The 54,957-nt window shown below is 71.0% G+C and carries 58 protein-coding genes and 1 pseudogene (2 of these 59 running past the window's edge); 28 read left to right on the forward strand and 31 right to left on the reverse strand.

Features of this window, described 5'->3' with window-relative positions:
* The 3 genes in view from KBO27_RS23695 to KBO27_RS23705 are tightly spaced (at most 13 nt apart) and all read right to left on the reverse strand, a layout consistent with a single transcriptional unit that may run on beyond the window.
* Positions 1-308, reverse strand: the beginning of a protein-coding gene (locus tag KBO27_RS23695) for an NAD(P)/FAD-dependent oxidoreductase (RefSeq protein WP_210972093.1). The gene continues 838 nt to the left of window position 1, outside the view; the window shows 308 of its 1,146 coding nt (coding positions 1-308); it begins with the start codon at positions 306-308; the stop codon falls past the left edge of the window.
* A 5-nt stretch (positions 309-313) separates the two neighbouring features.
* Positions 314-508, reverse strand: coding sequence for a ferredoxin (locus tag KBO27_RS23700; protein WP_210972094.1), 195 nt, complete (start codon positions 506-508; stop codon positions 314-316).
* Positions 509-521: 13 nt separating this feature from the next.
* Positions 522-1,739 carry a cytochrome P450 gene (locus KBO27_RS23705; protein ID WP_210972095.1) on the reverse strand — a complete coding sequence of 406 codons (1,218 nt, stop codon included), beginning with the start codon at positions 1,737-1,739 and terminating at the stop codon, positions 522-524.
* 142 nt (positions 1,740-1,881) lie between these two features.
* Between KBO27_RS23705 and KBO27_RS34390 the strand changes: the two genes are divergently transcribed.
* Both KBO27_RS34390 and KBO27_RS23715 read left to right on the forward strand, forming a co-directional pair.
* Entirely contained in the window at positions 1,882-2,355 is a 474-nt protein-coding gene (locus tag KBO27_RS34390) for a MarR family winged helix-turn-helix transcriptional regulator (protein ID WP_307870576.1), read from the forward strand.
* 247 nt (positions 2,356-2,602) lie between these two features.
* Entirely contained in the window at positions 2,603-4,021 is a 1,419-nt protein-coding gene (locus KBO27_RS23715) for an alkaline phosphatase PhoX (RefSeq protein WP_210972097.1), read from the forward strand.
* 308 nt (positions 4,022-4,329) lie between these two features.
* Here the strand turns inward: KBO27_RS23715 and KBO27_RS23720 are convergent, their stop codons facing one another.
* On the reverse strand, positions 4,330-5,199 hold the full coding sequence (locus KBO27_RS23720; protein WP_210972098.1) for a glycerophosphodiester phosphodiesterase: 870 nt from the start codon (positions 5,197-5,199) through the stop codon (positions 4,330-4,332).
* 157 nt (positions 5,200-5,356) lie between these two features.
* A complete protein-coding gene (locus tag KBO27_RS23725) occupies positions 5,357-6,352 on the reverse strand; it encodes an NADP-dependent oxidoreductase (protein WP_210972099.1) in 996 nt (331 codons plus the stop codon).
* 99 nt (positions 6,353-6,451) lie between these two features.
* On the opposite strand from KBO27_RS23725, the gene KBO27_RS23730 reads away from it, so the two are divergent.
* The 4 genes from KBO27_RS23730 to KBO27_RS23745 all read left to right on the forward strand — a co-directional run bounded on the left by KBO27_RS23730 (position 6,452) and on the right by KBO27_RS23745 (position 9,822).
* A complete protein-coding gene (locus tag KBO27_RS23730; RefSeq protein WP_307870577.1) occupies positions 6,452-7,036 on the forward strand; it encodes a TetR/AcrR family transcriptional regulator in 585 nt (194 codons plus the stop codon).
* A gap of 28 nt (positions 7,037-7,064) precedes the next feature.
* Positions 7,065-7,877 carry a thioesterase family protein gene (locus tag KBO27_RS23735; protein ID WP_210972101.1) on the forward strand — a complete coding sequence of 271 codons (813 nt, stop codon included), beginning with the start codon at positions 7,065-7,067 and terminating at the stop codon, positions 7,875-7,877.
* Positions 7,878-8,140: 263 nt separating this feature from the next.
* Entirely contained in the window at positions 8,141-8,827 is a 687-nt protein-coding gene (locus KBO27_RS23740; protein ID WP_210972102.1) for a haloacid dehalogenase type II, read from the forward strand.
* Positions 8,828-8,967: 140 nt separating this feature from the next.
* On the forward strand, positions 8,968-9,822 hold the full coding sequence (locus KBO27_RS23745; protein ID WP_210972103.1) for an SAM-dependent methyltransferase: 855 nt from the start codon (positions 8,968-8,970) through the stop codon (positions 9,820-9,822).
* Positions 9,823-9,940: 118 nt separating this feature from the next.
* Here KBO27_RS23745 and KBO27_RS23750 read toward each other — a convergent pair whose 3' ends face one another.
* From KBO27_RS23750 to hutU, 3 genes are all read right to left on the reverse strand, one after another.
* Positions 9,941-10,096, reverse strand: coding sequence for a hypothetical protein (locus tag KBO27_RS23750; RefSeq protein WP_210972104.1), 156 nt, complete (start codon positions 10,094-10,096; stop codon positions 9,941-9,943).
* Positions 10,093-11,061, reverse strand: a complete 969-nt coding sequence (gene hutG, locus KBO27_RS23755) for a formimidoylglutamase (protein ID WP_210972105.1) — start codon at positions 11,059-11,061, stop codon at positions 10,093-10,095. The genes KBO27_RS23750 and hutG overlap by 4 nt, the downstream gene beginning before the upstream one ends.
* A gap of 80 nt (positions 11,062-11,141) precedes the next feature.
* Positions 11,142-12,815 (reverse strand): urocanate hydratase, encoded by a 1,674-nt coding sequence (hutU, locus tag KBO27_RS23760; protein WP_210972106.1) that lies wholly within the window; start codon positions 12,813-12,815, stop codon positions 11,142-11,144.
* A 191-nt stretch (positions 12,816-13,006) separates the two neighbouring features.
* Between hutU and hutC the strand changes: the two genes are divergently transcribed.
* Entirely contained in the window at positions 13,007-13,762 is a 756-nt protein-coding gene (gene hutC, locus KBO27_RS23765) for a histidine utilization transcriptional repressor HutC (protein WP_307870578.1), read from the forward strand.
* Between the two features lie 11 nt (positions 13,763-13,773).
* Here the strand turns inward: hutC and KBO27_RS23770 are convergent, their stop codons facing one another.
* Positions 13,774-14,565, reverse strand: a complete 792-nt coding sequence (locus KBO27_RS23770; RefSeq protein ID WP_210972108.1) for an IclR family transcriptional regulator — start codon at positions 14,563-14,565, stop codon at positions 13,774-13,776.
* Positions 14,566-14,725: 160 nt separating this feature from the next.
* Between KBO27_RS23770 and KBO27_RS23775 the strand changes: the two genes are divergently transcribed.
* Positions 14,726-16,126 carry an amino acid permease gene (locus KBO27_RS23775; RefSeq protein ID WP_307870579.1) on the forward strand — a complete coding sequence of 467 codons (1,401 nt, stop codon included), beginning with the start codon at positions 14,726-14,728 and terminating at the stop codon, positions 16,124-16,126.
* Positions 16,127-16,256: 130 nt separating this feature from the next.
* Positions 16,257-17,837 (forward strand): histidine ammonia-lyase, encoded by a 1,581-nt coding sequence (hutH, locus tag KBO27_RS23780; protein ID WP_210972110.1) that lies wholly within the window; start codon positions 16,257-16,259, stop codon positions 17,835-17,837.
* Positions 17,838-17,924: 87 nt separating this feature from the next.
* On the opposite strand, the gene KBO27_RS23785 is transcribed toward hutH, so the two are convergent.
* Positions 17,925-18,560 carry an SRPBCC family protein gene (locus tag KBO27_RS23785; protein WP_210972111.1) on the reverse strand — a complete coding sequence of 212 codons (636 nt, stop codon included), beginning with the start codon at positions 18,558-18,560 and terminating at the stop codon, positions 17,925-17,927.
* Entirely contained in the window at positions 18,490-18,891 is a 402-nt protein-coding gene (locus KBO27_RS23790) for an ArsR/SmtB family transcription factor (protein WP_210972112.1), read from the reverse strand. Before KBO27_RS23790 ends, KBO27_RS23785 begins: the two co-directional genes overlap by 71 nt.
* 101 nt (positions 18,892-18,992) lie before the next feature.
* Here KBO27_RS23790 and KBO27_RS23795 point away from each other — a divergent pair, with 101 nt between their 5' ends.
* Positions 18,993-19,523: a hypothetical protein gene (locus tag KBO27_RS23795; RefSeq protein WP_210972113.1), complete on the forward strand. Its 531-nt coding sequence runs from the start codon at positions 18,993-18,995 to the stop codon at positions 19,521-19,523.
* A 207-nt stretch (positions 19,524-19,730) separates the two neighbouring features.
* Entirely contained in the window at positions 19,731-20,585 is an 855-nt protein-coding gene (locus KBO27_RS23800; protein WP_210972114.1) for an MBL fold metallo-hydrolase, read from the forward strand.
* A gap of 59 nt (positions 20,586-20,644) precedes the next feature.
* Here KBO27_RS23800 and KBO27_RS23805 read toward each other — a convergent pair whose 3' ends face one another.
* Positions 20,645-21,667, reverse strand: a complete 1,023-nt coding sequence (locus KBO27_RS23805) for an SDR family oxidoreductase (protein ID WP_210972115.1) — start codon at positions 21,665-21,667, stop codon at positions 20,645-20,647.
* Positions 21,668-21,906: 239 nt separating this feature from the next.
* Between KBO27_RS23805 and KBO27_RS23810 the strand changes: the two genes are divergently transcribed.
* Positions 21,907-22,128: a hypothetical protein gene (locus KBO27_RS23810; protein ID WP_132673585.1), complete on the forward strand. Its 222-nt coding sequence runs from the start codon at positions 21,907-21,909 to the stop codon at positions 22,126-22,128.
* Positions 22,129-22,174: 46 nt separating this feature from the next.
* Here KBO27_RS23810 and KBO27_RS23815 read toward each other — a convergent pair whose 3' ends face one another.
* A complete protein-coding gene (locus KBO27_RS23815) occupies positions 22,175-22,738 on the reverse strand; it encodes a hemerythrin domain-containing protein (protein WP_132673584.1) in 564 nt (187 codons plus the stop codon).
* Between the two features lie 275 nt (positions 22,739-23,013).
* Here KBO27_RS23815 and KBO27_RS23820 point away from each other — a divergent pair, with 275 nt between their 5' ends.
* The gene (locus KBO27_RS23820; RefSeq protein WP_210972116.1) at positions 23,014-24,006 is read left to right on the forward strand and encodes a patatin-like phospholipase family protein; all 993 of its coding nucleotides are present in this window, start codon (positions 23,014-23,016) and stop codon (positions 24,004-24,006) included.
* 45 nt (positions 24,007-24,051) lie between these two features.
* On the opposite strand, the gene KBO27_RS23825 is transcribed toward KBO27_RS23820, so the two are convergent.
* The gene (locus KBO27_RS23825; RefSeq protein WP_246537898.1) at positions 24,052-25,224 is read right to left on the reverse strand and encodes a PP2C family protein-serine/threonine phosphatase; all 1,173 of its coding nucleotides are present in this window, start codon (positions 25,222-25,224) and stop codon (positions 24,052-24,054) included.
* 129 nt (positions 25,225-25,353) lie between these two features.
* On the opposite strand from KBO27_RS23825, the gene KBO27_RS23830 reads away from it, so the two are divergent.
* Together KBO27_RS23830 and KBO27_RS34845 are read left to right on the forward strand one after the other, a co-directional pair.
* Positions 25,354-25,728, forward strand: a complete 375-nt coding sequence (locus tag KBO27_RS23830; protein ID WP_246537899.1) for an STAS domain-containing protein — start codon at positions 25,354-25,356, stop codon at positions 25,726-25,728.
* A 59-nt stretch (positions 25,729-25,787) separates the two neighbouring features.
* Positions 25,788-26,189: pseudogene (locus tag KBO27_RS34845) on the forward strand (ATP-binding protein); the annotation flags it as partial.
* A 114-nt stretch (positions 26,190-26,303) separates the two neighbouring features.
* Here KBO27_RS34845 and KBO27_RS23835 read toward each other — a convergent pair.
* From KBO27_RS23835 to KBO27_RS23860, 6 genes are read right to left on the reverse strand one after another with little or no spacing between them, the layout of a single operon-like run.
* Complete coding sequence (locus KBO27_RS23835) at positions 26,304-27,593, reverse strand: UDP-glucose dehydrogenase family protein (protein WP_210972119.1); 1,290 nt, start codon at positions 27,591-27,593, stop codon at positions 26,304-26,306.
* Positions 27,594-27,621: 28 nt separating this feature from the next.
* Complete coding sequence (locus tag KBO27_RS23840; RefSeq protein WP_210972120.1) at positions 27,622-28,350, reverse strand: hypothetical protein; 729 nt, start codon at positions 28,348-28,350, stop codon at positions 27,622-27,624.
* The gene (locus KBO27_RS23845) at positions 28,341-29,027 is read right to left on the reverse strand and encodes an SDR family oxidoreductase (RefSeq protein ID WP_210972121.1); all 687 of its coding nucleotides are present in this window, start codon (positions 29,025-29,027) and stop codon (positions 28,341-28,343) included. Before KBO27_RS23845 ends, KBO27_RS23840 begins: the two co-directional genes overlap by 10 nt.
* A complete protein-coding gene (locus KBO27_RS23850) occupies positions 29,011-30,372 on the reverse strand; it encodes a PfkB family carbohydrate kinase (protein ID WP_210972122.1) in 1,362 nt (453 codons plus the stop codon). The genes KBO27_RS23845 and KBO27_RS23850 overlap by 17 nt, the downstream gene beginning before the upstream one ends.
* A gap of 15 nt (positions 30,373-30,387) precedes the next feature.
* Complete coding sequence (locus KBO27_RS23855; protein ID WP_246537900.1) at positions 30,388-31,395, reverse strand: glycosyltransferase; 1,008 nt, start codon at positions 31,393-31,395, stop codon at positions 30,388-30,390.
* Positions 31,392-32,399 (reverse strand): glycosyltransferase family 9 protein, encoded by a 1,008-nt coding sequence (locus KBO27_RS23860; RefSeq protein ID WP_307870580.1) that lies wholly within the window; start codon positions 32,397-32,399, stop codon positions 31,392-31,394. The genes KBO27_RS23855 and KBO27_RS23860 overlap by 4 nt, the downstream gene beginning before the upstream one ends.
* Positions 32,400-32,704: 305 nt before the next feature.
* Between KBO27_RS23860 and KBO27_RS23865 the strand changes: the two genes are divergently transcribed.
* From KBO27_RS23865 to KBO27_RS23875, 3 genes are read left to right on the forward strand one after another with little or no spacing between them, the layout of a single operon-like run.
* A complete protein-coding gene (locus KBO27_RS23865; protein WP_210972124.1) occupies positions 32,705-33,562 on the forward strand; it encodes a glycosyltransferase family 2 protein in 858 nt (285 codons plus the stop codon).
* Entirely contained in the window at positions 33,559-33,975 is a 417-nt protein-coding gene (locus tag KBO27_RS23870) for a GAF domain-containing protein (protein WP_210972125.1), read from the forward strand. The genes KBO27_RS23865 and KBO27_RS23870 overlap by 4 nt, the downstream gene beginning before the upstream one ends.
* Before the next feature lie 2 nt (positions 33,976-33,977).
* The gene (locus KBO27_RS23875) at positions 33,978-34,868 is read left to right on the forward strand and encodes a glycosyltransferase family 2 protein (protein ID WP_210972126.1); all 891 of its coding nucleotides are present in this window, start codon (positions 33,978-33,980) and stop codon (positions 34,866-34,868) included.
* Here KBO27_RS23875 and KBO27_RS23880 read toward each other — a convergent pair.
* Positions 34,856-36,253 (reverse strand): MFS transporter, encoded by a 1,398-nt coding sequence (locus KBO27_RS23880; protein WP_307870581.1) that lies wholly within the window; start codon positions 36,251-36,253, stop codon positions 34,856-34,858. The two genes, KBO27_RS23875 and KBO27_RS23880, sit on opposite strands and share 13 nt — an antisense overlap.
* A gap of 295 nt (positions 36,254-36,548) precedes the next feature.
* Between KBO27_RS23880 and KBO27_RS23885 the strand changes: the two genes are divergently transcribed.
* From KBO27_RS23885 to KBO27_RS23895, 3 genes are read left to right on the forward strand one after another with little or no spacing between them, the layout of a single operon-like run.
* Entirely contained in the window at positions 36,549-36,779 is a 231-nt protein-coding gene (locus KBO27_RS23885; protein ID WP_210972127.1) for a hypothetical protein, read from the forward strand.
* A 13-nt stretch (positions 36,780-36,792) separates the two neighbouring features.
* Positions 36,793-36,987, forward strand: coding sequence for a hypothetical protein (locus KBO27_RS23890; RefSeq protein WP_210972128.1), 195 nt, complete (start codon positions 36,793-36,795; stop codon positions 36,985-36,987).
* A gap of 52 nt (positions 36,988-37,039) precedes the next feature.
* Positions 37,040-37,933 (forward strand): polysaccharide pyruvyl transferase family protein, encoded by an 894-nt coding sequence (locus KBO27_RS23895; RefSeq protein WP_210972129.1) that lies wholly within the window; start codon positions 37,040-37,042, stop codon positions 37,931-37,933.
* 15 nt (positions 37,934-37,948) lie between these two features.
* Here KBO27_RS23895 and KBO27_RS23900 read toward each other — a convergent pair whose 3' ends face one another.
* The 8 genes from KBO27_RS23900 to KBO27_RS23935 all read right to left on the reverse strand — a co-directional run bounded on the left by KBO27_RS23900 (position 37,949) and on the right by KBO27_RS23935 (position 46,661).
* Positions 37,949-38,338, reverse strand: a complete 390-nt coding sequence (locus tag KBO27_RS23900) for a DUF2267 domain-containing protein (RefSeq protein WP_210972130.1) — start codon at positions 38,336-38,338, stop codon at positions 37,949-37,951.
* A 110-nt stretch (positions 38,339-38,448) separates the two neighbouring features.
* Complete coding sequence (locus KBO27_RS23905) at positions 38,449-39,573, reverse strand: hypothetical protein (RefSeq protein WP_210972131.1); 1,125 nt, start codon at positions 39,571-39,573, stop codon at positions 38,449-38,451.
* Between the two features lie 89 nt (positions 39,574-39,662).
* Positions 39,663-40,589 (reverse strand): glycosyltransferase family 9 protein, encoded by a 927-nt coding sequence (locus KBO27_RS23910; protein ID WP_210972132.1) that lies wholly within the window; start codon positions 40,587-40,589, stop codon positions 39,663-39,665.
* The gene (locus KBO27_RS23915) at positions 40,586-41,161 is read right to left on the reverse strand and encodes a D-sedoheptulose-7-phosphate isomerase (RefSeq protein WP_210972133.1); all 576 of its coding nucleotides are present in this window, start codon (positions 41,159-41,161) and stop codon (positions 40,586-40,588) included. Before KBO27_RS23915 ends, KBO27_RS23910 begins: the two co-directional genes overlap by 4 nt.
* Entirely contained in the window at positions 41,158-42,390 is a 1,233-nt protein-coding gene (locus KBO27_RS23920; protein WP_210972134.1) for a glycosyltransferase, read from the reverse strand. Before KBO27_RS23920 ends, KBO27_RS23915 begins: the two co-directional genes overlap by 4 nt.
* Complete coding sequence (locus KBO27_RS23925; RefSeq protein ID WP_210972135.1) at positions 42,387-43,928, reverse strand: HAD-IIIA family hydrolase; 1,542 nt, start codon at positions 43,926-43,928, stop codon at positions 42,387-42,389. Before KBO27_RS23925 ends, KBO27_RS23920 begins: the two co-directional genes overlap by 4 nt.
* Complete coding sequence (locus KBO27_RS23930) at positions 43,925-45,562, reverse strand: carbamoyltransferase family protein (protein WP_210972136.1); 1,638 nt, start codon at positions 45,560-45,562, stop codon at positions 43,925-43,927. Before KBO27_RS23930 ends, KBO27_RS23925 begins: the two co-directional genes overlap by 4 nt.
* Positions 45,563-45,707: 145 nt before the next feature.
* Positions 45,708-46,661, reverse strand: coding sequence for an NAD-dependent epimerase/dehydratase family protein (locus KBO27_RS23935; RefSeq protein WP_210972137.1), 954 nt, complete (start codon positions 46,659-46,661; stop codon positions 45,708-45,710).
* 285 nt (positions 46,662-46,946) lie between these two features.
* Between KBO27_RS23935 and KBO27_RS23940 the strand changes: the two genes are divergently transcribed.
* The 6 genes from KBO27_RS23940 (at position 46,947) to KBO27_RS23965 (ending at position 53,352) form a co-directional block, all read left to right on the forward strand.
* Positions 46,947-47,954: an NAD(P)-dependent oxidoreductase gene (locus KBO27_RS23940; protein ID WP_210972138.1), complete on the forward strand. Its 1,008-nt coding sequence runs from the start codon at positions 46,947-46,949 to the stop codon at positions 47,952-47,954.
* Positions 47,951-49,039, forward strand: coding sequence for a DUF1015 family protein (locus KBO27_RS23945; protein WP_210972139.1), 1,089 nt, complete (start codon positions 47,951-47,953; stop codon positions 49,037-49,039). Before KBO27_RS23940 ends, KBO27_RS23945 begins: the two co-directional genes overlap by 4 nt.
* 210 nt (positions 49,040-49,249) lie before the next feature.
* On the forward strand, positions 49,250-50,926 hold the full coding sequence (locus tag KBO27_RS23950; protein ID WP_210972140.1) for a phospholipase D family protein: 1,677 nt from the start codon (positions 49,250-49,252) through the stop codon (positions 50,924-50,926).
* Between the two features lie 64 nt (positions 50,927-50,990).
* A complete protein-coding gene (locus tag KBO27_RS23955; RefSeq protein WP_210972141.1) occupies positions 50,991-51,230 on the forward strand; it encodes a DUF6480 family protein in 240 nt (79 codons plus the stop codon).
* A 53-nt stretch (positions 51,231-51,283) separates the two neighbouring features.
* Entirely contained in the window at positions 51,284-51,760 is a 477-nt protein-coding gene (locus KBO27_RS23960; RefSeq protein WP_210972142.1) for a hypothetical protein, read from the forward strand.
* Between the two features lie 143 nt (positions 51,761-51,903).
* A complete protein-coding gene (locus KBO27_RS23965) occupies positions 51,904-53,352 on the forward strand; it encodes an MFS transporter (protein ID WP_210972143.1) in 1,449 nt (482 codons plus the stop codon).
* A gap of 22 nt (positions 53,353-53,374) precedes the next feature.
* Here the strand turns inward: KBO27_RS23965 and KBO27_RS23970 are convergent, their stop codons facing one another.
* On the reverse strand, positions 53,375-53,719 hold the full coding sequence (locus tag KBO27_RS23970) for a hypothetical protein (RefSeq protein WP_210972144.1): 345 nt from the start codon (positions 53,717-53,719) through the stop codon (positions 53,375-53,377).
* Positions 53,720-53,944: 225 nt separating this feature from the next.
* Between KBO27_RS23970 and KBO27_RS23975 the strand changes: the two genes are divergently transcribed.
* On the forward strand, positions 53,945-54,595 hold the full coding sequence (locus KBO27_RS23975) for a UdgX family uracil-DNA binding protein (protein WP_210972145.1): 651 nt from the start codon (positions 53,945-53,947) through the stop codon (positions 54,593-54,595).
* Positions 54,596-54,604: 9 nt separating this feature from the next.
* On the opposite strand, the gene KBO27_RS23980 is transcribed toward KBO27_RS23975, so the two are convergent.
* Positions 54,605-54,957, reverse strand: partial view of an ectoine synthase gene (locus KBO27_RS23980; RefSeq protein ID WP_210972146.1) — the 3' portion only. 37 nt of this gene lie beyond the right edge of the window; the window shows 353 of its 390 coding nt (coding positions 38-390); the start codon falls outside the window, past its right edge; it ends in the stop codon at positions 54,605-54,607.

Below are 54,957 nucleotides of genomic sequence, written 5' to 3' on the forward strand. Positions count from 1 at the left end.
TCGCCGAACGGCAGCTCCGATCCGTCGTCCAGGGTCACCGCGCGCCCGTCGAGATCCGCGCCCACCGCAACGGTGTTCGGGCGGAACTCGATGCCGAGTTCCGCGAGCCGGTCGTGCCCCGGCAGCAGGACCCGCTGCTCGTCCCACCCGCCGGTGAGGAACTGCTTGGACAGCGGCGGGCGGTCGTAGGGTGCGTGCGGCTCCTCCCCGACCATTGTGATCGCGCCGTCGAAACCGAGAGAGCGCAGCTCCAGCGCCGTCGACGTTCCCGCCAAGCAGGCACCGACGATGACGACGTCGTCGCGCACCCGCCTCACCCCTCGACGCGGATCGCGGCCGCCGGGCACACCCGGGCGGCGTCCTCGGTCGCAGCGCGGTGCCGATCGTCCGGCTGCTCGGCGAGGAGGAAGGCGACACCGTCCTCGTCGCGCTGGTCGAACACCTCGTCAGCGGCCAGCACGCACTGCCCGGCGCCGACGCACTTGTCCTGATCGATGAACACCTTCATGGTTCGCGACCTCCTACCAGGTGACGTTGAGCGAGTTGAAACCGTGCACGCGCGTGCCGATCTTGAGGTCGAACTCCTCGACGGAGTCGACCAGTCGCAGCGTCGGCACGCGGGTGAACAGGGTCTGGAAGGTCAGGAGCAGCTCGCGGCGCGCGAGCGACTGACCGAGGCACTGGTGGGTGCCGTAGCTGAAGGCCAGGTGGTGACGAGCCGAACGCCCGAGGTCGAGCACGTCCGCGTCGTCGAAGGCCGCGGGATCCCGGTTGGCCGAGGGCAGCGAGACCAGCACGCCTTCACCGGCCCGGATCAGGTTGTCGCCGATTCGGGTGTCGGCCACGGCGACGAACTGGCGGGGGTTCTGGGCGATGGTGAGGTAGCGCAGCAGTTCTTCGACGGCGTTGGCCTGAAAAGCACTGTCCCCGGCCAGGAACCGCTCCAGCTGAGCGGGGTGGTGCAGCAGCGCGGCCGTGCCCAGGCTGATCATGTTGCTGGTGGTCTCGAACCCGGCGATCAGCAGCGTCATCGCGGTGTTGATCAGTTCGGCGCGATCCATGATCCCCGGCTCGTGGAACTCGTGCACCAGGCGCGAGATCAGGTCCTCCTGCGGGGCGCGCAGCTTCTGCTCGGCCAGCTCGTCCAAGTACTCGGCCAACTCGTCCAGCGCGGTGCGCACGGTGTCCACGTCCGCCTGGCCCGACAGCGCTTCGGCGGACTTGCGCTGGAAGAACTCGTGCTTGTCGTAGGGCACGCCCAGCAGCAGGCAGATGACCCGCGAGGGCACCGGCAGCGCGAGTTCAGCGACGAGTTCGGCGGGCCGACCGGCGCGCAGCAGGCCGTCGACGCACTCGTCGATGACGCGCTGGATCTCCGGCTCCAGCGCGTTGATCCGCTTGACGGTGAAATCGCGGGTCAGTCGGCGCCGCTTCTGGAGGTGCTCGGGGTCGTCGGTGCGGACGAGGCTGGGACGTTCGGAATCGAGCTGCTGGAGATCGGTGGGCGTCACCAGCGGGAAGCCCGACCGGTCGATCCTCGCGCTGAAGTTCTCGCTCGCGAGGACCGCTCTGGCGTCCTCGTAGCGCGTGATCAGCCACGGGCGACCGCCGCGCAGCACCTCCACGGTCGGCAGCTCCGCCTTCCCTCGCAGGCGGTCGAAGGCATCGGGCGGGCTGAAGGGGCAGCTCCGCTCGGTGGGGTACGAGTCCAGCGTGGGGCCGGGCTGCGACGGGGTCATCGTGCTTCCTTCCGCGTCGTCTGATCTCCGGGGAGCGGAGATGATGTGCACTATACACATCATGTGTACGATGCACATAGCGAGCCGGGGGTCGCCGCCGGAACAATGGGCGAGATCCGCGCAGCGCGAAGGAGGCCCGCCCGTGACGCAGGACAAGCGGACGCTCAACGACCTGGAGCGCGAGCTCTCGCTGTTCGCCAGGCACTACCTGTCCACCCGGCAAGCGCGCGCCGGCCAGCGCCTGGACAGGTCGGCCTACCTGCTGCTGACCCGGCTCGAGCTCTCGGGATCGATGTCGCTCGGGCAACTCGCCGAAGCGTTCCGGCTCGACATCTCCACGATCAACCGCCAGGTCGGGGCGCTGCTCAAGCAGGGGTTCGTGGAGCGGTTCCCCGACCCCGACGGCGGCATGGCTCGCCGTTTCCGGCCCACCGACGAGGGGTTGCGGCAGTTGGCAGCCGATCGGGACCGCAGCCGGGAAGGAGTGGGAACGGTGGTCGCCGAGTGGCCGCAGGACGAACTCGCCACCTTCGTCGACCTGCTGACCCGCTTCAACATCGACATCGAAGGCGTCGAGGGCAACCCTTGGCCTCGCGAGCGTGACACTCACGGCTGATCCGCTCGCCGGCTGCGGCCACCACGGCGGAGCAGCCGATCTCCGGTGCGACCGATCGGAATCAGTTCGTCCACTTTCGATGGGAACGGTGGAAACCCGCTCACGAGGCGGCAGCCGGGTCCGCGCCGTCGAGGCGAGCACCGAATTCGCGGTGCCGACGCTCTTTCGCTCCACCGGGTTCATCGAACGTACCCACCGGCCGACGACGCTGGTGAGCTGTTTCGATCGTTCTCACGTGGAGTCGCACATGGATCTCTCTCGCAGGCAGTTCGTCAACCGCTCGCTGTTGGGCGGCATCGGGATCGCCCTCGTCGGCAACGTCGGAGCGGTGACCGCCGCCGCGCCGGCCTCCGCCGAGAACGGCCGGGCCGCCGGTTACGGCCCGCTGGTGCCCGATCCCGCGGGACTGTTGTCGCTCCCCGCCGGTTTCAGCTACAAGATCGTCACCGAAGCCGGCAAGACGAAGCTCGAATCCGGTGAGGCGACGCCGCAGAAGCACGACGGCATGGCGGCTTTCCTCCGCCCCGACGGCGGCAGCGTGATCGTGTACAACCACGAGATCAAGGTCAGCCAGAACCCCGAGTTCCCGGTGCCCCGGCTCGACGGGCTCACCTACGACCCGGTCTCCCCCGGCGGCTGCACCGTCGTCGAGGTCGACGCCGAGGGCAACCGCATCAGCGAGCACGTCGCCCTGGCCGGCACCTCCACCAACTGCGCGGGTGGCCGCACCCCGTGGAACACGTGGTTGAGCTGCGAGGAGACCGAGGACAAGGCCGGTGAGGACGGGCAGCAGTTCGACCACGGCTACACCTTCGAGGTCGACCCCTACAACCGCGAGGCGAACCTGAACCCGAAGCCGATCAAGGCGCTCGGCCGGTTCTCCCACGAGGCGGCCGTCGTCGACCCGAACACCGGGCACATCTACCAGACCGAGGACGCGTCGGGCCCGAACGGCCTGTTCTACCGCTTCACCCCGCCGGCCTCCGCGCTGCCGCTGGGCCCCGGCAAGCTCCGCGCGCTCGGCGACGACGACGGCACCTTCGAAGCCATGAAGGCCGCCGACAAGTCCGGCCAGCACGTCGACGACCTGTCCCGCGCGACCGAGGTCGGCACCACCTACGGCGTGACCTGGGTGGCCGTCGCGGACCGCGCCGCGGCCACGACCTCGATCCGCGAGCAGTTCGCCGACGACCAGATCACCCGGGGCCGCAAGCTCGAAGGTGCCTGGTGGGGCGACGGCGGCACCTACTTCGTCTGCAGCTACGCCCGGATCGAGGACAGCCCGGGCACCCCGCACGACGGCCAGGTGTGGTTCTACAACCCGCGCAACCAGACCATCGAGCTCAAGCTGCGGTTCGAGTACGACCAGGACGACAGCGCCCACTTCGACGGCCCCGACAACATCACCGTCTCCTCTCGCGGCAACGGCCTGATCATCGCCGAGGACGGCGACGGGCAGCAGCACCTGTTCGGAGCGACCTTCGAGGGACAGACCTACCCGCTGGCCCGCAACGAGATCAACACCGGCACCGAGGCCGAGCCGGAGTTCAGCGAGTTCTGCGGCCCGGTCTACTCCCCCGACGGCAACACCCTCTTCGCCAGCGTCCAGACCCCCGGCGTCCTCTACGCCATCACCGGCCCCTGGGACCGCCTGCACGGCGCCTGATCCATCCCACCACCACGACGAGGCCGCCCCGACCAGCGAACACCTGGCCGGGGCGGCCTCGTCACCACCCGCCAACCCGATGCACGACGGCTCCACCCGGAGCACCCCGTCCCGCACCGGTTTCCACGAGAACTGCAGCAATCCGCCCCCGGAACACCGCCGCAATCAGGTACCGGAATACGGCGGTAATCGGATACCCGAATACGGCGGTATTCCGGGTTGCTGACCGGAATACCGCCGTAATTGGGTTCCTGATTACTGCGGTATTCCGGCACCTCTCGATGCCGGAAGCCCGCGGAACGCGGTTGTCAGGCTGCCGGGCGGGCGTTGCGGATCTCTTCGCGGAGGACGTCCGGGCGGTCGCTGATGATGCCGTCGACGCGGTTGGCGATCAGCGTCCGCATCAGGGCGGGGTCGTTGACCGTGTACGGGTTGATGCGCATGCCGTGCTCGTGAACAGCGGCGACGTACTCCGGGGTCGCGGCCGAGTGGTGCGGGTTGACCTGGTTGGAGTAGGTGGCCACCTCGGCGAGCTGGTCGGTGGTCGGCGCACCGAGCACGCCCACCTGGACCGCCGGGAGCAGGCCGTGGAAGTGGCGGATGAAGTCCCAGTTGAAGCTCTGCACCACCAGGTGCTGCGCCATCGGGTCGGGCTGCATCCACTGAGGACGCTGCTGCAGCTCACCGGCGATGCGCTCGGCGATGCCCGGGTAGAGCTCCGGCGCCTTGGCCTCCAGCAGCAGGCCGGAGGCGGTGCGCTCCAGCTCGTCGAGGACCTCGGCGAAGGTGGGCACGACGGCACCGGTGTAGCGCGGGTCCTTCCAGGAACCCGCGTCCAACGTGCGGATCTCCTCCAGCGTGAAGTCCGAGACCCGCCACGGCGCCCGGTCGGGGAACTTCTGCTCGACGTCGGTGGTGCGCGACAGCGTGGTGTCGTGGATGACGACCAGCTGCTCGTCCTTGGTCTGCTGGACGTCGATCTCGACGAGGTCGGCCTGCATCTCAGCGCCCAGCCGGACGGCGTCCAGGGTGTTCTCCGGCGCGTACGCCGACGCCCCGCGGTGGGCGATGTTGGTGACGGTGGCGGTCGGCTCCGCGGGAGCCGCGGTCACCGCCGTCGTCACCGTCATCGTCGTGAGCAGCGCGGCTGCGGCCACCGCCGCGACCCGGTGCAGCATAGGTCGATCTCCTCGTCCGTGTCAGTTTTGTCCGGAAGGACGGGAGAATACTGCGGAGGCCCGGTGTCGCGGGCCTGATCGCCGCCTGGCCCGACGGTGTCGCCCACCTGAACGTTGCACCGCCACCACCAGCTTCGATCTCGGTCACATGGCGACGTCAGCCCAGGGTGACGACGACCTTGCCGTTGGCGCGCCCCTGCTCGACGTGCGCCAGGGCTTCCGGGAGGTCGTCGAAGGGGAAGGTCCGGTCGAGCACGGGCCGCAACGCGCCGCTGTCGTAGAGGTCGGCCAGTTCCGCCAGCTGAGTCCCGTTGGCGCGCATGAAGAAGAACGAGTAGCGCACCCCGAGCCTCTTGGCCCGCTTGCGGATCTTGCGGCTCATCAGCGACAGAACCGGCTTGAGCGCGGATCGGCCCAGCTGCTCGGCGAAGGCCGGGTCGGGCGGACCGACGGCGCTGATCGCCAGGCCACCCGGCTTGAGCACCGACAACGACTTCTCCAGGTTGGCTCCGCCCAGCGAATCGAGCACGACGTCGTAACCGTCGAGCACGTCGCTGAAGTCCGTCGTCCGGTAGTCGATCACCTCGTCGGCACCGAGCTTCCGAAGCGCCTCGGCGTTCTCGGCGCGCGCCGTGGTGGCGACATGGGCGCCCAGGTGCTTGGCCACCTGCACGACGGTCGACCCCAAGCCCCCGGCCCCGGCGTGCACGAGGATCTTCTGCCCGGCCTCGACGTGAGCGACGTCGACGAGCGCCTGCCACGCGGCCAGCGCCACGAGCGGCACCGCGGCGGCCTCCTCGAACGACAACGACCGTGGCTTGTGCGCCACGTCGTCGGAGTCCATCGCGATGGACTCCGCGAACGCGCCGATCCGAAGATCGCGAGGCCGGGCGCAGACCTCGTCGCCGACCGCGAACCGGCGGACCGAGGCGCCCACCTGCGTCACGACACCGGCGACGTCGTGGCCGAGGACGAACGGCCGCTCGTAGCGCAGCAGCTGCTTGAACTCGCCGTTGCGGACCATCTTGTCCAACGGGTTGATCCCGGCCGCCCGGACCTGCACGAGGACGTCCCGATCCCCCGGCACCGGCTCCGGCACGTCGGCTGATCGCAAGCCGTCCGCACCGTAGGACTCGACGACGAACGCCTTCATCGCACCCCTTCCTCCTGCGCCGATGCCATTGAATTACGACCGTAATCCCATTAACCTAGCACGGGCCGCCGGTGGCGGACCTGCACGTGAGGAGCAGTGGTGCGGTACGACAAGGAGCACAAGGACGCCACGCGGCGGAGGATCATCGAGACCTCCGGCCGCCGGTTCAAGCAGGACGGCATCGACGGCTCCGGCGTCGCCACGCTCATGAAGGACGCGGGCCTGACCAACGGCGCCTTCTACAAGCACTTCACGTCCAAGGACGACCTCGTCACGACCGTCGTCAGCGAGCAGCTGACCGGGCAGCGGGCGATGCTCGACGAGCGCGCCCCGGACAGGGCCGGCCTCGAGCGGTTCATCCGCGACTACCTCTCCCCCAGGCATCGCGACGCGCCCGAGCGCGGCTGCCCGTCCGCGGCCCTGCTCGACGAGATCGGTCGCAGCGACGACACCGTCAAGCGGGCCTACACCGACGGGCTGGTCACCATCGCCGACGACATCGCCGCGCGCATCGCCCCGGACGACCCGCGCTCGGCACGCGAACGCGTCCTGAGCCTCTTCGCCGCGCTCTTCGGGACGCTGCAGCTCGCCCGCGCGATGGCCGACCCGGCCCTCTCCGACGCGATCCTCGACCAGGGCATCAGCAACGCCCTGGCGATCCTGGACGGCGCGACGCCGAACTGACACGCACCACCAGCGAACGGATTCGACCATGACCACCGCAAAGCGGACCACCTTCGCCGACGTCAGCCGCATCGACGAGATCTCGCCCGGCACGTTCACCGCCGAAGCCGATCCGGAGTGGACCATCGGCGGCAAGCCCAACGGCGGCTACCTGCTGGCCATGCTCGGACGCGCGGCGACGCAGTCGGCCACGCACCAGCACGTGCTCGCCGCCAGCGCCCACTACCTGAGCTCCCCCAAACCCGGCCCCCTCCACCTCGCCACCGAAGTGCTGCGAACCGGCCGCTCGGCGAGCCAGGTGCGCGCCCGCATGAGCCAGGACGAGACCCCCTGCGTGGAAGCGACGTTCACCCTCGGAACGCTCGCGCAGGACTCGACCCCGCAGTGGACCGACGGCATCCCCGAATCGGTGCCCTTCGCGCAGGACGACTGCGCGCCGGTCAACGGCGTCCGCGGCGTGGCCATCATGGACCAGGTCGACCTGCGCATCCACCCGGACGACCTCGGTTTCAGCCGAGGCACCCCGAACGGTTCCGGCGTGCTGCGCGGATGGCTCGGACTCCCCGACGGCGAGCACTTCGACCCGATCTCACTGCTCTACGCCGTCGACTCCTTCCCGCCGGCCACCATGAACATCGCGATCACCGGCTGGGTGCCCACCCTGGAACTCACCGCCTACGTCCGCGCGCTGCCCGCCCCCGGACCGGTGCGGATCCAGCACAAGGCACAGCTCATCGACGACAACCGCGTCGACCAGTCCTGCTTCGTCTGGGACAGCCGCGACCGCCTCGTCGTCCAGGCAACCCAACTCGCAGGAATCCGCCTCAACCCACCCGAATGACGGGACGACCCGCCCACGCCGACCCCGCGGTGACTCCGCGCGCCGGGCACGGTCGCGGGTCTGATCAACGCCACCCGCGAACGCACTGAAACGAAACCGGCTCCGCCGGCTGAAATCGTTCAGGCACGTCGCCGACACCCCGGTCAACAACGCGTTCCGAGCTCGAGCCTGGCATGCATGATCCAGTGCGGGTGGACACGGGGTGAGCCCCGTGCCCACCCGGCAACGCCCACGAGCAGTGAATCCGCGGGACAGGAGAGATCATGCCCACTCGACCGAGCGTGGTGGCGTTCGACGTCGTCGAAACGCTCATGTCCCTGGAACCCCTGCGGCCCCGGTTCGCGGACGCGGGACTCGCCCCCGAGCTGCTCGAGCGCTGGTTCGACCGGCTCCTGCGCGACGGCATGGCCCTGACCCTCGCCGGTGACTACGAGCCCTTCCCCGCCGTCGCCGCTGCCGCGCTGAGAACCCTCGCTCGCGGAGACCTCGACGACGACGCCGTCGCCCACGTCCTGGCCGGGTTCCACGACCTCCCCGCGCACCCCGACGTCGAACCCGCCATGCGCGCGCTCTCCGACGCGGGCATCTCCATGATCTGCCTGAGCAACGGCACCACCGAGACCACGACCAGGTTCCTCGAGCGCAACGAACTCGACCACCACATCGACCAGGTCATCAGCGTGGCCGACGTCCACAGCTGGAAGCCACCCGTCCGCGTCTACGAGCACGCCCTCCACCAGATCGGCCGCGCCCCGCACGACGTCGCCCTGGTCGCGGTGCACGCGTTCGACTGCCACGGCGCGAATCGAGCAGGACTCACCACCGGCTGGGCCCGCCGTCACGAAGGCCACTACAGCGAGGTGTTCACCCCGGCGGACGTCGTCGGACGCGATCTCGTCGACGTCGCCCACCAGATCGCAGCGCTGCCCGAAGGCGGGCACGACGCGTGAGAGCGGGCGATCACAGGCCGCGTCCACGGGCGAGGCCTTGCCGCGAACCCCGGCGGGCATCACCCTTGTGGAGCACTCCCGGTTGGTGGGGCCGGTTGCGTAGGATCGCTGACCGCGATCGCGATCTTTGAGGGGGAACGATGCCGGAGCGCCAGTTCGGCGAGCACCTCGATGCGTCCGCCGAGGCGAGCGGAACCCGTGATGACATCGGGCTCTCGAAGCACGAGCTCGACGTCTCGCTGCCGAATCCGGCGCGCATCTACGACTACGGCCTGGGCGGCGACCACAACTTCGCCTCCGACCGGGAGGCGTTCCACAAGCTCCTCGAGGTCGACCCCGATTCGCGGACCGTCGTGCGCTCCAACCGCGCTTTCCTCCGCCGTGCCGTGCGCTTCTGCCTGGAGCGCGGCATCACCCAGTTCCTCGACCTCGGTTCGGGCGTCCCGACCGTGGGCAACGTCCACGACGCCGCGCACGAGATGAACCCCGACGCCCGCGTGGTCTACGTGGACAACGAACCGATCGCCGCCGCGCACACCCGGCGCCTGCTCCAGGACCAGCCCACCACGGCGATCATCCAGGAGGACCTGCGCGATCCCGAAGCCGTGCTCACCGCACCGGAGACGACGGAGCTGCTCGACTTCTCGCAGCCGGTCGGGTTGATGATGGCCGCGGTGTTGCACTGGGTCGGCGATGACGTCACCGACCTGCTCGCCCGGTACCGAGGAGCGCTCGCCCCCGGAAGCGCGCTCGCCATCAGCCACCTCACCGACGAGGACCTGCCGGAGCAGATGCGCGAGGTCGAAGCGATCTTCGACGAGACCAGCGTCCCGGTCACCTACCGGCCACGATCCCAGGCCCCCGAGCTGTTCGCCGGGTTCGACATCGTCGAGCCCGGAGCCGTGTACTGCTCGGAGTGGCGCTCAGAACCCCACGAATCCCTCGCCGAACCCGAGCGGACCAAGATCTGGGCGGCCGTCGGCATCAAGAGGTGACCACCGGGTACCTGCTCGACGTGACGAAGCCTCCGTCATGGCTCTCCAGGCGATTCCGGCTCGCCAACATCGGCGACCCGAGTGGAGTTGCCGGGATTCGGCGGCTCAGGTTCTGCGGTTAGTCCAGGCCGCGGTGAATCGTGCGGCCGTCCTCTTCGAGCACGCGCTCGAAGGCGTCCAGGACCTCGCCGTCGGCGGCGGATCGGCGGTCGCCTCGGATGCCAGCGCCGCTCGGCGCGGGATCAGCGGATTCATCCGGTTCCACGACGGTCATCGTCGTTCTCCGTTCCGGGTCGGCTCGGTGAGGACGCGGTGCACGAGGCGTGCGGCCGTGCGCGCGGTGCGGGAATCGATGTCCAGGTCCGGGTTGAGCTCGGCGACGTCGCACAGCGCGAGCTTTCCGCTGGTCGCGACCCTGCGGCAGGCGTGCTCGACGGTCTCCACGGGAACCCCGAACGCGGCCGGTGCGCTCACCCCGGGTGCCGCGCCGGCCGGGAGGACGTCCAGGTCGATGGTGAGGTGGACCAGGTCGCAGCGGTCGAGGAAGTCGTCCAGGAAACCGTCCACCAGCGGCCGGTCGAGCACGCCGCAGCGGTCGTCGGTGAGGTAGCGGACCCCCAGCGAGTCGGCGGTGGCGAACAGTCCGGCCGTGTTGCTCGGCTGGCTGATCCCCAGCACCGCGTAGCGGAAGTCCGCTCCCCTGGCGCGTTCTCGTTCGGCCATCTGCCGGAACGGGGTGCCCGAGCTCGGGGTCTCGTCGGCGCGCAGGTCGAAGTGCGCGTCGAGGTTGAGCACGCCGATGCGGGCGCCTCGCGCCACCGGCTCCGAGTTCACCAGGCCCAGGTAGCTCCCGAAGGCCACCTCGTGCCCGCCGCCGAAGACGACCGGGAGCTGACCGGCGTCGACCAGACCGGTCACCACGCGCCCGAGTTCGCGCTGGCCCGACTCCAGGTCGCCCTCGGTGACCTCGACGTCACCGGCGTCGAAGGCGCGCTGCGGGGACGGCAGCGCCATCGAGGCGAGAGCGCCGCGCAGCGCGTCGGGACCCTGCGCGGCGCCCCGACGTCCTTTGTTGCGGCGCACGCCCTCGTCGCTGCGGAAGCCCACGAAGGCGCAGGCCCCGGGTTCCGCGGTGCCGTCCCACCGCTGCACGACGTGGTGCCAGCGGAGGTGTTCGTCGCCGGGACCGTCGTCGCGACCGGTCCACCCCGGCAACGACCTGCTCGCGGTGCCGCGCATGGCCGAATCTCCTCTCATCGTCAGTGGTCCGGGTGCCCGGGCGGGGCTCGTGCCTGTGCCGCCCGGGCACCCGAGTCCGATCAGCTGCTCAGCGTGGGGATGCGGATCCCCCGGTCCCTCGCGACCGAGGCCGCGCGCTCGTAACCGGCGTCGGTGTGGCGCAGCACCCCCATGGCCGGGTCGTTGGTCAGCACGCGGGCGAGCTTCTGCGCGGCGAGATCCGTTCCGTCGGCGATGCAGACCTGCCCGGCGTGCATGGAACGCCCCATGCCGACACCACCGCCGTGGTGCAGCGACACCCACGACGCACCGGAGGAGGTGTTGACCAGCGCGTTGAGCAGCGGCCAGTCGGCGATCGCGTCGGACCCGTCGGCCATCGACTCGGTCTCGCGGTACGGCGAGGCGACGGAGCCGGAGTCGAGGTGGTCGCGGCCGATGGCGACCGGTGCCGACAGCTCGCCGGAGGCGACCATCTCGTTGAACTTCAGCCCGGCGAGGTGGCGTTCGCCGTAACCAAGCCAGCAGATCCGCGCGGGCAGCCCCTCGAACTGAACCCGCTCACCCGCCAACGTGATCCACCGGCGCAGGTGGTCGTTGTCCGGGAACAGCTCCAGGATCGCCTTGTCGGTGGCGGCGATGTCGGCCGGATCGCCGGAGAGCGCGGCCCACCGGAACGGGCCGAGCCCCTCCTCGAAGAGGGGGCGGATGTGGGCGGGCACGAACCCCGGGAAGTCGAAAGCCCGCGCGTAGCCGCCCTTGCGGGCCTCGTCGCGGATCGAGTTGCCGTAGTCGAAGACCTCCGCGCCCTTGTCGAGGAATCCGACCATCGCCTCCACGTGCCGGGCCATGCTGGTGCGGGCGCGTTCGGTGAAACCGGCGGGATCCCGCTGCGCCTCCGCCTGCCAGCTGTCGAGCTCGACGCCCAGCGGCAGGTAGGACAGCGGGTCGTGGGCCGAGGTCTGATCGGTGACGATGTCGATGGGCACGTCCATGGCCAGCAGCTGCGGGAAGACCTCGGCGGCGTTGCCGCGCAGGCCGATCGACAGCGGCTCGCGCGCGTCGCGGGCGCGGCGGGCGAGCTCCACGGCCTGCTCGACGTCGGCGGCCTCGACGTCGAGGTAGCGGTGGTCGATGCGGCGCCGGATGCGCTGGGGATCGCAGTCCACGCAGATCGCGACGCCGTCGTTCATCGTCACGGCCAGCGGCTGGGCGCCGCCCATGCCGCCGAGGCCGGCGGTCAGCGTGATCGTGCCCGCCAGGGTCCCGCCGAACCGCTTTCGGGCGACGGCGCCGAAGGTTTCGTAGGTTCCCTGCAGGATTCCCTGGCTGCCGATGTAGATCCAGGAGCCCGCGGTCATCTGGCCGTACATCATCAGGCCCTCGGCCTCCAACCGGCGGAACTCCTCCCAGTTGGCCCAGTCGCCCACCAGGTTCGAGTTCGCGATCAGCACGCGCGGGGCCCACTCGTGCGTGCGCAGCACGCCGACCGGCTTGCCGGACTGCACCAGGAGGGTTTCGTCGTCGGCCAGCGTCCGCAACGACTCGACGATCGCGTCGAAGGCCGCCCAGGTGCGCGCCGCCTTCCCGGTACCGCCGTAGACGACGAGGGCGTCCGGGTTCTCGGCCACCTCGGGATCGAGGTTGTTCATCAACATCCGCAGCGCTCCCTCCTGCTGCCACCCGCGGCAGCTGGGGGTCGTGCCGCGCGGGGCGCTGACGGGCCGGGCGCCTTCGGTCGGGTGATCGCTGGTCATGGGGAACTCCGAAGTCGAAGCGAACTGGTGACGAGGTCATGCAATCCCGGCGTCTGATCGACGGCCAAGGCCGGAGGGCGACATTCTCGGATCCGAGACCGGTCCCGACTGCCTCGCACGACGAGTGGTCCACACCGGATAAACTGGCCGTCTGCTTTCGGCGGAGATCGACGGACGGGACGGTGATCGGCGTGGCCATCGACGCGCAGGACGTCGCCGCGCTGTTCGGAGCGAGCCGTCGCGAATCGGCACCCGCCTACCGCCGCCTGAAGAACGTGATCACCGAGCAGATCGGCACCGGCCGGTGGCCCGAGGGCGAGCTGCTGCCCTCGGAGAACCAGCTCGTCGACTCGCTGGGGTTGTCGCGCATGACGATCAACCGGGCGCTGCGCGAGCTGAGCTCGGACGGGCTCCTCGTGCGGATGCCCGGTGTGGGGACGTTCGTGGCCGAGCGCAGGAGCAGCTCGGCCCTCTACGGGGTGCGCAACATCGCCGAGGAGGTCAGCAGGCGCGGAGGCCGGCACCGCACGGACGTCGTGTTCGTGCGGGAGGAGCCCGCGGACCGGCGCGCGCACCGGATGTTCGGCATCCCCGAGGGCAGCCCGATCTTCCACTCGCGCGTGGTCCACTTCGAGGACGACAGCGCGATCCAGCTCGAGGATCGCCACGTCCACCCCGATCTCGCCCCGGAGTACCTGCAGCAGGACTTCACCGAGCGCACGCCCAACGACTACCTCTCCCGGATCGCTCCGCTGGGCAAGGGAGAGCACATCGTCGAGGCAGTGCTGGGCACCGCCGAGGACTGCGCCTCGCTCGGCATCGATGCGGCGGAGCCGTGCCTGCTGATCCACCGCCGAACGTGGTCGGAGGGGCAGCTCGTCAGCGCGGCTCGGCTGCTGCACCCCGGTTCGCGCTTCCGCTTGGAAGGCACCTTCGACTCCGTGTGAGCCGCAGGGCTTCAGGCCGTCGGCGCGCGTCCGTGCAGGCTCACCGTGAGCTTCGCCGCTCCTCGGCGGAGCACTTCGCCGACCTCGTTCGGATCGCGGTCACCGCTACGCCGGGACCAGGTCGTGCTCAGCGCCGCCACCGGCCTGCCCTCGTGGTCGTGGGCTGCCGCTCCGACCGACCGCAGGCCCTCCGAGACGAGCTCGACCTCCTCCGACCAGCCGCGACGGCGGTCCCGGTCGAGGATCCGGTGCAGGTCGCGCAGGCAGCGCGGGCCGCTGCCGGTGCGGGTGACGAAGGCGCCGGGGCGGGAGAACAGCGCGGCCAGCTGCGCGTCGGAGGTGCCGGCCAGCAGCGCCCGGCCGTTGGCGGTCAGGTGCGAGGGCAACCGGACCCCGACGTCGGTGATGAGCGCGACGTCCGCGGACGGACCCGACACCGGTCGTTCCTTGAGCAGGTACACGGTCTCGGTCCCGTGCAGGATCCCGAGGTGCACCGTCTGGCCGAGGCTGCGGGCCAGGCGCTCCAGGATCGGCTGGGCGAGTCGTTCCAGCGGTTCCTGCCGCAGGTAGGCCGATCCGATCTCGAACGACGACACCCCGAGGCCGTAGGCCTTCTCGCTGGGCACGTAGACGACGAAACCGCGATCTTCCAGGACCGACAGGATGTGGTACACCGACGAGCGCGGCAGCCCGAGGTCGCGGACCAGCGCCGATGCGCGCACGGGCCCGGGCCGCTGGGCGAGTCGGACCAGGATGTCCAGCGCACGGCCGACCGCCGGCGAGGTGCTCGATTCCGTTCCCACGGATCTGCCTCCACCCCTTGACGCAAATGTATATACAGCACTATACCTATCGCGTCGTTCGTGAGCGTGTTGCACGGCACAAGCCGATGGACGCTCCGGATGCCCACCCCCACATCCGGCCGCCAGCTAGGGGAACAATGTCGTTCCCGAGGAGGACATGGTGAAAGAACGCACGGCGGCGCTGAGTCGAGGTCTCAACGCACGGCACATCCGCTTCATCGCGCTCGGCTCGGCCATCGGCACCGGGCTGTTCTACGGATCGTCGGAAGCCATCGGCCAAGCGGGGCCGTCGGTGCTGCTGGCCTACCTGATCGGCGGCGCGGCGGTGTTCATGGTGCTGCGCGCGCTCGGCGAGATGGCCGTCGACGACCCGGTGCCCGGCTCGTTCGGCGAGTACGCGAGCAGGCACCTCGGTCGCCTGCCCGGGTTCTTGACGGGATGGACCTACGCCTTCGAGATGATCATCGTCTGCATCGCGGACGTCACCGCGCTGGGCGTCTACATGGGGTTCTGGTTCCCCGACGTGCCCAGGTGGATCTGGGTGCTGGCGACCCTGTTCATCATCGGCGCGGCCAACCTGCTCACCGTCAAGGTGTTCGGCGAGCTCGAGTTCTGGTTCAGCCTCGCCAAGGTCGGCGCGATCATCGCGATGATCCTCGGCGGCACCGCCGTGCTGGTCTTCGGCTTCACCGGCGACCACGGCGCGGGCGTGAGCAACCTGTGGTCGAACGGCGGGTTCTTCCCAATGGGCTTCGAGGGCTTCGTGCTCTCGTTCGCGGTCGTGATGTTCGCCTTCGGCGGCACCGAGATCATCGGCGTCAGCGCCGGTGAGGCCGCCGACCCGCACAAGACGATCCCCCGCGCGGTCAACACCGTTCCGGTGCGGGTCCTGCTGTTCTACGTGCTGACCCTCGCGGTGATCATGTCGATCGCCCCGTGGCAGACGATCGGTTCATCCGGCAGCCCCTTCGTGCAGATCTTCGAGGACCTGGGGCTGAGCTCGGCCGCAGCCGTTCTCAACGTCGTCGTGATCACGGCGGCGCTGTCGGCGATCAACAGCGACATCTTCGGCGCGGGCCGGATGCTCTACGGCATGGCCCAGCGCGGGCAGGCACCGGCGATCATGCGGCAGGTCTCGCGCAACGGCGTGCCCTGGATGACCGTGGTCATCATGACCGGCGCCCTGCTCGTCGGCGTGGTGCTCAACTACGTCATCCCGGAGAACGTCTTCGAGATCATCGCCTCGATCGCCACGTTCGCGACCGTGTGGGTCTGGCTGATGATCGCGCTCTCCCAGTACCGGGCGCGCCGGGCGATGAGCCCCGAACGGGCGGCCGCGCTGCGCTTCCCCGCTCCGCTCTGGCCGTACGGCCAGCTGATCACGATCGCCTTCCTGGTGTTCGTGTTCGCGGTCCTGGCCTTCTCGGCCGACACCCGCATCGCGCTCTACGTCGGCGCGGCGTGGATCGCGCTGCTCTCGCTCCTGTACTGGCTCCGCGTCCGCAACGACGAGGACGCCGCGCTGGACGCCGAACAGGTCGGCTCCCCCAGCACCCGCTGAGCGACTCCCGTCCCCGCGGACGGGAACTCCCCTCCCGTCACCGCCGCGCGCACCCCACGCGCGGCGGGGCTCCACCCTGCCTCGGCACCCGTGGCGCCGAGGAATCAATCATGAGGAAGAAGGTGCGCGCATGACTGCGCGGAACACGACCGAAACCGCTCCCGAGAACACCCCTTCGCCCGTCCAGGTGGGCATCGGCGCGGTCGGCGCGGCCGACGTGGTGCGCGTCGCGCGCGACGGCGCGCCGGTCGAGCTCACCGACGAGGCGCTGAAAGCGATCGCGGCCAGCCGCGTTCGGATCGAGAGCCTGGCCGAGGAGCCCAAGCCCGTCTACGGCGTATCCACCGGTTTCGGCGCGCTGGCGACCCGGCACATCCCGACCGAACTCCGGCAGCAGCTGCAGAAGAGCCTCGTGCGCTCGCACGCCGCCGGGACCGGGGCGGAGGTGGAGCGCGAGGTCGTCCGCGCGCTGATGCTGCTCCGACTGTCCACATTGGCCACCGGCCGCACCGGCGTCCGCCCGGAAGTCGCCACCGCCTACGCCGCGCTGCTGTCCGCCGGGATCACCCCGGTCGTCCACGAGTACGGCAGCCTCGGCTGCTCCGGGGACCTCGCCCCGCTCGCGCACGTCGCGCTGGCTCTGATGGGCGAGGGAACGGTCCGCGACGCCGACGGCCGGTCGATGCCGGCAGCCGAGGCGCTCGCAGCGGCGAACATCGCCCCGGTCGAGCTCGCCGAGAAGGAGGGGCTCGCGCTGATCAACGGCACCGACGGCATGCTCGGCCAGCTCGTGCTGGCCTGCCGCGACCTGCGCGACCTGCTCCGGCTCGCCGACATCACCGCCGCGATGAGCGTGGAAGCGCAGCTGGGCACCGACCGGGTCTTCGCCGCCGACCTGCAAGCGCTGCGCCCGCACCGAGGCCAGGCCAGCGCGGCGGCCAACATGCGGCTGTTGCTGGCGGGCTCGGGCATCGTGGCCAGCCACGCCGGCCCCGATTGCACCCGCGTGCAGGACGCCTACTCGCTGCGCTGCGCGCCCCAGGTGGCAGGAGGCGCCCGCGACACCCTCGCCCACGCCGAGGCGGTCGCGGACACCGAACTCGCCAGCGCGGTCGACAACCCCGTGGTCACCACCGACGGCCGCGTCGAGTCCAACGGCAACTTCCACGGCGCACCGGTGGCCTACGTCCTGGACTTCCTCGCCATCGTCACGGCCGACCTGGCGAGCATCAGCGAACGGCGCACCGACCGGTTCCTGGACCCCGCCCGCAACCACGGCCTGACCGCCTTCCTGGCCGACGACCCCGGCGTGGACAGCGGCCACATGATCGCCCAGTACACCCAGGCGGCCATCGTCTCCGAGCTCAAGCGGCTGGCGGTACCGGCGAGCTCCGACTCGATCCCCTCGTCCGCGATGCAGGAGGACCACGTCTCCATGGGCTGGTCCGCGGCGCGCAAGCTCCGCCGCGCGGTGGACGGGCTCACGCGCGTCCTGGCGATCGAGGCGCTGACCGCGGCACGAGCGCTGGACATGCGGGAACCCCTGCGCCCCTCCCCCGCGACGGCGGCCGTGCGCGACCGCATCCGCCGCGAGGTCGCCGGTCCCGGCACCGACCGCCACCTCGCGCCCGAGATCGAGGCCGCGGTCGAGCTGTGCCGCACCGGCGAGCTGGTCGCCGCCGCCGAGAACGTCGTCGGCCCGCTGGCCTGATCCCGACGCGGGGACCGCGCTCGCGCGGTCCCCGCGATCACGGCCGGTGCCCACACCTCACCGCTTCGGCGGCAGCGACTCCGTCGCTCAGGACGCGGGTGCGTAGAAGTTCGTCGTGGCCTCGACCGCGGCGGCCACCACGTCCGGGTCGGCGCCCGCGGCGAGGTGGGCCTCTCCCCAGGCTCGGCTGCTGCGCGTCAGGAAGTCCTTGGCCTCGGGAGTGTGCTGCCAGGCGTCCTCGTCGAAGTCCTCGCCGGCCACGTGCTCGGCCAGCCCGTGCAGGCCGGTGTCCCAGCCGACCCCGACGGCGCCAGGCCCGAACGTGCCCCAGAAGTCGGGGTCGACGACCGCGGCGTGCTCGAGCTCGAGGACCGCCGCACCACCGGCCCCCGCGGACAGCCGGAGCTCGACCTCGGAGACGTCCTTCTCGGTGGGGTTCTCGCCGAGTACCCACGTCACCTTCAGCAGCCTCGGCGGCTCGCAGCGCAGGATCTCGCCCCCGGCGTTGCCCTCGAGCTGGTACTTCCCACCGACCCGGAGCTCTCCGGCGACCGGCAGGAACCAGCGCGCGAGCCGTTCGGGGTCCGTGCAGGCGTCCCAGACGTCCTCGACCGTCGCGTCGTAGCTGCGCCGCAGCAGCACGACCTTGCCCTCACCTGCGGGGATGCTCTTCGTGCCCAGTTCCCGGTGGACGGCGTTGATCCTGTCCACGATCTCGTTCATGGTGCTTCCTTCGTTCGCGCTTACCTCGGGCGAGTTCGGTCCCCAGCGCGTCCAGGCGCTGCGTCCAGAACCCGCGGAAGTGGGCCAACCACTCATCGATCTCCTGCAGAGGCGCGGCATCCACCGCGTACAGCCGCCGAGTGCCCTCCGCTCGGACCACGGCGAACCCGTGCTCCCGCAGCACGCGCAGATGCTGCGAAACCCCCGGCTGGGAAATCCCGAACTCCGCCTGGACGACGGCGGTGATCGCACCGGAGGACTGCTCGCCCTCGGCGAGCAGCTCCAAGATCCGGCGCCGCACCGGGTCGCCGAGAACGTCGAACGCGTGCACAGCGACGAGGATGCCACTGATGACTTATATAAGTCAAACCTGATATTGCCTGCTCGGACACCGAGGTGTTTGAGGGCCACCGGCCACGGCAACCCGAAATCATGGACGCAGCACCGGCGAACGCCTCGCAACGGAAGTTGCTGGCGATCTACCTCAACGACCACCTCGCCGGCGCCACCGGTGGCGTGGAGCTGGCCGGTCGCGCCGCGCGTGCCAATCGAGGACGGACACCCGACATCTCGGCGCGCGTCAGGGCGCTGACCGAGGAGGTCCGCGCAGATCGCCGAAGCTTGCGGGAGATCATGGCCGCGCTCGGCGTGACAACCGCGCACCACAAGGTGTTCGCGGCGTGGTTGGGTGAGAAGGCGGGCCGGTTCAAGCTGAACGCCGGAGTGCTCCGGCGCTCCCCGTTGAGCGCGTTGATCGAGGTGGAAGCCCTCCACTTGGCGGTGCAGGGCAAGGCCCGCGGTTGGCGCACCCTCCTCGCGGCCGCCGAGCGGGAACCAGGCCTCGACGCGCAACACCTGCGCACGCTGCTCGATCGCGCCCAGCAGCAGCTCATCGAACTCGAGGACCTGCACCACGAGGTGGCCACGCAGGTGTTCGGCACGCGCGGACACCGACCGGCCTGACAACAGCGCGGACGCGCCCGTCCAGGTCATCGCCCCGCTGCTGCGACAACGTCGACGTTCCGGGCGCTCGGCACCGGTTTCCCGACCACTCGGCGCGGTCCACTGGGGACTCCACCTTCCGGGGACGAGCGAAGTGCATCGCCCGCCCAGCTGGTTCGCCTCGGCGCAGCTCGGGTACCCGGGGCGCCCAGGCGCTGTGGAGGACGCATGACCATCGAACTGCCGAGCACCGACCAGGCGACCACCGGCGACGGCGAGGTCCACTTCGTCGGCAACGCCACGACGGTGATCCGCTACAACGGATTCTCGATCCTCACCGACCCCGCCTTCCTGCACGCGGGCGACCACGTGCACCTCGGCCACGGCGCCTACGCTCGCCGCGAGGTCGAACCCGCCTGCCAGATCGCCGATCTGCCCCCGATCGACCTCGTCGTGCTCTCCCACCACCACGGCGACCACTTCGACGACGTCGCGGCCCGGGAACTCGACAAGGGACTCCCCATCATCACCAACCACCACGCGGTCCCCCTGCTCCGGGAGCAGGGCTTCTCCCGCGGGCATCCGCTCGACACCTGGGAGTCGCAGGACGTCGTGCGCGGTGACGCCCGGCTCAGGGTGACGTCCATGCCCGGCAAGCACGCCCCCGATCACGTCGCGCAGCTGCTTCCGCCGGTGATGGGCAGCATCCTCGACTTCAGCACCGGCGGGCAGCACCAGTTCCGCCTGTACATCAGCGGTGACACCTTGCTCCACGACCGGCTGCACGACATCCCGCGCTGGTTCCCCGACATCGACCTCGCGCTCATCCACGCCGGTGGCACCACGCTGCTGGGAACGGTCGTCACCATGACCGGGGAACAGGCGGTGCGCGCGGTCGAGATCATCGGCCCCTCGACGGCGATTCCCATTCACTACAACGACTTCTCGGTCTTCCGGTCCGGCCTCGACGACTTCCGCGAGGCGGCGTCCCGAGCGCAGGTCGGCACCGAGTTCCACTACCTCGCCCACGGAGAGAGATACCTCTTCCACAGCAACCGCGCGAGCGCTCCCGTGAGCCGCTGAGGAGTCCGGCGCCGCACGCGCGTGGAGCGGCCTCGGTACCGCCCACTTCGGACGGAACGTCAGAGCCGGCGTCGCCGCGACACCGCGGCAGCCGCCAACGCGGCCGCACCGACGACCGCGAGAGCCAGGGAACCGTGACGTTGTGACGCCCACAGCTGCCAACTGCGGTTCTTCGACCTCTCGTCGAACACGCCTCGAGCCCCGTAGTCCCGGCCCGAAACGCCGTCGGCGGGAGCCCACAGGTTCGCGGGCCGGTCGGGATCGGAGCGCACGTCCGCCTGCTGGGCCGCACATCCGTTGCGCGCGAGGTAGCGGTCCACGACGCCCGGCGCGACGGCGTTGGCGATCAAGGTGCCCACCGTGCTGCCCCCGCACCAGTGCTCACGACGACGAGGGTGATCGGCCGCGTGCACCACGGCCCGGGCCGCCACCTCCGGCTGGAAGATCGGCGGCAGCGGCTGGGGGTGCTTCGGCAACCGGGACAGCACCCACGAGAACTGCGGCGTGTTCACGGCGGGAAGCTGCACCATCGTCACCCGAACACCACTGCGGTCGTGCAGCAGCTCGCACCGCAGCGATTCGTGGAACCCTTGGACGGCGTGCTTGGAGGCGCAGTAGGCCGACTGCAGCGGAACTCCCCGGTACGCCAACGCCGAACCCACCTGCACGATCGTGCCTCGATCGCGCGGACGCATCCGCTCCAGCGCCGCCTTCGTCCCGTGGACGAATCCGAGGAGGTCCACCTCCACGACACGGCGGAACTCCTCCGGAGCGATCTGCGAGAACGGCGCGAACACCGAGGTGAACGCCGCGTTCACCCAGACGTCGATCGGGCCCAGGCGTTCCTCGACCTCGTCGGCGGCGTCGCTGACCTGCTCCTCATCGGCGACGTCGACCTCCAGGGGCAACGCTTCACATCCGGCGGCCCGGGCCTCCTTCGCGGCGGCCTCCAAACCTGCCCTGCCCCGGGCCAGCAAGGCCACGCCCCGAGCGCGCCGAGCGTATTCGCGGACCACCGCGCGCCCCACACCACCGCTCGCGCCCGTGATCACGACGACCTGCGACCGCGCTGCGTTTCGCACTCCCGGACCCACCTTCCTGCCGTCGAGGGTGGAGCCACGATCGACCCCCTCGCGCTCAGCGCGCTGATCGACCCCTTCTACCGGGGGCTACCCGCGAGAACCGTCACCGCAACCGGGTGCCGGCAGGAGCGGTCGGCGCGAGAGGGTGCCGGTCGGCCGATCTCGGGACGGGGGTTTGCAGCCCTCTCCGCACCGGGTAGCTCGACGGCGTTCGGGAAAGGACGTCTTGGGAGGCGATCATGGACCGCGGTGCACGTGAACATGAGCAGACTCCGGCGGAAGGTGAGCCGACGACGCAGAACCCGACCGCCGGATCGGACGACGACACGTCCTACGACGAGGGAACCGGTGACCAGGTCAGGCCGGAGGCGGAGGAAACGGAAGCAACCGAGGAATCCCGGGGCAAGGCGACCCACCACCTGCCGGCGGACATCCCACCGGGCGAGCTCCCGGAGCGGTGAGCTCCAGGACGCGGTCAGCTGGGCGAGCGTGAGCGTCCGGACGTCCTCATCGCTGCCGTCCGGACAGCGCGTCCCGCAGCCGATCGATCATGCCGGCCCCCGGGTCGAGGAGCATGTTCACCGGCGGCGTGTCCGGCGCCGACGGGTGAGGGCGCGTGGGGGCACGCTCCTTCGCCTCGAGAATCTTGCCTCCCAGGTCTTGGAGCTCCTGCACCGTGCACGCCGCTTGAAGACGGGGGAACAAGCCGCGTTCCTCCTCTTCGACGTGGTGGCGGATGTCTCGGGCGAGCTTGAAGACCTTCTGGTCGAAGTTCGCGTCCGAGACCTCAAGCCGCTCGAGCTCCTTCATGAGCTTCTCGGCCTCGGCGTGCTCCTCGATCTCGTGGTCGGCCAACTCATCGCCGCCCGGCAGGTGCGTGCGCGCGGCCGGGTAGAGGTACTGCTCCTCGGCGACCGAATGCCGAACCAGCTCGGTGATGATGTGATCGACGAGGTCACGGCGCTGCTTCTCGGAAAGACCACCGTTCTCGTACTTCTCGAACGCCGAGTCCACTGCCCGGTGGTCATCGGTCAGGACGGCGACGAGATCGCCCTCGTGCGTTCGTGCCATGGCGCGCACCGATCCCTTCGGTCATGTGCAGGTCGTCGCGCAGACGCGCACTTCGAGGTTGCCCACCAGCGGCAGATCCCCAAACGGCCCGAGCGCTGGGCACACCTGGGGAATCGTCACCGAAAGGCCGTCCACGACCCTCGGACTGGAACGGTGCACGGGTTGATCGGGTCGATCTCGGGTAACCGGTGCGGGAGGACGGGACGCTCCGCGCGAAATCCGCTGTGGGGTCCCAGGAGGACGAGGCGACCCGTACCGACCTTACGGAGGCTCCCATGCTCACGCGAGGCGATGCGCAGTCCACTCCCACGAATTCCGCACCCGGTATCGGGCTCGTGCTGGGAGCCGGAGGGGTGTTGGGAGCGTGTTGGAGCATAGGCGCGTTGCGCGCTCTGGAAACCGCGGGTCACTGCGATCCTCGCGACTGTGACACGATCGTGGGCACGTCATCCGGTGCGGTGCTCTCCGCGATGCTGGCCTGCGGCATCGGCGCCCAGGACCTCGACACCAGCCAGCGCTGCCCTGACGAAGGAATCCTGGCCGAACACGGGTTCAACTGCGCCAACCCCTTGCTGCTGCGCAGTCCGCTGAGCTTTCCCGGGCTGGGCTCACCGAGGTTGCTGGCGCGATGCCTGGCCAACCCCCTCGGAGCGCCCCTCCTGCACTGGTGCACCGCACTGGCGCCGTGCGGCCGCGGCTCGCTGGGCGCACTTCATGAGCTCGTGGAGCACATCGCCGGCTCGCGAGGCGCTGGTTCTCCTCTGAACGTGGTCACCACCGACTACGACAGCGGCCGGCGAGAGGTCTTCCACCCGGGAACCGATGACGCTCCGTCCCTCGCCGAGGCCGTCGTCGCCTCCTGCTCGGTACCGGGGTTGTTCCCGCCGGTGACCATCGCGGACAGGCGCTACGTCGACGGCGCGGTCGGCTCGAGCACGAACGCCGACCTGCTCCTCGACCAGGGCGTGGACACCGCCGTCGTGGTGGCGCCGATGGCCGCGAACTCGCTCGACCGTCCGCTGTCACCGGTGACCCACGCCGAACGGCTCCTCCGCAGAAGGGTGACGAGCCGACTCACCGCCGAGGTCGCCCAGCTGGAGGAAGCCGGAATCAGCACCACGGTGCTCGCCCCGACCGCCGAGGACCTCGCCGCCATCGGCGTCAACATGCTCAACTGCTCCCGCAGGTTATCGGTCATGGACACGGCGCTGCGCACGACCGGCCAGCAGTTGGAAGAGCGGCCACCTCGCATCCGAACCGCGATCTGAGCCACGTGCGGCCGGTCATCCCGTGCGCACGCGAGTCCGTGGTCGTCACCTGCTCAGGACCAGCAGCGTGACGTCGTCACCGGATGACGCCGAGGTCATCAGCTGGTTCATCACCGCAGCGCAGACGTCGCTCGCGGATGCGCAGAGGACCGATTCGCACAGGGCCTTCAGCCCGATGTCGATCGGCTGCTGGCGGCGTTCGATGAGCCCGTCGGTGTAGAAGCACACCACCGACTCCGGCGGCACGTCGATCTCGGTCGAGCGACGCCGCCGCTTCGACACCGCGACGCCGACCGGTGGGTCGACCGCGGCGTCGACGACCTCGCCGCGCTCTCCGGGACGAGCCATCACCGGTGCCAGGTGCCCGGCGAGCGAGAACTCGAGTCGCGCCGCGTCCGGGTCGTAGACCGCGTAGCAGACGGTGGCCATGGCATCGGGCTCGAAGTGGGTGACCTTGCGGTCGAGCTTGTGCAGCACGCGTGCGGGGTCCTCGTCGTCGAGCGCGTAGGCCCGCAGCGCGCTGCGCAGCCGCCCCATGACCACGGCCGCCGACAGACCGTGCCCGACGACGTCACCCACGACGATCCCGACCCGCCCCGACGGAAGCCGGAAGACGTCGTACCAGTCACCGCCCACCCCGTTGTCCGCGCCGCCGACGTAGCGACCGTCCATCGAAACGCCGGGGATCGCGGGCAACCTGCCGGGGAGCAGGCTGTGCTGCAACACGGTCGCCGCGATGCGCTCGGCCCGCGAAGCGCCCGCCTGGGAGACCGTGGCGATGCGGTCGGCGGCGACCTGGACCAGCCGTGCGTCCTCGTCGGCGAACTCGCGCTCGTTGAAGGAACCGACGCACAGCACTCCGATCGTGTCGCCGTCGGCGACCATGGGCGCGCCCACGAGCGAGCTGATGCCCTTGTCCCGCAGCGCTCGGCTGACCAGCAGCTCGTCGACCACGCGGTCGAAAACGCATGCCTCGCGGCCGGCCAGCACGGTGCCGGCGAAACCGTGGCCCACCGGCATCCGAACACCTTGCTTGACGTCGTCCTCGATGCCGACCGCTGCGGTGGCGATCAGCTCCTCGCCGTCGGCGTCGAGCAGCAGGACGGTCGCCATGTCCACGTCCAGGACATCGCGCACTCGCGCCAGGATTTCGCGCAGCAGTTCGTTGACATCCAGGTGTGCGAGCGAGGTGTCCGTGACCAGTTCAATGCGTCGCAAACGCTCCTCGGCGGAAGATTCCGCGGAAGCATGCATGTCGGCCAGCATAACCGTGGCGCGGCAGCGGTGTCCGCCCCACGGCGGGCGGCCTCTTCGCCAGCGCGGACCGCGACCGCCACCATGGAGCACATGACTCCCGACATCACCGAAGAGCAGGCACCTTTCAGCACGGTGACCGAGTGGTCGGGCCGCACGTCGTTCGTCACCGCGAACGGTGAGGTCGAACTGGTCAACGCACCTCGACTGGGAGCGGTCCTAAACCAGGTGGTCGACGAACGACCTGACGTGCTGGTGCTCGACATCACGGCAGTCACGTTCCTGTCCTCCGCAGGCCTGGCAGTGCTCGTGCGCGCTCACCGCAACTCCTCCGCGGTCGGTGCGCTCTTCCGGGTCGTCGCGAACAACCCGGCCACCCTGCGCCCGATCCAGCTCATGGGGTTGGACCAGGAGTTCGAGGTCTTCGCCGACGGGGAAGGGGCACTCGTCGGCGCGGCGGGTTTGTGATCGGACGAGCCCGCCTACCCTGGAAGCGGGAACTCAGCCCGGACGATGAGGACACATCTATGGCACGCGCTCAACCAGGCGGGCCGGAGCCGGCTTCCGAGGAACGCGACGACCTCCGCCGCCACGGCGTGCGCGCAACCGCCGACAACCTGCCGGTGCTGCGCGACGAAGTGGACGAGTGGGCCCGCGCCGCGGGGCTCGAAGACGGGATCGTCGAATCGTTGGCGTTGGCCACCTACGAGGCGATGGCCAACGCCGTCGAGCACGCTTACGGCGGCGCTTGCGGAGTTCTCGACGTGGACGCGGTCCTCAGTGGAACCGGGGTCGAGGTCGCCGTGACCGACCACGGCACGTGGCGCGCACCGGATGACAGCGACGATCAGCGCAGGCGCGGCCTGCCGCTCGTCGAGCGGCTCGCCGACGAGGCGGTGGTGACCTCCGGGGAGCACGGCACCCGGGTGCGGATGCGCTGGAGCACCTCGGAGCCGCGAAACGACGCCGCGGCGCCGCGGATGCTTGAGTCCGACGTGGACGGTGCGAGCCGTCCACCTCGGACTCGTGGCCCGCTGATCACATCACCGCAGCGTGCGTCCGGTTCCTCGCCAGATCATCCCCTCGCGCGTGAGCGCGCGGGGGTCGAGCTGGTTGCGAGCGTCGACGAGGACCGGTGCCCGCATCACCTCGGCGACCTTCGCCCAGTCCAGCACCGCGAACTCCGCCCAGTCGGTCAGCAGCACCACGACGTCAGCGTCCTCCGCGGCCAGGTACGGATCGGCGACGCACCGAATCCGCTCCACCTCGGACCGCTCCGCGCACGTCGGGTCGTAACCGCGCAGTCGCGCGCCCAGGTCGGACAGCATCCGCGCCACCGCGAGGGCCGGTGATTCGCGCAGGTCGCCGGTGCCCGCCTTGAACGTCAGACCGAGCAGACCGATCCGCGAGCCCGACACGTCACCGCCGCAGCAGTCCACCACCTTGCGCACCACCCGTGCCTGGTGGTGCGCGTTCGCGCGGACGGCGGCGCCCAGCAGCGGAAACCCCACGCCTGCGGAATCGGCGGTGTGGAGCAGGGCTGCGGTGTCCTTCGGCAGGCAGGAGCCTCCCCAGCCCGGCCCGGCGCTCAGGAACGACGGCGCGACGCGGTGATCGCGCTTCATCCCCTCGGTGACCACGTCGATGTCGCCGCCGGTGCGCTCGCAGAGCTCGGCGAGGTCGTTGACGTAGGAGAGCTTGGTGGCCAGGAAGCCGTTGGCGGCGTACTTGACGAGTTCGGCGCTGACCGGGTCGATCAGCACCGCGCGCGCGTCCAGCGGGTCGTAGAGCGAGGCCACGCGTTCGGCCGCCTGCTGCTCCTCGGCACCGACCACGACGCGGGCCGGGTGCAGGAAGTCCTGGACCGCGAAGCCCTCGCGCAGGAACTCCGGGTTGCTGACCACGGCTACGTCCTCGCGCCCCAACAACCGGGTGAGGCGCATGGCCGTTCCCACCGGCACGGTCGACTTGGTGACCACCACCGCTCCGCGCGGCAGCAGCTCGCGGACCTCGTCGGCGACGGTTTCCACGGCGCTGAGGTCGGCTGCGCCGTCGGCGCCCATCGGTGTCGGCAGGCACAGGAACAGGATCTCGGCCGCGGCGACGGCCCGCGCGCTGTCCCGGGTGAATCGCAGGGAGCCTGCGGCCACCGCTTCCGAGACGAGCTCGTCGAGGTCGGGCTCGCGGATCCCCACCTCCCCCCGCGCCAACTTCGCGATCTTGTCCCCGTCGACGTCGCAGCAGGTCACGTCGTGGCCGAGCCTGGCCAGGCACGCGCCCGTGGTGAGGCCGACGTAGCCGCAACCGATCACGACGACCCGTTCCGCATCCATCCGCTCCTCCTGCGAAAACCCCTCGCCATCACAAGGTTTCGAGCTCCGCGAGCACCGGTGGTGGCCGGTCCTCCCGCAGCCGCGTCGCAGGTGCGCACCGTGGCGAATCCCCGCGCTGCCCGGTGTCGGCACCGATGCGCGGGTCCGCCCGGACGCACTCGATCACCCTGTCCACGTCCGCGCCGACCGCACGGCACAGTTCGGCCAGCTCGTGGAAGTACTCGCGCTCCACTTCGAGGAGCCCGTTGGTCGCGTGCAGCACCAGGTCGGCGCTGTCGAGGTCGCAGTGCAGCGGCGGCACGGGCACACCCGCCAGGACCACGTCGGCACGCACCAAGGCCTCGGCGTCGTCGGCGCCGAGCACGGCGTAGTCGGCACTCAGGAAGTCCTCCAGCGCAGAGCCTTCTCGCAGCAGCTGCGGGTGGCTCACCACCGGCCTGCCCAGCGCCGCCTGGAGATCCCGGGTGCACTCCCAGGGCGGGAGCGCGCAGTTGATCACGGAGCTGCCCGGTGGGGTGGTGACCTCATCGGCTCCGCAGACGAACACGGCATCGGGATCGGCCAGCTCGCCGAAGCTCAACGCACCGCTGCGGCGCAGGCTCCGCACCAGGTCCTGCAGCCGCGGTTCGCTCGCCGGCACCGCCGGGTCCGGGCGGGCGCAGCTCACCCGGAGACCGCTCCAGGCCAGTCCGGTGGCGACCGCGATGGCGGTCAGCCCGTCACCCAGCACGCGGGCGCGCAGTTCTCTCACGGCCATGACGACTCCTCCGAGTGGCACACGACGAGCTCGCGGACCTCGCAGCCGACCGGCTGCCGCAGTGCGAACAGCACCGCTTCGGCCACGTGCTCGGGACGGTTGAGCTTGGCGTCCTGCGGTGGCTTGTACTGCTCGGGCCTGCCGTCGAAGAACGCGGTGCGCATCCCGCCCGGTACCAGCATCGTCACCCCGACCCGGCCGCTGAGCTCGGCGGCCAGCGCCCGGGACAGGCCGACGACGCCGAACTTCGAGGCGCAGTAGGCGGAGGCGTCGGGCAAGCCCTTGAGCCCGAGAGTGGACGAGCAGGTGACCACCGTGCCCCGGCTCTCCTCCAGGTACGGCAAGGCGGCCCGCACGACGGCGGCCGTCCCCAGCAGGTTGACCTCCACCACGCGTTCCCAGTCCTCGGCGGGAACCGACTGCAGCGAACCGCAGGCATCGGTGCCCGCGGCGGTGAACACACCGTCGAGACCGCCGGCTGCGTCGGCCATCTCGCGCACCGCGCGCTCGGCCGCGCGTCGGTCGGCCAGGTCGACCTGGGCGTGCTTCACCGGAGCCGAGGGCACCTCGCGGTCGAGGACCAGCGGGGTACCACCGGCCGCGATCACCGCCTCGACGACCGCCGCACCGAGGCCCGACGCGCCTCCGGTGATCACGACATTACCCGGCCCGTTCATGGAGTTCCTCCCGTTTGACGTCCACTTCCAGCAGGTTCCGCAAGATCCGCGTGGTCGAGTACCCGCCGACGAGCGGGACCCGGACGATTTCGCCGCCGTACTGCTCGACCACCTTCGCCTCGGGCAGCCGAGACGGTTCGTAGTCGCCGCCCTTGACCCACACGTCCGGTCTGAGGGTGGCCAGCAGCTCGCACGGGGTCGTCTCCTCGAAGACCGCGACTGCGTCGACGGATTCGAGCGCCTCCAGCAGGCACTTGCGGTCCTCCACCCCCACCAGCGGACGCGGAGCGCCCTTGAGCCTGCGCACCGAGGCGTCGGAGTTCAGGCAGACGACGAGGGCGTCGCCGAGCCGCCTGGCCTGGTTGAGCAGGTCGACGTGGCCAGGGTGGAGCAGGTCGAAGCAGCCACCTGCCGCGACGAGCCTGCCGCCGCGCTCCCGGACCCGCTCGACCACGTCCAGACCGTTCTCGGACGCCGGTCGGTCGTCCACTGTCCAGGCACCGGCGCCGCCGGAAGCCACGAACCTGCTGGCCGCCAGCACCGCGTCGGCGACGGCGTCCGATGTGGTCTCGCCGCGGGCCAGCGCGAGGGCGACGGCGACGGCGAAAGCGTCTCCGGCCCCGCAGGTGTCGGTCGTGGTGTCCAGCTGCGGCGCTGCGACGAGCTCGCAGCTCGGTGCGAGGGCGGCGCCGCGCTCGCCCATGGTCACGGCTACCGCTGCGCACTCCCACTCGCGCCACAGCGCCATCGCGCCCGCCGGTTGCGCGGTCATGCCGCTGAACCGCATCGCTTCGGCTTCGTTGGGCACCACGAGGTCCGCCCGGGCCACCGGCGCGGCTCCTCGCGGGTGCGGGTCCCAGATCATCGGTGTGCCTGGCGGCAGGCGGGAGAGCTCGTGGCGCAGCCGGGAGTTGCTCGCGGCTCCGCGACCGTAGTCGGCGATGAGCACGGCATCGGCGCTGCGCAGTTCCCGCACGACCGCCGGCCCCGGGACCACGTCCGGCACGGCTCCCGCGCCGGAGTCCAGCCGCACGACCGATTGGCCGCCGGCGCGCACCCGGGTCTTGCTGGGCGTCCCACCGGTGAACGGCAGGTCCACCAAGCGGACGCCGGCCGGCAGCAGGCGGTCGATCTCGTACCCGGCGGGATCGGCACCGCGGCCGCTGATCAAGGTCACCTCGATGCCCTGGTCCGCGGCCAGCGCCGCGGCGAGCGCGGCTCCGCCGGGCCTCCCGCGTCGCGACTCGACGTCGACCACCGGCACGGGCGCGTCGGGGCACAGGCGGGAGGCGCTCCCGGTCAGGTCCAGGTCCAGCAGGGCGTCGCCCACGATGACGACCTTCACGTCGACCTCCTCGGGTCACCGGCGCACTTCGTGCAGGAGCGCCGTCCAGTCGGTCAAGAACCTCTCCAGCGAGTACTGGCTCAGCACCGCTCGCCGGGCCGCCTCACCGGCTTCCCGGGCGCGGTCAGGATCAGCGGTGAAGGCGGCGACCGCGTCGATCAGCGCGTCCATCCGCGTGGAGACGACACCCGCTTCGGGTGGCACGGCCTCGGAGACCTCGGTGGCCGCGACGGCCACGACCGGCATGCCCAGGTGCATGGCCTCCAGCAGCGCCAGCCCGAGCGAGGTCCACCGGTAGGGGTGCAGGTACACGCGGCGGGCCGCCAGTTCGGCGTGCATCTTCGGCTGCGGCAGGTCTTCGTGGGGCGTGATGCGGTCGCAGCCCAGCACCTGCGGGAGGTCCCGCACCTGCATGCCGAACACGTCCAGCGGCGCCCCTCCGCTCAATCGGGGCAGCAGGTCGGTTCCGGCGATGTGACTGCGCCGCACCGGTTCGTTGACCACCACCCCGGCGTGCGGCACGGTTCCGGTCCAGCGGTGGCCGGGATCGACGATCCCGTGCTCGATGACGGTGTTCGGCGCTCGCCCGTTGTCCCACCACATCTGGTTGAAGTGGGTGACGTGCGCGATCGGGATGTCGTCGCGGTCGGCCACGGGATGCCGGTCGGGGCCCGCGGGACCGCGCGGCGTGTCGTGCTCCACGTAGACGGCCGGGAGGTCGACGCCCGGTCGGCGGCCGGTCCACAGCCGGGTGAGCTCGAGCTCGTCGGGGCGTTGGAGCACCACGACGTCGATGCGCTCGTCGTGCAGCCGGCCGGGTTCGACCTCCACGGCGTTGTCCGGCCACGTGACGGTCTGCGAGCGCCCTCTCCCGTCGGGTCCGCGATCGGCGGTGGCGGGCACCAGGTAGGTGTGCGGCCCGTGCACGAACGACGTCGTCCACGACCCGTGCCTGTGCCACACCAGGATTCGCAGTCCTCCCTGCGAATTCGGCGTGGTGCCGGGTGTTACGGAGCTCGTCATGACGTCACCTCCGCGACCGCGGCGGCGACCTCTTCCGGGGTCACCAGCGTCAGGCACGGGTGGCCGGGCACCGGGCAGTACCGCGCGCGGGTGTTGCGGCACGGGGCGAACTGCTCGCCGAGCACGACCCGCGGAACGCCGTAGGGAGCCCAGCGGGCCGCGCTGACCACGGGTGCGAACAACGAGACCACGGGTGTTCCCACCGCCGCGGCAAGGTGGGCAGGCCCTGTGTTGGGCGCGACGACGGCGTCGGCGCCGTCGAGAACCGCCGCCAGCTCCGGGAGGTCCGTGCGCCCGCCGAGGTCGATGCCGGAGTGCCCGGCCACGTGCGCGGTGAGCTCCCGATCGGCCGGTGCGCCCGTGACGACCACCGCCCGTCCGGCCGCGGCCAGTTCGCGCACCGCCCCTCGGCAGCGGAACATCGGCCACTCCCGCGCGGGGACCGAAGCGGCGGGGTGCACCACGACGTAACGCCGCCGGCCGACGAGGTGACCGACGTCGGGGAGCGGGCGGCGCACCGCCAACCTCCCGTCATCGCCGTCCGGCAGTTCGAATCCGGCGGCGCGCGCCAGCGACAGCGCGCGTTCGGGCTCGGCCGGATCACCCTCGACCCGGTGCCGCACGTCCAGCAGCGATCCCGGGTAGTCCTCGCTGATCGCCGCGATCCGCTCCACACCGGCCATCCGCAGCAGCAGCGCCAGCGGCAGCGCGCTCTGGTGGAACGAGGTGAACACCACCGCCGAATCGGCGTCGATCTTGCGCAGCACCTCGGAGAACTCGTGGATCGCCGATTCGGTGACCGGCGGTGGTGCCGGGTCGATCCACGGCGCGCACCAGGTCACGACCTCGTCCACGCCGGGCAGCATCTCCGCCGCCGCCGCACCGCGCGGTCCGGCGAGCATGACCACGGATTCGGCGTGCGCCGCCACGGCCCGCACCGCCGGACCCGCGAGCAGCACGTCGCCGAGGTTGTCCTGGCGTGCGACCAGCACCCGGCCCTTCACCGTCCCACCTCGGCGTGGTGCCGCAGGCGGGGAAGAACGGGTGCTGCGTGCGTAACCGGAACGAGCACAGCTGCGCCTCCCGCGTGTCGTCCTGCTCGGTGCGATCGGCGTCCGCATCGGCGACGCCCGTCCATACCGCTACCCAGCGAAGCGGCTCCCCTACACATGTGCGCACGAGTTTCGCCTCCGCAGGAGTCCACCCGGGGCGATCGAGCACGCTGTGCGAGCGACTGCGGAGTTTTTCGCGCCCGGTGCGGGTAACCGCGAGAAGGTGGCTCTCCGCCGCCGTTCTCCGGGAGTGCAGAATGGATCGACGAACCAACACCGACGTGGTGATCGCGACGCGCAACCGGCGCGAAGAGCTGCTCCGCACCGTGCGCAACCTCCTCGACCTGCGTCCCCGCCCGCGGATCGTCGTGGTCGACAACGCCTCGACCGACGGCACCGCCGAAGCGGTCGCGGAGCTGCACCCGCGCGTGGAGCTGATCCGCGCGCCGCACAACCTCGGGGCAGCCGCGCGCAACCTCGGTGTGCTGAGCTGCCGGGCCGAGCACGTCGCCTTCAGCGATGACGACTCGTGGTGGGAGCACGACGCGCTGCCGCGCGCCGAACAACTCTTCGCCGCCCACCCCGACGTGGGGTTGATCGCGGGCAAGACCCTGGTCGGCGAGCTCGAGCGCACCGATCCGGTCAACGACCTCATGGCGCGCTCACCGCTGCGGAGCTCGGCGGAGCTGCCAGGCCCGCGAGTGCTGGGTTTCACGGCGTGCGCAGCCGTGGTCCGGAGGCGAGCTTTCCACGAGGTCGGCGGCTTCGACCCGATGCTCTTCTTCGGCGCCGAGGAGAAGCTGCTCGCGTGCGATCTCGCGGCTGCGGGATGGGAACTGGTCTACGCCGAGGACGTCGTCGCTCACCACCACCCGTCCGACGCCCGGTTGAGCCGTTCCGAGCGGGAAGCCCTGGAACTGCGCAACAATCTGCTGATCTCCTGGATGCGCAGATCCCCGTCGGCGGCGGCGTCCGAGACGCTGCGCGCCCTGCGCCGCTCCCGGCCTGCGGTCGCCGGTGCGCTGCGGCGGTTCCCGATGGCGATGCGCCGCAGACGGCGGCTCCCCCGGCGAGTGGAGCGCGAGCTGACCGCCGTGGAGTCCCAGACGTCATGACGACCTACGAGACCCCGTCCCACGTCCCCCGGCTCTCCGAGCTGCTGCGGTACGTCCCGCACGCCGACATGGCCGTGCTCGGCACGACCGCCCCGGAACCGGCGGTCCTCGCCCACACCGACGAGCGTGCTCGGTCCCTGGAAGTCGACCAGCTGCGCACCGGCAAGGGGCCGAGCGTGGAGGTCGCCACCTCGCAGCGCGCGGTTCTCGCCGATCTCAACCAGATCAGGACCTACTGGCCGGACTTCGCCCGCCGCGCCCGCGAGCTGCGGTTGCACAGCCTGCTCATCGTGCCGCTGGAACCCGCCTTCCCCGCCGGTGCGCTGAGCCTCTACGCGCACCGCTCGCACGCGTTCGGCGACCACGACGAGGACGTGGTGCGCCGATCCCTGCCCGACCTGGTGCGGAGGTGAGCATGTTCGGGACCACGGTGGTCATCGCGACGCACGAACGCCGCGAGGAGCTCCTGCGCACCCTCGGCCACATGACCGCGCTGCCCGACGCGGCACCGATCATCGTGGTCGACAACGCCTCCCGCGACGGGACGGCTCCCGCGGTGCGACGCCACTTCCCCGAGGTCGAGCTCCTGGCGCAAGACCGCAACCTCGGCGCGTGCGCCCGCAACGTCGCCGTCGACCGGGTCCGCACCCAGAACGTGACCTTCTGCGACGACGACACCCGCTGGCAACCGGGCTCGCTGCGGCGGGCCACCGAGCTGCTGGACCGCCACCCCGAGATCGGCGCGGTCATGGGCCGCTGCCTGGTCGAACCCGATCTCGTCGAGGACCCGCTGACCCCGGAGCTGCGCTCCTCACCGGTGCCCGCGCCGCACTGGCTGCCCGGCCCGGCGTTGCTGAGCGTGATGGCCGGGCTCACCACCTTCCGCACCAGCGCCTTCCGCGAAGCCGGGGGGTTCTCCGAACGGCTGTGGCTCGGCGGCGAGGAGGAGCTGCTGGCCCTGGACCTGGCAGCGCGTGGCTGGTGGTTGTGCTGGTCGCCGGACGTGGTGATCCACCACGCGCCTTCCCGCGCGCGGGACCCCCGACGGCGCAGGGGCCTCGGCATCCGCAACACGCTGCTGACCGCGTGGCTGCGCCGACCGGCTGGTAGCGCCCTGCGGCGCACCGCCCAGGTCCTCCGTTCGGCTCCGAAGGACCGGTGCACGGCCGCCGCAGTGCTGGAAGCGCTGCGGTCGTGCCGGTGGGTGCTGCGGGAACGCCACGTGGTGCCCGCCGAGGTCGAACGCGGTCTGCGCCTGCTGGAGGAGCCGCAGCACCATTCCGCAGCGCGCCGCTACGTGGGCTGATGCGCACGCGCGCGGGCGGCGCGACGTCCGCCGGTGATCCGCTGCCCCGGTCGCGTCCACCGCGGCCCGCGACCGGGTCGCGCAGTCGCTCTGCCGGGCAGCGGTGGGTGCACGGGCTGCGGTGGCGTGGGGTGCACCCCGGCCAGCCGCGCCCAGCGCTGCTCGGCGGGCATGGCGCGGCGCTGCGGGGAACGGGCGAACAGCAACCAGGCCACGGCGGTGGCCACGACGGTGGCGGCGCCGGCGATCTCCAACGCCGGTCCGGGCCCGGCGAACTCCGACAGCCAGCCCAGCAGCGGGCCGCCGATGGCACCCGACGCCGCGGTCACGATCCCCTTGGCGGCCAGGACTCGACCGCGCATGTCCTCATCGGTGTCGAGCTGGATGCGGGTGCTGGTCGCGGTGTCGAGGACCACCGCACCGATCGCGATCGGCACCAGCAGCGTCGCGAAGCTCCACAGGGTGGGGGTGGCACCGCTGAAGAACTGCAAGACGCTGGTGCCCAGCGCACTCCACAGCACCAACCGCAGCGTCAAGTTCTTGCAGGCCGCCGCGACGAAGCCGCCGAGAACCGTCCCGGCGGAGAAGATCACCGACAGCATCCCGTAGCCCTCCGGCCCGGCCGCGAGCGGGCCTTCGCTCATCGCCGCCATCGTGACCTGGTAGTTGCGCCCCAGGCAGGACAGCACGAAACCGAGCAGGAACATCAGAACCAGCGGCCGGTGGCCGAGCACGTACCGGACGCCCGCCTTGATGCCGGTCCGCTCCGCCGTGCTCGTGGCGAGGTGGAACATCCCCTCCGGACGGACCTTGCCGATCGCCAGCAGCACAGCGCCGAAGCTCACCGCGTTGATCACGAACAGCAGCGGGACGCCGGTGACGGCCACCAGTGCGCCTGCCAACCCCATGCCGAGGATCCGGCCACCCGAGCTCAGGATCGACCCCAGGCCCAACGCGTTGCTCAAGTCCTCGCGCGGCACCAGCTGCGAGCCGAAGCGGCCGAGCGCGGGGCCGTCGAAGACCGTCACCACCCCGCCGGCCAGCGCCAGCGCGTAGACGGCCGACAGCGGGCCGTCGACCCACGCCACCCCCGCCAGCACCAGCGCGAGCACGCCGTGGAGTGATTGGGTGACCAGCAGCACGCGCTTGGTCGGCCACCGGTCGGCGACGGATCCGGCCACCGAGCCCAGCAGCACGCCGGGCAGCAGTTGGAACAGCAGGGAGAGTCCGAGCAGTCCGGGCGAACCGGTCTTGACGAGCACGAACCAGTTCAGCGCGAGGTTCTGCATCCACGCACCGGTGACGGAGACGAGATCGGCGACCGCCCAACGGCGGTAGTTGGGATGTCGGAGCGCGCGGAACATCGGGGCCACGGCTGCGCGCACGTGGAATTCCTTTCCGGAAGGCGAATGGTCGATTTCCGGCGCAGTTCTGCTCGGAAACCGACACGAAGGTGCCACCCGATTCGCCGAGATCGACACGTTTTGTGCCCGGGCTCTCAGCAATTGCGGGGAAATTCGAGAACATTCCCACGCACAGCCGAATGACTGCGCACGAAGAGTCAATGACTGGCCGATGGAGCGCTCACCGAGGGTGAAACGCCCCCGCGCCGGGTTTGACCGCTTCCGCCGCTGCCAACCCCGGGGGTGCGAGCGGAAATCCGCGACGAGGAGGAATCCCATGGCCGGCGAACCCGAAAGCCCGGTGAAGGACAAGAACTACAACCTCATCACCGTGTTGCAGTTGTCCTTGCACCACGCGTGGATGCTGGACCAGTACGTCAAGGATGCCGAGTCGCAAGGCGATGACGAACTCGCCAAGTGGCTGCACCGGATTCAGGACAACAACCTGAAAGCCGGTGAACAGGGCAAGCAGATGCTGCTGAAGCGACTGCAGCACGAGAACGGTTGAGAGGGATCAGCACATGCCTGGTGACCGGATCCGGCAGTTGACCGAGCGAGTGCGCAACGGCCTCGCACAGCGCGCGCCCGCGAAGTCCGAGGAAGAGAACGCCTCCCCCGATCAGCAGAAGCGTCGATCCGGCAGGGCGAACTCGCTGCTCGAAACCGGTCCGCGCGTCCCGCCGGAGTCGGGACCCCACGAGAAGAAGAAGCGCTGATGGGTGGTGCCCCGGAGGACCGGGGCACCACCTCCTTCACGACGGGGGCCCGATGCGAGCGCTGGTGACGGGGTGGGCGAGCTTCCTGCACGGGGAAGCCACCGCCGGTGACGTCGCGAGTCTGCACCGGGTGGCCGCACGGCTGGCCACCGACGGCATCGACCACGACATCGTGCTCAGCCCCGCATTCGCCCCAGGCGCAACGCACTTCGACGACGCTGATCCGAACGACTACACCCACGTCATCTTCTGCTGCGGGCCCGCGCACGGCTGGCAGGTCGACGAGCTGCACCACCGGTACTCGGGGTGCACCCGGATCGCCGTGGGCGTCTCCGTGATCGACCCGGAATCGCCCGCCACCAAGGGCTTTCACGTGCTCCTGCCGCGAGACGGGCCGGGCCTGCGCGCCTCACCGGACCTCGCCGCCGGTCTGGACCCTCGCCGTACCCCCGTGGTGGGAGTCGTGCTCGCACCGGCGCAACCGGAGTACGCCGACCGCACCAGGCACGGCGAGACGCACGAGATCCTGCAGCGCTGGTTGGCCGGGCTGGACGCAGCGCGAATCCCGCTGGACACAAGGCTGGCTCGCGGCGACTGGCGGCTGTGCTCGACGCCCGAAGCGTTCGCCGCCCTCGTCGAGCGCACCGACGTCGTGGTCACCACTCGTCTGCACGGACTCGTTGTCGCGCTGTCCGCGGGCGTTCCCGCGCTCGCCGTCGATCCCGTCTCCGGCGGGGGCAAGGTCACCGCGCAGGCGGGCGCGCAGGACTGGCCCGCGGTCATCGGCGCCGACGAGCTCTCGGAAACCGAGCTGGATCGCTGGTGGCGGTGGTGCAGGTCCGACGAGGGAGCCTGCCGAGCCGCTGCGGCCCGCCGCTCGGCAGGCACCGATTCGAGTCCGCTGGACGCGCTGGCACGCCACCTGCACGCCGCCGCGCTGGGGTGACGGCAGGCGCGCGCGTCAGGCCAGTTCCGGATGGCCGAAGAACGTCGCGAACCCGCTGGGCAGCTGGCTGAGCACGTGGTTGAGCTCGCCGCCGTCGATGCTCTCGGTCACCGTGGTGAGCACGGCGCTGACGTCCCAGCGGGCCGTCTCCGTGCTCGCGCCCTCCAAGCGGGCGGCGACAGCTCCTGCGAACCCGTCCGGGGACAGGTCCGGCATCGGCCGCTCCTCCGCGCGCAGAGCCCCGGCCAGGTCGCCGGGCAGCTGCGCGGCGAGGTCCTCGGCCTCCTGAGCGGTGATGCGGGCGCCGAGCACACCCAGCACGCAGCGCGTGACGTGCTCGGCGCGCTCCCTCGACTCGTACTCACCGAGCCGACGGACGGTCGCGATGAACTCGTCATACCTCATGACGCACCTCCCGAAACGCGGTCGTGCGTGGCCACCCCGGGGGTTTCCACCGGCGGCCGAGGTGAAAACAGCCGGAGGAACCGGAAGTTGATGCCGGGCAACGCGATCGTTCAGTGCTGCCCGGACTCGCGCTGCTCGCGGCGGCGCCGGGCGCGGCGTTCCCGCTCGCGCTTGCTGTAGGTGGCCCGCCGCACCGCTGACTCGGTCTCCAGGCTCGACCCCAGGGCCCCCGCGACGGTGCCCATCGAGCTCGCCAACCAGGACAGACCCAGGTAGTCCAGAGGGGTCGCCGGGTGCCCGAGCCGACCGCTGAGGTATTCAGGGCTGATGACCGTCGCCGAGCCCAGCGCGGTCAGCCCGAACAGCAGCACGTACATGCACAGCACGCCGATGGACACCGTCAGCAACGTCGCGGCGTTGTACATCCGGGTCTTGTGCACCGCCGCGCCGCCACCGGGACGCTCCCACAGGCTGTTGTGGACGATCAGCCAGCCGACCATCACCGCCACGGCGAAGAGGTTGATCAGGACCAGGCGCACCGGTGCGAGGCTGTCGGCCAGGCTCCAGATGCTGGGGAAGAACACGCCGAAGGCGGCCGTCCCGGCAGCCGCCGCCACCGCGCGCGACAGCCCGGGCACCAGCCACCAGGGCCGGTTGTCGCGGACCATGCCGAACAGCAGGCGCATCCTGCCGACCCGGCCAGGCAGCACCAGGTTCGAGTCGATGTTCTCCTCGCTGGATCGCACCTGCCGGATTCGAACGCCGAACACGCCCCAGGCGCCGGAGTGGTACCCGTCGCGCTCGCGGTCCGATGCGATCCCCAGCGTTTCCCTGGCGAGCAGACCGACCAGGTGCACCACGACGCGGCGGGCGTAGGGCAGCAGCCGGATCGAGCCGATCGCCGGCACCGACGCCAAAGCCGCTCCGCTGCTCGTGTCCGCGTCGGCGACCACCGCTCCCTCGGGTTCGATCCTCGGGAGGTCGGTCAGGCAGACCAGCAGGTCCCAGTGCTCGCTGCGCCCCTTCTCCTCGGCCTTCTCGGCGATGTCGATCGTGCCGTCGTCGCCCAGCGGCAGTTCCTCCGAACTCGCCAGCACGCGCCAGTCGACGTCCTCGGAGACCCGGGAGCGGAGTTGGTCCGGGACCTCCTCCGCGAGCCGCTCGGCGATCTCGGTCGGAACACCGGGATCGGCGACGATGCCGACGGTGACCCTCCTGTCCACGTCCGAACCCATCGAATCTCGCTCTCGTCACATCGGCCACGACGGGGAATTTCCACCTCGGGGAGCGGCGAAACCCGCAACGGCCGACGAGCGAGCTCGGCTCACGCCAGCCGCACCGCTCTGCGCGCAGCGTCGATCACCTGCCCGGTCGTGATGGCCAGCAGTCCGGGATCTGGGTCGGAGGCGAAGGTGTCGCCGCTGCGCCCGTGCCACAGCGCGACGTGCCGGGCGTCGGCAGGCGGCCCCCAGCAGCGGGGCGCGACCGGTCCGAACAGCACCACCGACGGCGTCCGGAAAGCGCTGGCCAGGTGCGCGATGCCGGTGTCGCCGCAGATCAGCAGGCGGGCGTGGGCCACCAGGGCGGCCAGCTCGCGCAACCCGGTGCGTCCGGCCAGCACGGAGTTCGCCGGCAGCCCCGCGAGCTCGGCCACCCGCGCAGCGCGCTCGTGCTCGGATTCGGAACCGGTGAGCACCACGTCGAAATCCGCGTCCGCGGCCCAGCGCGCCACCTCGGCGTAGCGCTCCACCGGCCACAGCCGAGCGCCGTGGCTGGCACCCGGGTGCACGATCGCCACGCCGGCTCGGGGGCGGTTCAGCGGCGTCGGCAGCAGCAGGTCGTCCGGGTCGGCGTCGATGTCGTAGTGCCGCAGCAGCCGGCACCAGCGCTGCCGCTCGTGCTGCTCGGCCTCCCAGTCCGGGCCGGCGACGGGGGGAGCCGCCGGGTGCCGGTGGGACAGGACCCGGCGCGCTCCCGTCGAACACACCGCGCGCACCGACTCCGGCCCGCTGCCGTGCAGGTTCACCGCGACGTCCGGGCCGGACCGCTGCCAGCGGAAGTCCACCAGCCCGCCGGTGGGCACCCACTCGTCCACCTCGGGCAGCAGGGGCAGCAGCTCCGCCAGCGGTTCGGGTGCGGCCAGCAGCACCCCGTGGTCGGGAAAAGCGCGCCGCAGGCCGCGCAACGCGGGCACCGCGGTGAGCAGGTCGCCCAGGCCGAGGGCCCGGAGCACGAGAACCGTGTCGATCACCGACGTTCCGGTACCCGATCGATCGTCAGCGCGTCGAACTCACCGCACAGCGCGTGGATCAGCGCCAGGTGGATCTCCTGCACCGTGGCCACGCCGGGCGCTTCCACGGCGATCACGTCATCGCAGACCGCGGCGAGATCGTTGGGAGCAGGCCCGGTCAACGCCCAGGTCAGCACACCCAGCTCCCGCGCGGTCTTGGCAGCGGCGAGCACGTTCTGGCTGCGGCCGCTGGTGGACAACGCGACCAGCACATCACCGGAACGACCGTGCGCGCGCACGGCCCGAGCGAAGACCTCCTGCTCGCCGTAGTCGTTGAGCGTGGCGGTGAACGCCGAGGTGTCGGCGTGCAGCGCGATGGCCGAGTACGGCCTGCGATCGCGGAGGAACCGCCCGGTCAGCTCACCCGACAGGTGCTGCGCTTCCGCAGCGCTGCCACCGTTCCCGCAGGTCAGCAAGCGCGCTCCGGCCGTGAGGCGGCCCGCGAGCGTTCCCGCCCAACTCCGCAGCTTCGGCGCTGTGGAGCTGATCTGCCACGCGGCTGCGCCCAGGTCTTGGAAGTGCTGCTCGATCACGGTGCTCCCCCTCCCGGCGCGGCGGCGACCGCGGCCCGCCTGGACCGCGCCGAACGCACCTGCTGGTAGATGTCCTCGGCTTCGCCGACGAGCCGATCCCACCCGTAGCGAGCCCGAACGCGGTGCGCGCCTGCGGTTCCCAGCTCCGCGCGCAGGCCCGGCCGATCCAGCAGCTCCCGCACGGCACGGGCGGTCGCCGTCGGATCGTGCGGTGGCACGTGCAGTCCCGTCCTGCGGTCGACGACGGTGTCGAGGTGACCCCCGACCGCGCTGACGACGACCGGAACGCCGCAGGCCATCGCCTCCGGCGGCACGGTGCCGAACGGCTCGTACCACGGCACGCTGACGACGACGTCGACCGACCGGTAGAGGTCGGGCGCGTCGTCGTGGGGCACTGGGCCGAGGAACTCGGTGCGGTCGGCGACACCGGATTGACGCGCCACCGCCTGCAACCGGTTGACCTCCGGATCGTCAGGCCACTCCCGCTCCGGCGGCCCGCCTGCGATGAGCAGCCGAGCGTCGGGGAGATCGCGCATCGCCCGGATCATCACGTCCACGCCCTTGCGCTCGACCAGCCTGCCGATGCTCAGGATTCGCGGGGCGCCCCGCTTCGGCTCGCGCGGCGCGGCCGGGGAGAACCGGTCGACGTCGATGCCGCACGGCAGCACGGCGGTGCGTTCCGGTGCCACGCCCATCTCGGCGAGCTCACCGACCTCGTCGGTGCAGGTGGCGATGACGAGGTCGGCCGCGCGGGCGATCTGCGCTTCCAGCTCGACGCGGCGCGGCGGGCTGGTGTCCTTCGCCCCCTGCTCGCGGCGCTTGACGCGGCCCAACGCGTGGAAGGTCTGCAGCACCGGCACGCCGAGCCCCGCGGCGCCGCGCTGCGCGGCGAGCCCGCTCATCCAGAAGTGCGCGTGCACCAGGTCCGGCAGTCGACGCCCCCAGTCCTCGGCGAGCCGCGCGGCGAAGGCGTCCATGTGGGGCAGCAGTTCGTCCTTGGGCACCGGCGCGGACGGGCCGGCCGGCACGTGCCGGACCGTGAAGCCCTCGTCCGTGCGCACCCGCTCCGGGAGCGTCGGCGAGTCGCGGCGGGTGTGCACGACGACGTCGTGGCCGCGCCGGGCGAGCCCGGTCGCCAGTTCGGCCACCTGCACGTTCTGCCCGCCGGCGTCGGCTCCCCCGAGAGCCGCCAGCGGGCTGGCGTGCTCGGAAACCATGTCGATCCTCATCGCGGCACCTCCTGCCGGACGGGACGCCGCGTCGCCGCGCGCACCCGGCCGTCCCGCAACACGCGGGCCACAGCCGCCTCGAGGGTCGGTGCCACCTCGGCTTCGACCAGCGCCCTGGTCGTCTCCTCCGTCCTGGTCCGCTCGGTGGGCACCAGGATCGCCCTGGCGCCCGCGGCCAGCGCTGCCGCGACGTCCGCTCCGGTGTCGCCGATGACCACGCAACTCCGCGGCAGCACGCGCAACCGGGCGGCGGCTCGTTCGATGAGCCCGGGTTTCGGCTTGCGGCAACCGCATCCGTCTTCCTCGTCGTGCGGGCACCACTGCCAGATGTCGAACGGCCCCAAAAGCCGCTGCACCGCTCCGTTGACGGCGGCGACGTCCTCGTCCCGGAGGAGTCCGCGCGCCACTCCGGACTGGTTGCTCACCACACCGATCGGGATTCCGGCCACCCGGAGCCGGTCCAGCGCTTCCCGCGCTCCGCTGACCGGACGCACGCGGGCCGGGTCACCGTTGTAGGGGACGTCGTGGACGAGCGTGTCGTCCCGGTCGAACAGCACCGCAGCAGGCATTTCCCTCGCGCCCGCGCGCACTTCCACCTCGCCGCGCAGTCGGTGCAGGCACGCTGCGGGCGGGATCAAGACGCTGGTGACCAGCATTCGAGCCACCTCGTCCGGCGTGCCCGGTCCCGGAGCGATCCGGCGGGCTGCGAACTCAGCGGTCAAACCGAGCCACACGGCACCACCGCAGGCGGCGGCTCGGCGCGCGCCGAGCGCCGAAGCCACGAGCGCGATCCCGCCTGCCACCGTGATGGCCAGGTGGCGGCGGATCCTGCCCCGGCCTTCACCGATCCGCATGCGCCACCGCTTTCCGTACTTGCGGCGCATGATGGCGTTGTCGGCGTTGCCCCGTTGCGCGCGCACGCTGGCGAAGAAGCCGGCGGGGCGCGCGGGGTGGCTGGTCACACGCGCGCCGTTGACCAACCGCCACCCCGCGGCCTGCACCCGCAGCGCCAGGTCGGCGTCCTCCCGGAAGGCGCGCCGGAACTCCTCGTCGAAGCCCCCGCAGGCCGACAGCACCTCGCGCCGGTAGGCCATGTCCGCAGTGATCCACAGCGCGTCGGCGAGCGCGGCGGTGTCGCGTTCGCCATCGGTGGGCCGCCGCTCGGTCGGCAGCGGGACGACGATGTCGGCCTGGCAGGCCCCCACGTCCGGACCGACGTCGAGGTCGTCCTCGATCCGCTCGCGCCAGTCCGCGGCGGGCACGACGTCGTCGTCCAGGAACACGACCCACTCGGCGTCCGCTTCGCGCCAACCGATGTTGCGCGCTGCGGCAGGACCGCGTCCGCCGGAACGCACGACGCGGATCGGCAGCTCGCTGCGCGGTAGCGGAAGCGGTTCGCGCGGGCCGGGCCGGTCGTCGACCAGCACGACCTCGCGGGGACCGGGGCCGCGCCCGGTGTCGAGGGCGGCCAGGGTTCCGGCGAGGCTGTCCCGGCCCATCGTCGGGATGACCACCGCGTAGTCGCCGCGGGCGGTCATGACCGCTCACTCCCGCGGTGGACCACGAACGGCCCGATCACGAGCAGGTCGATCGGCGACGCTCCGAAGCACTCCAAGGCGTCGACCGGGCTGTCGACCATGGGGCGTCCCGCGGTGTTGAAGCTGGTGTTGATCAGCGCCGGCACACCGGTGCGAGCCGCGAAGGAGTCGAGCAGCCTGGCCACCAGCGGTTCGGCGGCCCGGTCGACGGTCTGCGGCCGCGCGGTGCCGTCGATGTGCACGGCGGCGGGTATGCGGTCCTGCCACTGCGGCGTCACGTCGTGCACGAACAGCATGTGCGGGCTGCTCTCCGGCCCCCGGGTGAACAGCTCACCGGCGCGTTCTGCCAAGACCATGGGTGCGACCGGGCGGAACTGCTCGCGGCCCTTGATGTCGTTGAGGCGCTCGACGTTGTCGGCGTTGCCGGGGTGGGCGAGCAGGGATCGGTGTCCGAGCGCACGCGGGCCGAACTCGCTGCGCCCCTGGAACCAGCCCACCGACGCGTCGCGCGCCAGCGCTTCGGCTGCGACCTCGGCGACGTCGCTCGGGCGTTCGTAGGCGAGGTTCGCGGTGCGGAGGGCGTTCTCGATCTCCTCGTCGCTCCACCCGCGCCCGAGGTCGGCGCCGGGCATCGGCCTGATGGGCTCGTCGTGCTGCGCCGCGACCTGCAACGCTGCGCCGAGCGCGGTGCCCGAGTCACCCGCCGCGGGTTGCACCCACACCTCGTCGAACGGTCCTTCGCGAACGATCCGGGTGTTGGCCACGCAGTTCAACGCCACTCCCCCGGCCATCGCCAACCGACGTTCCCCGGTCGCCTCGTGCAGCCACCGCGCGAGATCGAGCAGCACTTCCTCCACCCGGGCCTGCACGCTCGCGGCGAGCTGAGCGTGCTTGTCCCCCAGCCGTTCCTGAGCGCTGCGACGGGGAGCCCAGCGCTGCCAATCGATGGGCTCGATCTCGTAGTGCCCATCGCCGGTGCTGCGCACCAAGTCCCTGAGATCCGGCAGGAACGCGGGTTCGGCGTAGGAGGCCAGCGCCATCACCTTGTACTCGTCGCTGGAACGGCGGAAGCCCAGGTGCTCGGTCAGCTCCTCGTACATCAGGCCGAGCGAGTGCGGCAGTCGCTGCTCGGTCAACGTGGTAAGCCGGCCACCGGTGCACCGTCCGGCAAGTCCTGAGGTGCTCTCACCGCGGCCGTCGGCGGTGAGCACGGCGCAGTCGCCGAAGGGCGCGGCGAGCGCGGCGGAAGCGGCGTGCGCCACGTGGTGCGGCACGAACACCACCGCATCGGGATCGAGCCCGGGCAGCGCGGTGGCCAGGAAGTGCGGCGCCCGTTGGGCGAACGTCGTGCGCAACCACTCCCACCCGGGATCCAGGCCCTCCACGGTCTCGTCCACCAGCGCCGGGTCGTAGGAGAAGGCCACCGCGTCCAGATCGGACGCCTCGATCCCGCCCTGGCGCAAGCACCACGCCGCGGCCTGCTCGGGCTGTTCCCACGCCGAGAACGGGACGGGCGTCTTGCCGTGCTTGCGGCGGGAGAAGCGCTCCTCCTCTGCCGCGGCCTCGGTGCGGCCGTCGACCACCAGTGCGGCGGCCGGGTCGTGGAAAACGGCGTTGATCCCGAGGATTCGCACGGTCGTCCTCCCGTCGTGCGCGGTGTCCACCCGAGCGCAGGCCCTGGTCCGTCCTGCCTATACCGCTACCCTGTGCAGCGACTCGTAAACACAGCCGGAGGCGTTCCTCCTTGGGGTGCAAGGAGAATTCGCCGACCCCTGGTGATCACGCGGCAGCGGGACGGTCGGCGAACCAGTCGATCGTGCGGCGCAGTCCCTCGACGACGTCGACCTGGGGCCGCCAGCCGAGCCGCTGCGTCGCGATGCTGATGTCCGGGCATCGACGGCTCGGTTCGTCGGCGACGGCAGCGGAATGGCTGATCGGCGAGGAAGTCCCGGTCAGCGACCGCACGAGCTCGGCGATCTCCAGCACCGTCATCTCGTCCGGGCGACCGATGTTGACCGGTTCGGTGTGGTCACCTGCTGCCGCGGCCAGCAGTCCGCGCACCGTGTCGTCCACATAGCACAGTGAACGCGTCTGGCTCCCATCACCGTTGACGGTGATGGGGTCGCCCGCCAGCGCTTGCGAGACGAAGGTGGAGACCAAACGCCCGTCGGTCGGCCGCATCCCGGGGCCGTAGCTGTTGAACAGCCGCACGATGCGGGTGTCGACCTGCCGGTGCGCGCGGTAGCAGGACGTCAACGCCTCGGCGTAGCGCTTGGCCTCGTCGTAGACCGCGCGCGGACCGACCGGGTTGACGTTGCCCCAGTAGTCCTCGCGCTGCGGGTGTTGCAGCGGGTCGCCGTAGACCTCGCTGGTGGAGGCCAGCAGGAACCGCGCGCCGGTGCGCTCGGCCAAGTCCAGCGCGTGCGCGGTGCCGTGGCTGCCCGCCTGCAAGGTCTCCACCGGCATCCGCAGGTAGTCCACCGGTGATGCGGGAGAGGCCAGGTGCAGGACGAGATCGACGTCCTCCGCGGACCAGGGTTCGCGGGAGATGTCGTGTTCGACCAGTTCGAACCGGGGGTCCGACTGCAGCTCCCGGACGTTCTCGACCCCGCTGCTGCTGAAGTTGTCCAGGCAGTGCACCACCGCGCCGCGGCGGAGGAGCTCCGCGCACACCGGCGCTCCCAGGAATCCTGCGCCACCGGTCACCACAGCGCGTCCGAACACCCACGACACCGCGACCACTCCCCTCGTCCCGCCGATCGCTCACCGGAGTTCCCCCTCCTGACCGGTCGACAAACGTTCGCCGGTGGCGGTCCCCGAGCCGGGTCGCGGCATCGCACTCGATTTCAGTCATCACTGATGCCGCAGGCCTATTCGAACAGTGCCCCGAACGAGGTGTTGACGCGTCCGGAAAGCCGGCCGCACCATTGCGTCATCAGCACCGAGGTGCGCTATGAGCAACACATATGTCCGCGTCTCCACCGCGCCGGGCGGTGCGCTGATCGTCTGGAGGGCCCGATGAGGATCCTGATCGCCGACGCCTTCCCCGAGGAACACCGGAACCGGCTCGCCGCAGCGCACGACTGCGACTACGCACCCGACACGACCGCGGAGCAGCTGCCCGCAGAGCTCTCCGGGTACGACTCGCTGGTCGTGCGCAGCACCCGCGTCACGGCTCAGGCGCTGGACTCCGCCGACGCGCTGCGGCTGGTGATCCGAGCCGGTTCGGGAACCAACACGATCGACACCGACGCCGCTTCCCGCCTGGGGATCCGCGTGTGCAACGTGCCCGGCCGCAACGCGATCGCGGTCGCCGAGCTGGCCTGCGCGCTGCTGCTGGCCATCGACCGCGACATCGCCGACAACGTGGCCGATCTGCGCGCGGGCAGGTGGGACAAGAAGCGCCACTCGCAGGCGCGCGGGATCTTCGGGCGCGACGTCGGCGTCGTCGGGCTCGGCCAGGTCGGCCTCGCGTTCGCCGAACGAGCCGCCGCGTTCGGCACGCGCGTGCACGCCGTGGCCAAGCCCGGCCGCGACCGGCAGACCCTGGAGCGCGCCCAGGACATCGGGATCACCTTCGTCGACGACCTCCCCGCGCTCGCACGCACCTGCGACGTGCTCTCGCTGCACGTGCCCGCGACCGACACCACCAGGCGGCTCGTCGACCGCGACCTGCTGGCTCAGGTGCGGCCCGGGACGATCATCCTCAACACCGCGCGCGGCGACCTGATCGACGAGGACGCGCTGATCGAGGCGATGGAGACCAAGGGAGTGCGGGCCGGCATCGACGTCTTCGCCGACGAACCCACCACCGGCACGGGCACCTTCACGTCCCGGCTCGCCGCGCACCCCAACGTCTGCGGCACCCACCACATCGGAGCGTCGACCGAGCAAGCCCAGCAGGCGGTGGCCGCCGAGACCGTGCGCGTGATCGAGGAGTACGCCGCGGGAACCGTCTTGCACTGCGTGAACCCGCAACCGCCCCGGGAGTTCGCCCCGTCCCTGCCCGCGAACGAGCGGTCATGAGCACCCCGCGCGCCGAGGCGACCGGCGCAGGAGTCATCGCGCGGCTTCCGCTCGGCCTGCGCGTGGACCGCCGTTGCGGCGAGGACCCGGCCGATGCGAGGCGGGCCCGGGAGGCGCAGGCCTCCGGTCGGTACCAGCGCTTGTCCGGTCCGGCTGTGGTCGTGTACCGCATCGCCAACGGGAACCACCAGCAGACCGGTGTCGTCGTGGAGGTTTCGCTCGAGCACTACCGGGCCGGGCGCATCCGGCCGCACGAGGCCACGCGGCCCGACCGCGACCGGCTGATGGATGAGCACATCGAGGAGTCCCGGATCGAGCGGACGCCGGTGACGCTCACCCACTCCCCCGACCGAGCCCTGCGATCGCTGACCGAGAAGGTCACCGCGACCGAGCCCGACGTGGACCTCACCGCCGAAGACGGGACGCGGCACACGGCGTGGTTCCCGCAGGACCCCGGCCTGGCGCGGGCCACCGAACTGGGCTTGGGCGGGGTCGATGCGCTGTACATCGCCGACGGACACCACAGGTTGGCCGCGGCCCGGCGCTTCGCCGCCCGCCACGACCTCGGCCCGGACCACCCGGCCGCGTTCACGCTCGCCGCGCTGTTCCCCGCCGACGAGATGCGCGTCTTCGGCTACCACCGCTGCCTGCCGGTGTCCCGCGAATCCGCTCCAGGGGTGCTCGAGAAGCTGAAGTCCCTGGCGGTGACCGAGAGGTGGGAGGAGCGCTCGGCGGCGCCCCCGGAGCCCGGGGTCGTGGTGGTGCGCTTCGCCGACGAGCACCACCGCCTGAAGCTGCGGCCGCACGGTCCGGACGGCCACGTGCGCACCTCGCTGGACATCGTCGCCCTCGACGAGGAGGTGCTGCCGGAGCTCGGGATCACGCCGACGTCCTGCGGCAACGGCCCGCCCGAGAGCTGTCGGAACCCCGCCGACCGGGCGGTGCTGTTCGCAGCCCACCCGCCCAGCGTCGAGCAGATCATGGCGGTCTCCGACGCAGGCCTGGTGATGCCACCGAAATCGACGTGGTTCGCACCCAAACCCGCCCGCGGCCTGTTCCTGCGCGACCTGACCGCCCCGGCCTGACCCGCCGATGTCCCCCGATCATCTGAGTGCGCTGTGCGAGCAGGCTCGCCGGAGCGGTCCGCGCTCCGGCGATGCGTAGAACGTGATCGCGGTGGGTAGCTCTGAGCGACGGGCGACCGACCCGGAGAGGACGGCAACCGCGAACGCGCGCGGAGCCGTGCTCCTCGTCTTCGGCCACCCGACGACACCCGCGGCACTTCTGGCAGGGACATGACCGAGACGACGAGAGCTTCCCCGGCAGAGTGGTTCTTGACGCACGCGGAGCGCGGCAACCCGTGGTCGAGGCTCGACGGTCGCGACCCGGGAGACGTCGCGTGGTCCGGTTACAACCTCGCGCAACCCTTGATCGACGGCGCGGAGTACTTCCCCCGGCTCGTCACCGAGCTGGCCGACGTCCGCGCCGGTGACCAGGTCTACCTCTCGGCCTGGATCGTCGATCAGGACAAGCAGCTCGACGGGACCGGAACGTCGATGAGGGAGCAGTTCGCCCGCGTTCTGCGCGACGGGGCGTCGGTCCACGCGCTGCTGTGGTGGCCGTACCTGGACCTCGACCACGACCTCGTCTCAGCGAACCGGGAATTTGCCTCCTCGTTGCGGGATATGGGCGGCAGCGTGGTGCTGGACCAGCGAGTTCGTCCAGCGGGCTGTCACCACCAGAAGTTCCTGGTGATCCGCCGCCCGGGGCGTCCCGAGCGCGACGTCGCCTTCCTGGGCGGGATCGACCCGTGCCCGAGCCGACTGGACCGGCACGAACATCACGGGGACGGCGACGTTCAGCTCTCCATCGACAGGGAGCGCTACGGCCGGCGGCCGGCCTGGCACGACGCGCACCTGCAGGTGCGCGGTCCCGCGGTGGCCGACGTCGAGCACTGCTTCCGGGAACGCTGGCAGGACGCCGCGATACGCCTGCGCGGTCCGCTCTCGCGACTCCGACGCCGCTTCGGTCGCGGCGAACCCGAGGCCGCGGAACTCCCCGCACAGCTGCCCCCGCCACCTCGCAGCGGCTCGCACTCGGTGCAGCTGCTGCGCACCTACCCGACGAAGCACCCCCCGTACCTGTTCGCCAGGCGCGGGGAGCGCAGCGTCGCGAAGGGCTACGCCAAAGCCCTCCAGCGCGCCCGGCGACTCGTCTACGTCGAGGACCAGTTCCTCTGGTCACCCATGGTGGCCGAAGTCTTCGCCGCGGCGCTGCGCCGCGAACCCGAGCTCCGCTTGGTCGCCGTGGTGCCCGCTCACCCGGAGAAGGGCGGAGCCGTGGAGGTCGCCACCTGCGACGCCGCGCAGGACAAGGCGCTGAGGCTGCTGTACGCCGCCGGTGGCGATCGCGTCGACGTCTTCGAGCTGGAGAACGACCGGGGGCTCCCGACCTACCTGCACTCGAAGGTGTGCGTCATGGACGACAGGTGGGCGGCCGTGGGCTCGGCGAACCTCAACCGCCGGTCCTGGACCTACGATTCCGAACTGACCGCAGCGGTGCTCGATGAACGGCAGCCGACGACCGGCTTCGCGCGCGACCTGCGCCTTCGGCTGTGGCGCGAGCACCTGGGACGGGATCGCGGGGAGGACTCGGGACTGACCGATCCGCGGGACGGCGTTGAGCTGTTGCGCAGCGCCGCCGCGGAACTCGACGCGTGGCACGAATCCGGTCGGAGGACGCCCCGACCTCGCGGGCAGTTGCGCAGCCACCCCCGGCGCGCGAAGTCCGCGGCGACGCGGTTGTGGGCGGTCCCCCTGGGCCGGCTGATGATCGACCCCGATGGCCGTCCACTGCGGGCCCGCCTGGCCGAATGGTCTCGCGACCGGGGGCCGGTCCGGGCTTGCGAGTCCGCGCACTCACCGCCGGGCCCCGAACCTCCCTGCGAGCCGCCGGACGGCAGCCGAAGCTGACCCACCGCCGCGTCCTGCGGAGGAGCCCCGTTTCACCCGCGGACACCCCGGTTACCCGTCAGGCATGTCGTCACAGCCGTCCGAGCCCGACCCGGAGCCGCACCGCACTCCCGGGCTGCTGCCCGGTGGGTCCGTCCCGCCCGGCGAGACCCCGCCGGAGTCGGCCCAGGCGACCAGAGCGCTGTCCCACGAGCAACGGGCCGGTGCGCACGCGACGAAATGGGCGTGGTTGACCCTGCTGGCGGCCGTGGTGCTCCTGGTAGCGGGCTTGTTCACCTACCTCGCCCTCGCCCTGCTCGTGTGATCCCCCCATCGCTGCCGAAGATCGGGCACCGCCCGAGACGTTGTGGAGGAGCCATGACACACCTGCTGCGCGGACTGGCCGCGGGAGCCGCGGGCACGACCGCGCTCAACGCCGCCACCTACCTCGACATGGTCCTGCGGGGACGACCTGCCAGCAGCACTCCGGAGGAGACCGTGCGCAGCGCTGAGCGGATCGCGAACACCAGCCTCGGCTCCGAAGCCGCCCAGAGCGCGGGCGAGAACCGGCGCACCGGGACCGGCGCGCTGCTGGGGATCGCCAGCGGCCTCGGTGCCGGCCTGCTGCACGCCATCCTGCGCCACCGGCTACCTCACGCCCCCGGTCCGCTGCTCGCGCTGGCCACCGCCGCAGCCGCCAACGCGATCAGCGTGGTGCCGATGACCGCGTTGGGCGTCACCCAGCCGCGGTCGTGGCCCGCCTCCTCGTGGGCGAGCGATCTGATCCCGCACTTGGTCTTCGGCGTCGTCACCGCCGCGACCTACGACCTGCTCGGTCCGCGCTCCGGGCACTGACCACGGCGCCGGAACTCCACGCGCAGCCATCGGTTGACAGGAGACCGCGGCGGGAAACCCGGAGACGCCCGAACGGAGGCATTTCCCACCAACCGTTCTCACGCTCGCCTGCGGATCGACCGCCGACAGCTGAGAGGTGCGGCATGGCTGGCACAGCATCGGGCCGCGGGCGGCGTTCCCGCGGACGAAAACCGACTCGGCCGACGCCCGAAGACGTCACGAAGGTCGAGGAGTCGAAGGTCCGCAAGGCGGTCGCGGCCGCGGCCATCGGCAACACGATGGAATGGTTCGACTTCGGCGTCTTCAGCTACCTCACCGTCGTGATCAGCCAGGTCTTCTTCCCCTCGAACAGCCCGACCGCGCAACTGCTGTCCACTTTCGCCACCTTCGCCGTCGCCTTCCTGGTGCGCCCGCTGGGTGGTTTCTTCTTCGGGCCGCTCGGAGACCGCATCGGGCGCCGCAAGGTGCTCGCCATCACCATGATCACCATGGCTGTCGGAACCTTCGCCATCGGTCTCATCCCCAGCTACGCCAGCATCGGGATCGGCGCACCGGTCCTGCTGCTCGTCGCCCGCCTCGTCCAGGGGTTCTCCACCGGCGGCGAGTACGGCGGCGCGACCACCTTCGTGTCCGAGTACGCCCCGGACAGGCGGCGCGGCTTCATGGCGAGCTGGTTGGAGTTCGGAACCCTGACCGGGTACTCGCTGGGCGCGGCGGTCGTCACCGTCCTCACGATCACCCTCTCCCAACCGGACATGGTGAGCTGGGGCTGGCGCATCCCCTTCCTGCTCGGCGGGCCGCTCGGGCTCATCGGTCTCTACCTGCGGTTCCGCCTGGAGGAAACGCCCGCCTTCGAGCAGGAGGGCTCCCGAGCTGAAGACGACCGCGGGGCGAACCGGCGCAACAGCTACCGCGAGATCTTCGTGACGTGCTGGCGGCCGCTGCTGGTCTGCGTCGGGCTGGTGCTGGTCTTCAACGTCACCAACTACACGCTCACCGCCTACATGCCCACCTACCTGACGGTCGTGCTCGGTTTCAGCCACCCGCAGTCGCTGGTGCTGATCATGACCGTGATGATCCTGGTGATCGGCTTGGTCGTGGCGCTCGGCAGGCATTCCGACCGGGTGGGTCGGCTCCCCGTCATCGGGTTCGGCAGCGGCGCGCTCATCGTGCTCGCCGTACCGGCCTTCCTGCTGATGAGCACCGGCACCTGGTGGGCCGTGCTCCTGGGCGTCCTGGTGCTGGGCCTGGTCCTGGTCTGCTTCAGCAGCACGCTGCCGTCGACCATTCCGGCTCTGTTCCGCACATCGGTTCGCTACGGCGGTGTCTCGATCGGCTACAACCTGTCGGTTGCCCTGTTCGGCGGCACGGCACCGCTGATCTCCGAGGCCCTGATCGGAGCGACCGGAAGCAGGATCGCCCCGGCGTTCGTGCTCGTGGTCGCCGGGGCGGTCGGTATCGTCGCGGTGCTGTTCGCCCGCGAGTCGGCTCGCCGGGCCCTTCCAGGATCGAGCCCCAGCGCCACCACCGACGCCGAGGCGCGCAAGACCGCCCGCGATCAGCGCAGGGACCAGGACGGGCCGGACGCCTGAGCGGTGCTTCGCAGCGGTCGGTTCAGCCCTGGTCCGATTCGGAGTCCCCGCTGACCCGGGCGTGAACCTCGCTCCAGCGGCTTGCCACGTCCGCCTGCGCCTCGGCGACCTCCGAGAAGTCCTGACCTGAGCGCTCGTTGAGCGCATCGGCGATACCGGCCAAGGCCTGGGAGCCCTTCACACCCGCGTTGGTGAGGGCCAGCACCAGCCCGTCGGGAAACCGCGGAACCGAACCCGCACTGCCCTCGCCGTCCTCCGAGGAAGCCGCAACGTTCCCCCAAGCCGCGTCGAGCTGACCCAGGGCGTCCAGCACGTTGCGCCAGATCGTCAGCTGCTCGATATCGGGCTCCGGCGTCTGCTCGCTCATTGCGTTCCTCTCGGTGGAAGGACGGGTGCGAACCGACTGCGTGCGAGCACGTCGGCATCGCCATTCGTACCACGCTCCACAGGCTTGGCCCCACGCCTCGAACGTGGGGCCACGGTCGCAGCGCCGCTCGCACCGCCGTGACGTGCTGTTCGTGTGCCGCCGCTGCGGTCGGGTACCCGGACGGGACCGACCGCGCGTGGGAGAACCGGGACAAACGGAGGGGCCATGCCACCACGAGAGGCCGGCGCCGAGGCGTTCGTGCCCGCAACAGGGGGTCTGTCCGCACTGTCGAGCGCGGTCCAGGCCTGCCGCGGGTGCGCCCTCCACGAGAACGCCACCCAAGCCGTCTTCGGAGAGGGCTCGGCCCGAGCTCGCGTCCTGCTCGTCGGCGAGCAGCCAGGTGATTCCGAGGACGTGGAGGGCCATCCCTTCGTCGGCCCCGCAGGCCGCACGCTCGACCGCGCGTTCCGGGAAACCGGCCTGCGCCGCGACGATGTGTACTTGACCAACGTGGTGAAGCACTTCAAGTTCACCCCCGCCGAGAGGGGCAAGCGGCGCATCCACAAGAAGCCGAGCGCCGCCGAGGTGCGCGCGTGCACGCCCTGGTTGACCGCCGAACTGCGTCTGGTGCGACCCGAGCTCGTCGTCTGCCTGGGTGCGACGGCGGCCAAAGCGCTGTTGGGTGGGTCCTTCCTCGTCACCCAGCACCGCGGAGTCCTGCTCGACTTCCCCGAGAGCTTCGAGCTCGGCGAGCGCGGTCCGGACTCCGTCCTCGCGACGGTGCACCCCTCCTCCGTCCTGCGCGCCACGGACCGCGAGGCCGCGTACCTCGACTTCCGGAACGATCTGCGCACCGCGGCGGAAGCCGTCGGCTGAGGGGCCGCGTCAGCGGTCGGTGATCAGCGGGTACACACCGTCCTCGTCGTGGACCTCCCTGCCCGTGAGCGGCGGGTTGAACACGCACACCGCCCGCATCTCGGTCGTCGGTCGCAGTTGGTGGTGCTCGTGGCCGTCGAGCAGGTAGACGGTCCCGGGTCGGAGCGGGTACGTCTTCCCGGTCTCCTGGTCGGTGAGCTCCCCCTCCCCGTGGGTGATGAACACGGCCTCCACGTGGTGGGCGTACCAGAAGTCGTTGACGGTGTTGGCCTGGAGGGTCGTCTCGTGCACCGAGAAACCCGCGCCGTGCTTGGCGAGCAGGAGGCGCTTGCTGCGCCAGTTCGGTGTTTCGACATCGTCCT

Origin of the sequence: Saccharopolyspora endophytica (assembly GCF_018070075.1) — a bacterium.
GTDB lineage: Bacteria > Actinomycetota > Actinomycetes > Mycobacteriales > Pseudonocardiaceae > Saccharopolyspora > Saccharopolyspora endophytica.

Coding starts and splice junctions, on each gene's coding strand:
- KBO27_RS23700 (WP_210972094.1), bottom strand. CDS start 508: ATGAAGGTGTTCATCGATCAGGACAAGTGCGTCGGCGCCGGGCAGTGC.
- KBO27_RS23705 (WP_210972095.1), bottom strand. CDS start 1,739: ATGACCCCGTCGCAGCCCGGCCCCACGCTGGACTCGTACCCCACCGAG.
- KBO27_RS23715 (WP_210972097.1), top strand. CDS start 2,603: ATGGATCTCTCTCGCAGGCAGTTCGTCAACCGCTCGCTGTTGGGCGGC.
- KBO27_RS23720 (WP_210972098.1), bottom strand. CDS start 5,199: ATGCTGCACCGGGTCGCGGCGGTGGCCGCAGCCGCGCTGCTCACGACG.
- KBO27_RS23725 (WP_210972099.1), bottom strand. CDS start 6,352: ATGAAGGCGTTCGTCGTCGAGTCCTACGGTGCGGACGGCTTGCGATCA.
- KBO27_RS23735 (WP_210972101.1), top strand. CDS start 7,065: ATGACCACCGCAAAGCGGACCACCTTCGCCGACGTCAGCCGCATCGAC.
- KBO27_RS23740 (WP_210972102.1), top strand. CDS start 8,141: ATGCCCACTCGACCGAGCGTGGTGGCGTTCGACGTCGTCGAAACGCTC.
- KBO27_RS23745 (WP_210972103.1), top strand. CDS start 8,968: ATGCCGGAGCGCCAGTTCGGCGAGCACCTCGATGCGTCCGCCGAGGCG.
- KBO27_RS23750 (WP_210972104.1), bottom strand. CDS start 10,096: ATGACCGTCGTGGAACCGGATGAATCCGCTGATCCCGCGCCGAGCGGC.
- hutG (WP_210972105.1), bottom strand. CDS start 11,061: ATGCGCGGCACCGCGAGCAGGTCGTTGCCGGGGTGGACCGGTCGCGAC.
- hutU (WP_210972106.1), bottom strand. CDS start 12,815: ATGACCAGCGATCACCCGACCGAAGGCGCCCGGCCCGTCAGCGCCCCG.
- hutH (WP_210972110.1), top strand. CDS start 16,257: ATGACTGCGCGGAACACGACCGAAACCGCTCCCGAGAACACCCCTTCG.
- KBO27_RS23785 (WP_210972111.1), bottom strand. CDS start 18,560: ATGAACGAGATCGTGGACAGGATCAACGCCGTCCACCGGGAACTGGGC.
- KBO27_RS23795 (WP_210972113.1), top strand. CDS start 18,993: ATGGACGCAGCACCGGCGAACGCCTCGCAACGGAAGTTGCTGGCGATC.
- KBO27_RS23800 (WP_210972114.1), top strand. CDS start 19,731: ATGACCATCGAACTGCCGAGCACCGACCAGGCGACCACCGGCGACGGC.
- KBO27_RS23810 (WP_132673585.1), top strand. CDS start 21,907: ATGGACCGCGGTGCACGTGAACATGAGCAGACTCCGGCGGAAGGTGAG.
- KBO27_RS23815 (WP_132673584.1), bottom strand. CDS start 22,738: ATGGCACGAACGCACGAGGGCGATCTCGTCGCCGTCCTGACCGATGAC.
- KBO27_RS23820 (WP_210972116.1), top strand. CDS start 23,014: ATGCTCACGCGAGGCGATGCGCAGTCCACTCCCACGAATTCCGCACCC.
- KBO27_RS23830 (WP_246537899.1), top strand. CDS start 25,354: ATGACTCCCGACATCACCGAAGAGCAGGCACCTTTCAGCACGGTGACC.
- KBO27_RS23835 (WP_210972119.1), bottom strand. CDS start 27,593: ATGGATGCGGAACGGGTCGTCGTGATCGGTTGCGGCTACGTCGGCCTC.
- KBO27_RS23840 (WP_210972120.1), bottom strand. CDS start 28,350: ATGGCCGTGAGAGAACTGCGCGCCCGCGTGCTGGGTGACGGGCTGACC.
- KBO27_RS23845 (WP_210972121.1), bottom strand. CDS start 29,027: ATGAACGGGCCGGGTAATGTCGTGATCACCGGAGGCGCGTCGGGCCTC.
- KBO27_RS23855 (WP_246537900.1), bottom strand. CDS start 31,395: ATGACGAGCTCCGTAACACCCGGCACCACGCCGAATTCGCAGGGAGGA.
- KBO27_RS23865 (WP_210972124.1), top strand. CDS start 32,705: ATGGATCGACGAACCAACACCGACGTGGTGATCGCGACGCGCAACCGG.
- KBO27_RS23870 (WP_210972125.1), top strand. CDS start 33,559: ATGACGACCTACGAGACCCCGTCCCACGTCCCCCGGCTCTCCGAGCTG.
- KBO27_RS23875 (WP_210972126.1), top strand. CDS start 33,978: ATGTTCGGGACCACGGTGGTCATCGCGACGCACGAACGCCGCGAGGAG.
- KBO27_RS23885 (WP_210972127.1), top strand. CDS start 36,549: ATGGCCGGCGAACCCGAAAGCCCGGTGAAGGACAAGAACTACAACCTC.
- KBO27_RS23890 (WP_210972128.1), top strand. CDS start 36,793: ATGCCTGGTGACCGGATCCGGCAGTTGACCGAGCGAGTGCGCAACGGC.
- KBO27_RS23895 (WP_210972129.1), top strand. CDS start 37,040: ATGCGAGCGCTGGTGACGGGGTGGGCGAGCTTCCTGCACGGGGAAGCC.
- KBO27_RS23900 (WP_210972130.1), bottom strand. CDS start 38,338: ATGAGGTATGACGAGTTCATCGCGACCGTCCGTCGGCTCGGTGAGTAC.
- KBO27_RS23905 (WP_210972131.1), bottom strand. CDS start 39,573: ATGGGTTCGGACGTGGACAGGAGGGTCACCGTCGGCATCGTCGCCGAT.
- KBO27_RS23920 (WP_210972134.1), bottom strand. CDS start 42,390: ATGAGGATCGACATGGTTTCCGAGCACGCCAGCCCGCTGGCGGCTCTC.
- KBO27_RS23925 (WP_210972135.1), bottom strand. CDS start 43,928: ATGACCGCCCGCGGCGACTACGCGGTGGTCATCCCGACGATGGGCCGG.
- KBO27_RS23940 (WP_210972138.1), top strand. CDS start 46,947: ATGAGGATCCTGATCGCCGACGCCTTCCCCGAGGAACACCGGAACCGG.
- KBO27_RS23945 (WP_210972139.1), top strand. CDS start 47,951: ATGAGCACCCCGCGCGCCGAGGCGACCGGCGCAGGAGTCATCGCGCGG.
- KBO27_RS23950 (WP_210972140.1), top strand. CDS start 49,250: ATGACCGAGACGACGAGAGCTTCCCCGGCAGAGTGGTTCTTGACGCAC.
- KBO27_RS23955 (WP_210972141.1), top strand. CDS start 50,991: ATGTCGTCACAGCCGTCCGAGCCCGACCCGGAGCCGCACCGCACTCCC.
- KBO27_RS23960 (WP_210972142.1), top strand. CDS start 51,284: ATGACACACCTGCTGCGCGGACTGGCCGCGGGAGCCGCGGGCACGACC.
- KBO27_RS23965 (WP_210972143.1), top strand. CDS start 51,904: ATGGCTGGCACAGCATCGGGCCGCGGGCGGCGTTCCCGCGGACGAAAA.
- KBO27_RS23970 (WP_210972144.1), bottom strand. CDS start 53,719: ATGAGCGAGCAGACGCCGGAGCCCGATATCGAGCAGCTGACGATCTGG.
- KBO27_RS23975 (WP_210972145.1), top strand. CDS start 53,945: ATGCCACCACGAGAGGCCGGCGCCGAGGCGTTCGTGCCCGCAACAGGG.